This is a genomic window from Salinicola sp. MIT1003 (genome assembly GCF_001858555.1).
Lineage (GTDB): Bacteria > Pseudomonadota > Gammaproteobacteria > Pseudomonadales > Halomonadaceae > Salinicola > Salinicola salarius.
The window spans coordinates 1-57,671 of the sequence record NZ_MCAP01000015.1; the positions used below are offsets into that span (position 1 = coordinate 1).

Genomic DNA, 57,671 nt, shown 5'->3' on the forward strand with positions numbered 1-57,671 from the left:
AATCAAACGCTTGGCTTTCTTCTCCGCTGCCTCCGAAACCCTGTCTCGGCGTCAGCGGATGCGTACTTTACGGACCAAAGACTCGCTTGACAAGCCCCTGAATCAAAAAAAGTGAAATCCATAACAATCGCATGTCACGATAGGCTCAAAGCGCATGCCTGATCATGTCAGGCGGCAGTGTCTCGATCCTGACGCAGCAGGACAACGAGCTGTCTCGGCCCATGCACGCCATAGACCAGCGTCTGCTCGATATCGGCCGTCTTGCTCGGCCCCGAGATCAGCAGCGCATTGGTCGGCATCCGCTCTGCCCAGCGCTGGTCGCGCAGCACATCGAAGAAGGTGTCGTGAACATGGTCGGCATCCAATACCGCGATATGCAGTGGCGGCACCAGGCTCAACCGCCGCGGCTCGTCCGGTGTAGGCCACAGGAAGAGACTGCCGGTTTCGGCGATACCGCCCAGCGTCGATGTCAGCCCCGCATCGACATCCTCGAACTGTTCCCGACTCCAGCTTTCGATATCCCGATCGGCGTCGACCAGCGCAATATCATGCGCCGCCAGCGTTTCTCGAGCCTCGCTAGCCACGTCATGGAGACGCCCCAACGCCAGCGTTCCGACTCCTTTGTCGGCCAGGACCTGAACCAGAGCCCGAGCCCAGTCCGCGCGGGACGTCCTCACCACCTCGCCTCGTACGGCCGTGATCATCGCTTCGAAACGCGCCAGCCGCTCTTCCCGGTTCCAGCCTCGCGCCGTCATGACGGCAAAGTCGCTGGTCGGAACCGCAATATCGCCATCCAGGCGTTGGCGCAGGCGTTCGAGAATCGCTTCCCTTGCACTCATGAGTCGCTCTCCGTTCGGCACCGCTCTCGCATCATGCCATGCAGTGTCTTGCTCGCGGGTTTGGGCGCCACGCGATAGTCCGTCCATGGCGGCAGGTGGCCGGGAGATAGCCGGCGAAAGCGCCCGGCCACTCCCGTACCCAACCTCCAGAAAGCGGGATGCGTCGCTACCCACTGCCAGCTTTTCCAGGCCGCGACTTCTTTGGCATTACGCTTGACGCCGGCACCCGGCACGTTGCCTCGCCCCTCGCCAACGGACTCCTTGCGCAGCCGCACCAGCAGATCGGGAATCGGAATCTTGACCGGACAGACTTCGCCGCAGGCGCCACACAGACTGGACGCACTGGGTAGATCGCGCGTCGCATCCAGCCCCAGCAAGTGCGGCATCAGAATCTTGCCGATGGGCCCCGGATACGTCGTGCCGTAGGCGTGCCCGCCGACACGCGTGTAGACCGGACAATGATTCATGCAGGCACCGCAGCGGATGCAGCGCAGCGTATCGAGCAGTTCGTCGTCCTGATAGATACGTGACCGGCCATTGTCGACCAGCACCAGATGGACCTCTCGCGGGCCGTCGTGCTCTTCGGTCCTGCGCGGCCCGGAGATCATGTTGAAGTAGGTCGTCACCGGCTGCCCGGTGGCAGAGCGCGTCAGCAAGGCATAGAGAGGCGCGACATCCTGCAGATGCTCGACGACTTTCTCGATCCCCGTCACCGCGATATGCACCGGCGGCACCGTGGTGGTCAGCCGCCCATTGCCCTCGTTTTCCACCAGGCAAAGCGTGCCGGTCTCTGCCACCGCAAAATTGACACCGGAAAGCCCCACGTCCGCGGTCAGGAAGCGTTCTCTGAGCTGAGCCCTCGCTGCCGCCGTCAGCGTATCGGCATCCAGCGTTCGCGCGATGCCGGTCTTGTCATGCATGAGATCGGCGATCTCGCCGGTATTCTTGTGGATCGCCGGCATGATGATGTGCGACGGCGTCTCGTGGGCCATCTGTACCAGGTATTCACCGAGATCCGACTCCAGCGCCTCGATGCCCGCCGCTTCGAGATGCGCATTCAGATGCATCTCCTCGGAAACCATCGACTTGCCCTTGATCATCCGCCTGGCGCCCCGCGATTCGCAGAGCTTTCGAATGATGCGACAGGCCTCGTCGCCATTTTCTGCCCAGTGAACCTGGATACCGTTGGCCTGACAGTTGCGTTCGAGCTGCTCGAGCAGATCCGGCAGCTTGGCCAGCGCTCGGGCTCGCACGTTGGCGCCCAGCTGACGCAGCGTCTCGAGATCCCATTCGGCAAAGACATCCCGACGCTTGCGCATCAGCCCATCCATTGCGCTGCGAAAGTTGCCTCGGATCTGCGGATTGTTGAGCGCATCGTGCGCCTGCGCATGGAAATGCCGCGGGTCGAACGTCTGGACCTCCGGCGTCGCCGCCCCGCCCTGAAGCGTTTCTTTGGGGGATTTGGCCGTCGAAGGCGTATTCATGCCGTGCGCCTCCATAGATAGCTGGCGATATGCTCGCCACGCAGCGCGCGCCGTTCATGCTGGAGATGACCATCGATATTCATCAGACAGCCGCAATCGGACGTCACGAAGTGCTCCGCCTCCGCGGCTTCGAGCGCCGCACCTTTGTCGGCCACCATCGCCGCGGAAACTTCCGGGTGACGCACGGCAAAGGTGCCGCCGAACCCACAGCATTCCGCGGCGCGCGCCTGCTCGACCAGCGTCACATTACTCAGTTGCTGAAGTAGCTGCGGCCCCGTCTCCGCCAGCCCCATCTCCCGCCGAGCGCTGCACGACGTATGCATCGCCAGTCGCTGCGGTTCTCCCCGGTCGACCAGCCGCACGTGGCAGACATGGACCAGGAATTCGGTCAGTTCGAAGACTCGCGACGCTACCGCTTCTGCCTGCGCTTGGCGTTCGCTATCCGCAAAGAGCTGAGCGTAGTGCGTGCGCATCATTCCGCCGCAGGAGCCCGACGGCACGATGATCGGCCACGGTTCCGGGAACAGATCGAGTTGCGCGGCAGCGACGGCACGCGCTTCGTCATGATAGCCGGACGTGTAGGCGGGCTGACCGCAGCAGGTCTGATCGTCCGGGTAGATGACCTCGACTCCCTCCCGCTCGAGCAGGTGAACGACATCCATCCCCGCCTCGGGATAGAAGAGATCGATCAGACAGGTGCCGAACAGATAAACCTTCTCGGGCTTGGCGGGATAGAGCTTGACTGGCGTCATGTCATGGTCCTGGTTCGTCGGGATTCTGCCGTGGGCGCTGGACAACGCCTTCGCAAGCCCGCTTTGGTTTTACCAATTGACACTTTAATTTCATCCCATTATTACCGCTCAGAAATGAGGGTCAAACGAAAGCCCGCGAATTCCCGCTCCACGCCCTTATACTTTGGTTTATCTGCCGTTATAAAGCGCATTTCTCTGACCGGACATCTTTGAAAGATGCCAGAATATTGGTAAAACCAATTTCAAACTACCACCAGGAGTCCGACCAGTGGCCTACCCCTCCGTCAGACAACCTCGCTTGGCCGACGTCATTACCGAACGCCTCGAGGCAATGATCCTCGAGGGCAGCCTCAAGCCCGGCCATCGCCTGCCGGCCGAACGAGAGCTGGCCGAGCGCTTTGGCGTTTCCCGCCCCTCGTTGCGCGAGGCCATCCAGAAGCTGGCCGCTCGCGGCCTTCTGACCAGTCGGCAGGGTGGCGGTACCTATGTCAGCGAACGTCTCGCCGACAGTTATGGCGACCCCATGCTGGAGATGCTGTCACGCCACGAGGAGTTTCATCTGGACGTGCTGGAATTCCGCGACGCCATGGAAGGAATTACCGCCTACCACGCGGCGATGCGGGCGACACCAGCAGACAAGGAGATGCTGCAACGGCGATTCGAGGCACTGGATAGAAGCTACAAGGACCCTGACCAGCAGAGCGATCCGCTACGCGAAGCCAAGGCCGACGCCGCCTTTCATCTGGCCATTGCCGAGGCGGCGCACAATGTCCTGATGCTGCACACCATCCGCGGTCTCTTTCACCTGCTGGAGAAGAGCATCGTGGCCAACCTCGCGCATCTGTTCGAGCGCCCCAACGCCCGCGAACGACTGATGGCACAGCACCGCGCCCTGCTCGAGGCAATTCTGGAAGGCCGCGCCGAGGACGCCCGCACACTGGCGCACGAGCATCTCGACTACGTCAAGGCGGGACTGATGGACCTGCAGCGCGCCGAATCTCGAGCCCGGCGCGCCGAAAGGCGATCGCAGTTGCTGAACGACCGCCGCGATAGTTGATCACTCGCCGGTCAGATGCTGATCCTTCAGCTTGACGTAGTTGGCGGCAGAGTAGGCGAAGAACTCCCGCTCCGCAGGCTTGAGTTCACGTAGCGGCTTGGCGGGGTTACCGGCATAGACATAGCCGCTCTCCAGGACCTTGCCGGGTGGCACCATGGCGCCGGCAGCGATGATCACCTCGTCTTCGACCACGACCCCATCCAGCACGACGGCGCCCATCCCGACCAGCACGCGGTTACCGATTTTGCAGCCATGCAGCGTGGCCTGGTGGCCGATCGTGACCTCGTCCCCGATCACCAGGGGCTGACCGCCCGGGTTGTAGTCGCTGGCGTGGGTGCAGTGCAGTACGCAGCCGTCCTGCACGCTGGTTCGTGCGCCGATACGAATGCGGTGCACATCGCCGCGAATGACCGCCATCGGCCATACCGAGCAGTCATCGCCCAGCGCGACGTCACCCAGCACGACGCAGGTGTCATCGATGAACACCCGCTCGCCAAGGCTGGGCGTGACACCCTGAAACGTTCGAATTGCCATGGTTTTCACTCCTGTCGCTATCCAGAATACGTCGGACTATCGGAAGCATTGTCTACATCAGGCTCGTCACCAGCACGACAGCGGTCAGCGGAATCGACACGTAGCGCACCAGCCCCAACCACAGACGAAAAGCGCCGGGGCCGACGCCCAGCGCTGCCACGGCAGCCTCCCGGGACATTTTCCACGCCGCGAAGATGGCAATCAGCAGGCCGCCGACCGGCAGGAAGATATCCGGCGGTATGGTCGACACCAGTGCGAAGAAGTTCATCTCCCCGATCCAGTGCACATCCGCCAGCGTAGAGAATGACAACACCGACAACAGCCCCGTCAACCACACCAGCACCCCGATCAGGATAGCAGCCCGGCTACGCCGCCATCCGGCCCCGACGAGCATCGACACCATCGGCTCGGCCAGATTGATCGAGGAGGTCCAGGTCGCGACGAGCAGCAACAGAAAGAAGGCACCCAGCCAGACCTGCCCGCCGGGCAGTTCGCTGAAGGCGATCGGCAGCGTGACGAACATCAGCCCCGGCCCCTCGGCGGGATCGAGACCATGGGTGAAAACGATGGAAAAGATCGCGATGCCGGAAAGCAGCGCCACCGTAATATCGAGCACCGCCACGCCGAAGACCGCCCTCGGCAGGCTCTGCTCATCGGGCATGTAGGCGCCATACGCCATCAACGCGCAGGCCCCCACGGCCAGGGTGAAAAAGGCGTGCCCCATGGCGTTGAGCACCACGCCCCAGGTAATCGCGGACACATCGGGGGTGAACAGCCAGTGCATGGCGGCGCCGAAGCCGGAGGTCGTCACGGCGTAGCCTCCCAGCACGATCAGGATGCCGTAGAGCAGCGGCATCATTACGTTGTTGAGCTTCTCGATGCCGTTGACGATGCCGGCCGCCACCACCGACATCGTCAGCAGCATGAACAAGGTATGGTTGAAGGTCATGCGCAGCGGGTCGGCCAGAAACGCATCGAAGCTCGCACCGATCTCCTGAGGCGACCGATTCACGAAACTGCCGTTCACCGCGCTCACCAGATACTCGATCGACCAGCCGGAAACCACCGAGTAGAACGACAGGATGAAGAAGACGGTGATCGCGCCGAACAGCCCCAGCCATTTCCAGTGGCGACTGATATCGGCCTCCTCCGCCAGGAACGCCAGTGCCTGCATCGGGCTGCGGCGGCCGGCGCGCCCGATCATGATCTCCGCCATCATCATCGGCAGCCCCAGCAGCACCACGAAGATGACGTAAAGGAGCAGGAAGGCCGAGCCCCCGTTCTCGCCGGTCATGTAAGGGAAGCGCCAGATGTTGCCCAGGCCGACGGCAGCACCGGTGACCGCCAGAATAAAGGCGCGGCGGGACTGCCAGCGCTCCAGAGTTTCACTCATCATTCGAGACCTATGTCTGACGGTTGCGGCCGATGTCGGCAGGCCATGATGCCATGCGACGATAACGAAAACGCGAAGAGCCTATCAGGCACCCGGCGGAGCGCCAATCTCGAGCATGCCGACGCTTTCGCTCCGCGCATGCCGGGCCGGAATCTGGAACGAGCATGGGTGTCGGGATCCCGGGGCCGGTCTGGATCGGAACCGGGGCGGGCCTTCGGATTGAAAGCGGCGCCAGCTCCCCCCATATAGAATGACACTGATTCCATCGCCCGAGGTGACCATGTCGAATAACCCGCTGCTCGAGCATCATACCCTGCCGCCGTTCGAAGCGATTCGCCCCGAACACGTCGTCCCGGCCATCGAGAAAATCATTGCCGACAACCGTCAGGCCACCGAGGCGCTCGCCCAGCAGCAGGACGTGAGCTGGCAGACACTCGCCGCGCCGCTGGAAGCGCTCGACGACCGCCTCTCCCAGGCCTGGTCGCCGGTTTCGCATCTCAACTCGACGATGAACAACGATGCCCTGCGCGAAGCCTACCAGCAGTGCCTCGCCATGTTGTCCGAGTACAGCACCTGGGTCGGCCAGAACACCGCGCTGTTCAAGGCTTTCGAACGCCTGCGGGAGAGCGACGAGTACGCCACGCTCGATACCGCCCAGCGCAAGGCGATCGACAATACGCTGCGCAACTTCCGCCTGGCAGGCGTCGATCTGCCGGCCGAGAAGAAAAAGCGCTACGGCGAGATCCAGGCCCGCCTGTCGGAACTGGGCAACACCTTCTCCAACCAGTTGCTAGACGCAACGCAATCCTGGCATCTGGACCTGGACGATGCCGAGCGTCTGAGCGGCTTGCCGGAAAGCGCGCTCGAAACGCTCAAGGCGAATGCCGAAGCCAAGGGCAAGACCGGCTACCGGATTACCCTCGACGTGCCCAGCTTCCTGCCGGTCATGACCTTCGCCGAAGATCGCGAACTGCGTCGCGAAGTCTATACCGCCTACGTCACCCGCGCTTCCGACCAGGGGCCCAAGGCCGGCGAGAACGACAACGCCCCGGTCATCGAGGAAACGCTGGCGCTGCGCCAGGAACTGGCGAAGCTGCTTGGTTTCGATACCTACGCCGACTACTCTCTGGCCACCAAGATGGCCGAAACGCCCGAGCAGGTGCTGGGGTTCCTCGACGACCTCGCCGAGCGTGCGCATCCACAGGCCCAGCGCGAGTTCAATGAACTCGAAGCCTTCGCCAAAGAGACCCTCGGCCTCGATTCGCTGAACCCTTGGGATACCGGCTTTGCCAGCGAAAAGCTCCGGCAGTCGCGCTACGACATTTCCCAGGAGCAGCTGCGCCCCTACTTCCCCGCCCCGCGTGCCGTCGAAGGGCTGTTCCGCGTCACTGGAAAGCTCTACGGCATCCGCATGGCGGAAAACCCGGAAGCGCCGCGTTACCACCCCGACGTACAGTATTTCGACGTGCTCGACGGCGATCGCCCCATCGCCGGTTTCTACCTGGATCTCTACGCTCGGGAAGGCAAGCGTGGCGGCGCCTGGATGGATGTCTGCCGGACTCGCCTGCAGCGCGAGAATGGCGAGCTTCAGTTGCCGGTCGCCTACCTGACCTGCAACTTCACGCCTCCGGTCGCCGGCAAGCCGGCGCTGCTGACGCATGACGAAGTGCTGACGCTGTTCCACGAATTCGGCCACGGCCTGCATCATATGCTGACGCAACAGTCGGTCGCCGACGTTTCCGGCATCAGCGGGGTTGCCTGGGACGCCGTCGAGCTGCCGAGCCAGTTCATGGAAAACTTCTGCTGGGAGCGAGAGGGCCTCGACCTGATTGCCGGTCACGTCGATACCGGCGAAAAGCTGCCGGACGACCTGCTGAACAAGCTGCAGGCCGCGCGCAATTTCCAGTCGGCGATGCAGATGATGCGTCAGCTGGAGTTCTCGCTGTTCGATTTCCGCTTGCACCACGAGTGCCAGAAGCCGACTGCGGCGGACGTTCAAGCGTTGCTCGACGACGTACGCGCCAAGGCCTCGGTCGTACCCACCGTCGACTTCAACCGTTTCCAGAACGGCTTCGCGCACATCTTCGCCGGGGGGTACGCCGCCGGTTACTACAGCTACAAATGGGCCGAAGTGCTCTCCGCGGATGCCTACAGCGCCTTCGAGGAAGCCGGCATCTTCGATCCCGAAACCGGCCGCCGTTTCCGCGAGACGATTCTGGAACAGGGCGGTTCGCGGGAAGCCGCGGAACTGTTCGAAGCCTTCCGCGGCCGCGAGCCGAGCATCGATCCGCTGCTGCGCCATGCCGGTATCGAACCCCGGAACGCGGCATGATCGCCGGTTTCATCAATGAGCCGAGTGGACGCCTGCGGGCGTCCGCTCAACGATTGCGAGGTAACGCATGACCCAGACGCCGAAACGCTTCATCGCCGGTGCGATCTGTCCGCGCTGTTCGGCCATGGATCGCATCCGCTCGTGGGAACAGCACGGCATTCGCTATCGGGACTGCGTGAGCTGTGACTTCTTCGAACAGCTGCCCATCGAGGACGACACCATCCCGGAAGTCCCCACTCGGGTGAATCAGCCTCGGGAGCGCCAGCGACCGGCAAACGAAGAGATCACGCCGGTGCGCATTCTCGATCCCCGCAAGCCGTATTGATATCGAGAACGACGAGGTTGACGGTCGGCCTCGTCAGGCAGCGATGATCCGCTCGACCAGACGTGCCAGATCGTCGTCATGCCAATCCGGCACCTCATCGAGTGCCGGATCCATCGCCTTGCCCGGCCGCGCGACGAAGCCGGTTCGCATGCCGGCCGCATGGGCTCCGATCAAGTCCCAGCCATGGGCGGCGATCATTGCCATCTCGTGCGTATTCACGCCCCAGTGTGCCGCCGCGTGGCGATAGGGCTCCGGCGCAGGCTTGTAGCGCTCGACGCTCTCCACGCTGAGAATGGCGCCGAAGTAACCCTCCAGCCCGGCATGTTCCAGTTGCTGATGCGCCGCCTTCAGCGCGCTATTGGTCAGTGCCGTCAGCGTATGGCCCTGATCACGAAGCGTCGTCAGCGCCGCCGTGACGTCGCCATGGGCAGGCATCGAGAGGATACCGTCGACCAGCGCCTGCTCGTCGTCGGCAGTTATCGCGACGCCTTGCTTGGCACCGAGCTGGCGCAGCGCACTCCTGGCGAGGTTGGAGAAGGGTTCGAATCGCCCGATCAGGTTGGTCGTCATCCAACGCTCCTGAAGGGTCAGGAACCACTCCGGACGTGCGGCTTCGCTGTCGAACCAGCGCTGGAACAGCGGATCGAGCGCGCGCGTGTCGAGCAGCGTTTCATTGACGTCGAATACCAGATGCATAGCGACCTCCTTGTCGTGAATGGCGGGATGGCACGTCGAGCGGACGAGATGAGCGTCTACCGCTCAAGTACGTAGAGAGGATAATTGTCGGAGAAGAAGAGTCTAGAGAGACGATGAGTGTAGAAAGAAACCGGACCGAGCGCCTGCCGATCTTCTCGCCCCACTCCGGGAAGGCGAATTACGCTTCCCTCGCCATCGAATGCGGCGCGACGGTTCCGCGTCAGTGCCAGAGCGCCATGCCTTGCGCGATCAGCTGGCGCAGTGCCGCGAAGGAAGGCAGCCAGCTCAGCAGGTGTGCCGATACCAGCGCCAGCATCAGCGCGCTGCCCGGCGCCTGCCAACTGAACAGCTTGAGCGCCGTGCCGAAAGAGCGTTTGAGTCGCGCGCCGGTGAGATCGACGCTGTACAGCTCGTCCAGCGTCAGATGAATGACGAAGCCCAGCGTCATCGCCAGCCCGTGGATCCAGGCCAGCCGCTCCGGCTGACCCAGCAGCGAAAAGCTGATCGCTGCAGTCGACAGCCCGCTGACGCCCGCCGCCAGCAGTGAATGCCAGAGCCCGCGATGCACTGTGAAGCGGGCAAACAGGGCGCCGGCCAGATAGCGGACACCGACATAGACACCGCCGCAGGCAACGAACAGATAGGCCGGCGTGACCCTGTGCTGCAGCACCAGCACCGCCAGCACCACCGCGACGACGGCCAGGATATTGAAGATCAGGCGAATGGCCTGGGACTGGTCGGCATCGATATCCGGCAGGATGCCGCCGAACGCCACGAGCAAGGCTACGGCCAGCGCCTGCCAACCGGTCCACTGCCCCGCCTGCCAACCGGCCTGAGCGACGACGGCTCCTCCGACGCTTGCCACGCCCAAATGCGTTCGAAAATTGGCCATCGGCCCGGGCGCCCCATACCTGGATAAATGAACAGATTATGGCGCGACGGCTGTCCTGAAAACAATAGCTTACGCAGAATGAACGGATAACGCGCACCGTCCCGCAACGCAGAACGGCCCTGCCAGTGGCAGAGCCGTCGTCGGTGGGTTTCTGACAGGCACGGATCAACTGCTCTTGATAACTCCGCAGGCAACCCGACTACCGCCACCGCCGAGCTTGGGCTCGTCGGAATAGTTGTCGCCGCCTTCATGGATCATGAAAGCATGACCGCTCAAGTCGGACTCCTCCAGGCGGGGGGCCAACAGCAGCGTAGTGGCATTGCCATCCTCATCGATCATCAGCGCGGGGAGATCGCCAAGATGGCCCTCGTCGCTGTATGGCCCTCGGTGAGTGCCGGTCCCCTCGGGGTCGAAGTGCCCGCCAGCGGCGCCAGCGGGCGTCACTTCACCATCGCTTTTGCTGGTCTCGCAGTTGGCGTTCTGGTGGAGGTGGAACCCGTGAATCCCCGGATTCAGACCGGAAAGATCCGGCGTCAGCAGCAAGCCGTGTTCGGTGTCCTCGGCCATCACGGTGCCGACGCTATCGCCGACGCCGTCGCTGGAGACCGAATGCATCTCTACGCGGGTCTCGGCCTGGGCCGCAGTGCTCAGCGTCATTGCCAGACTTGCGCCGAGCGCCAATAGTGTCTTCTGTCGCATGTCGTCTTCCTGTCCGTGGGTGACAGACTTCAAATTAGACAACACACGACGATGACGCGAATCACCTGGTCAATAGTCGAGTTCGGGTCAATGCTTGAACGCGAGGTTGTCGAGTACCCGTAGCGTCGGCGCCGACTGATTCAGTGTGTAGAAATGCAGGCCCGGCGCACCGCCATCCAGCAGGCGCTGGCAGAGATTCGAGATCACCTCCGTGCCGAACGCCTGAATGCTCTCGCTATCATCGCCGTAGGCTTCGAGCTGCTTGCGGATCCAGCGTGGGATATCGGCGCCGCAGGCATCGGAGAAGCGGGCCAGCTTGGTGTAGTTGGTAATCGGCATGATCCCCGGCACGATCGGGATCTCGACGCCCATCGCCCTTACCCGATCCACGAAGTGGAAGTAGGCGTCGGCGGTGAAGAAGTACTGGGTGATCGCCAGGTCGGCACCTGCCTTCGCCTTGCGGGCGAAGTTTTCCAGGTCCCGTTCGAAGCTCGGTGCCTGCGGATGCGCTTCCGGATAGGCCGCTACCGCGATCTCGAAATGATCGCCGGTCTCGGCCCGGATGAATTCGACCAGTTCGTTGGCATAGCGCAGCTCGCCGGCACCGCCCATGCCCGACGGCAGATCGCCGCGCAGCGCCACCAGACTGTCCACGCCATCCTCGCGATAGGTCTGGAGCAGCTCGCGAAGCGCGCCTTTCTCGCTACCGATGCACGACAGATGCGGTGCCGTGCTGACACCGCTGCGACGCACCGTCTTGACGGTATCGAAGGTCCGGGCCTGAGTGGAACCGCCGGCACCGTAGGTCACGGAGAAGAAGCGCGGATTCCGCGCGGCCAGTGCATCGCGTACCCCGCCGAGCTTTTCCCTTCCTGCTTCGGTATTGGGAGGAAAGAATTCGAAACTGATGCCCAGCGGCGGCTGCGTGCTCATGATATGACTCTCTTCGATGCAAGCCAGCGTGACGACACGCCAGCCGAAGGTGTCGTTCTCGGACCGTGACCTGAAAACGACCACCGATGATGGATTGACGACGGATGTCGGCGATTTTGCCTGCCCGAGGCGATCACGGCCAATGAAACTTTCCCGCCGTCGTCATGAATCCCGATCATCGAGACGGCGGCCGATTCATGGATGCACGACCATGCCGTGGTTGCACTCCCCGCCGGTCAGGCAGTCTCGGGTTTCGACCTGCAGCGTGGCATGCTGGATGCCGAAGCGGCTCTGCAGCATGTCGTAGGCGCGCTCGATCACGTCATCGTGCAGCTCCGGCGTCTCGATCACCAGATGCACGCTGAGCAGCGGATCCTGCGGCGTCAGCCCCCAGACATGAATGTCGTGCAGGCTCTTGACCCCGTCGACGCCAAGCAGCGCCTGGCGGATCTGGCCGATATCGATTCCTTCCGGCGTGCCCTCGAGCAAGGTGTGCGACGAGCGCCGCAGAATCTTCCAGGCGGCGCGCAGGATCAGTCCCGCAGCCAACATCGACAGCAGCGGATCGATCGGCGTCCAGCCGGTCAGCAGGATGACGACGGAGGCGACGATCGCCGCCACGGAGCCCAGCAGGTCACCAATGACGTGCAGCACGGCGCCGCGCAGGTTGAGATTCTCCTGATCCCCGCCGTGCAGGATCTTGAAGACCACCAGGTTGATCAGCAGCCCCAGGATCGCCACCACCATCATCGGCCCCGCCAGCACCTCGACCGGCTGGGTAAATCGCCTAATCGCGGCGATGAAGATCCATACCGCGATCGCCAGCAGCGTCAGGCCGTTGACGAAGGCGGCAAGCACCTGAAAGCGCTGATAGCCGAAGGTGCGCAGCTTGTCCGGGGCCTTGTCGCCCATGTAGAACGCGAACAGCGCGAGACCGAGCGAGAAACTGTCGCTGAACATGTGCCCGGCATCGGCCAGCAGGGCCAGGGAGCCGGAGATCCAGCCGCCAACCACCTCGGCCAGCATGAACCCGGCGGTCAGGATCATCGCCAGCCTCACCCGCTTGGCGCTGTCCGCCGTTACGGTTGGCGCATGATCGTGCGAGTGGTCATGGGAATGATCATGGGAGTGACCATCACGAGAGTGGCCATGGGAATGGTCGTGATCCTGTGAATGGCCATGAGTCTCGCTGTGAGCATGGCCCTTGCCAGCGTGATCGTGTGAATCGTGACGAGAATGATCGTGCGAGGCCATGAGACCTGTCCTGACGGGAATGTCCTCGAATCTTAGCGCACGACCCCGACGCTATTGTATTACAACGCCTGCCTTGCCTTGACGATAGCTCTAGGCACCGCCATCGACAGCAACGCGGGATCGTCACCATCCGGTGACGAAAGTCCGAAGTTCGACCACGGTATCAGTCGTCACCGCGCCCCGGACGCTGTCGCCATAGATCCCAGGCGATCCCGACGGCAATGCCGGCACCGATTCCCCAACTCCACTCGGCCGTCGACATCCAGACGACCAGCCCCACCACGATACCTATCAGGGAACCTTGCATTGTCTCTCCATCGATAGCGATGCTTTGATGCGTCTCATTGTAAGGATTGCGCCTCGAAGAGAAAGCGCCTTGTCGACAGGCCCCTCAGGGAAGACTGGCCTCACGGCACGGAAGCGGGCAGGGATGGAGCGAATAGGAATAGCGTGAAGATAACGAACGGATCGCCGACGTCGACGTGTCGCACACGCCAGAACGGGACAGAAAAAGCACGAAGAAGGCAGAGAGAAAATGCGGCGATTGGAAAGAAGAGCCCACTCCCACGTTCCTTTGCGGTGAGAGCCATTTGGCTAAGTGGGCACCCTCAGGATGAACCGTCATCGCTGGCTCTCCAACGTATTTTTCGTAATCTCTCTATCAGTTTTGTTAATAGCAAAACTTAAGTGTTCTTAATCATGCGCTTATAGATGATCAGCGCTTCGATAAAAGCGCGTAATTTTTTGCAGCCGGCAAGCATCATCGCCCAGGCGCTTGACGCAGGGCGAGACACCAACGGCGGTCGCCGGCAACAACCGACGCATCCGGACAGGTAAAGGGTGGCGGAAGAGAGAGGGAGTCGAACCCACCAGGGACTGCTGGCAGCCCCTACAGGAGTTGAAGTCCTGGCGCCCCACCGGGGAACGATTCTCTTCCAGGCGTTCGGCCATCGAAGGCCAAACCCGTCATTCGAATAGCATATCCTCCCGGATCACTTTGTGACTATCCCCGATTCGCCGCGTGAAGCCGATTCGATCGAAAAACTCGAGAATCGCCACCGCCAGTTTCCGCCCGCAGCCGACCCGGTCGCGAAAATCCGCCGCCTTCGCCCCCGGCGACGCCTCGCTATCCAGCTCGCGAATCACGCCAGCCAGCTCGGCGACATGGGGCGTCAGGAAGAAATGATCTTGGCGCAGCTGATAGACGCTTCCGAGCAGCGCACAGCTTCTCAGCAGACGCCGAACCTCGCCTTCCTCCCAGCCGAACTGCTGGGCGATATCCCGCACACGCGGCGGATCGTAAGGGGAGGCCTCCAGCAGCGGGCGAACCTGCTGCCAGCGCCGGGCCTCTTCCGGCGACAGCGAAGCCTCGTGGGAGGCCAGGGCCAGGAACGGACCATGCTGCACGATCTCGCCACCCGTTTTCCAGCGTTCCAGTAGCGGCCGGAACAGATTGGCCGGCAGTTGGGGCGCCACCATCCGGCGCAGGCGATCGATATCGACGCCGCGCATCGCCGGCTCCAGCTCGTGCAACTGCGCCAGCCGGTCCAGCGCCTTGCGATAGAGCGTCTGCTGCGTCATCTCGGGGAACGCGTGACTGCTTCCCTGACCGGCAACGACCCACCAGCCGGCAAGCGTTGCACTACGCTCGAGTTCGCTCGTTTCCCGGTCGAGATTGTCCGAAAGCGCAGACAGATCGACACCGATCCCGTCGGTCATCGGACGTTGCCAGAAAGCACTGCTGTCCTGAAGGCCGCCGGCATCCGGCAGGTATTCGCGCAACTGGCGCAGCCAGGCGAGACGCTCCGGCTTTCGCGCGCCCCTTCGAGGCGGCGCGACATCGAGCACACTGGCACCTCCCAGCGTCTGGCTGGCGCCGTGATCGCGCACCACGATCCGGTCACCGTGCGCCGCCTGGAGTGGGGACTCGAGCACGAGTTGAGCAAGCATCGACGCCCCAGACGCCAGGGTTTCCCCTTCCAGCAGCGAGATCCGTCCGGTGACGTGGGCACTACCGTGATGCAGATGAACCGGGGCCCAGTGCTTGATCGGCGGCGACTCGGGCAGCGCGCGCAGCACCACGTCGAGCCGGTGGCGATCGGTGACCCGGGAAGCCTCGGCGACCACCCAGTCTCCCCGCGCGAGACGTCCGGTCTCGATATCGGCGCCGCTGAGGTTGATGGCACAGCGTTCTCCACGACCCGCGGATGCCGTGTCGCGATTCTGGCAACGCAGTCCTCGCACGCGTGCAGTCAGGCCCGACGGCAGCAGCCGTACTCTGTCGCCACTCGCTATCCGCCCGCTGCGCACCGTGCCGGTCACCACCACGCCGGCGCCACGCTTGACGAAGACGCGGTCGATGGCGAGCCGGAAACGGCCCGCACCGGCCAGCGTCACCGAAGGTTCGCTCAAGGCCGCATCGTCTCTCGACACATTGTCTCTCGACACATCGGCCGCTGCCGTCCACAGCGCCTGCCCGAGCGCCTCGACGCCCTCTCCCGACGTGTTGGAAAGCGGAAATACCGGCGCATCGGCGAAGACGGTGCCGGCCAGCCAGTGCCGCAGCTCCTGCGTCACCTGGGCCACGCGCGCCGGCTCGACACGATCGATCTTGGTCAGCGCCACCCAGGCCCGCGTCACTCCCAGCAGCTCCAGAATGCGGGCATGTTCGACGGTCTGCGGCATGATGCCGTCATCGGCGGCGACCACCAGCAGCATCGCCTGGATGCCGACGGCGCCGGAGAGCATGTTGGCGATGAAGCGCTCGTGACCGGGCACGTCGATGAAGCCCAGCGTGGTGCCGGCGAACGCCGGTGGCGATTCGGGATAGGCGTAGCCGGCCTCGATGGTCAGCCCTCGCGCGCGCTCTTCCTTCAGGCGGTCGGTAGCGATGCCGGTCAGACCGTGAATCAGCGCCGTCTTGCCATGGTCGACGTGTCCCGCCGTGCCGATGATCATGCCAGCTCACTCCATCGCTGCCGAATATCGCCGAGCTGCTCGACGAATTGCCGTTCGTCCGCTTCGGTCGCCAGGCAGCGCAGATCCAGCCACAGCGCGCCATCGTGTACACGCCCGATCACCGGACGTGGCAGGGCGCGCAGCGCGCGCTCGAGCCGAGATAGCTCGCGACCGCTCCGGCAACGCAGCACCAGGGCGCGGCTATCGAGACGGTCGACCGGCAACGATCCGCTGCCGAGCTGACTGCGACAATCCTCGCAGCTCACCCCGGCGAGTCCGCCGACCGCCGCCTGGAGCGTTGGCTGCAATCTCATCCCCTGATCGTCGATCGCATCAAGCTCCCGGGAGAGCATCGCCAGCGCCGGCAAGGCGCGTGCCGGAGAATCGCTGTCCCGGTAGCAGCGGAGCGTGGCTTCCAGGGCCGCCAGCGTGAGCTTGTCGCAGCGCAGCGCCCGCTTGAGCGGATGCTGCTTGAGCCTGGCAATCAGCTCGCGCTTGCCGACGACGATGCCCGCCTGCGGGCCGCCGAGCAGCTTGTCGCCGCTGAAGGTTACCAGGTCCGCCCCTGCCGCGATCGCCTCCGCCGGGCGGGACTCGTGAGGCAGGCCCAGCGCGCGAAAATCGGTCAGCGCGCCGCTGCCCAGGTCGACCATGAACGGAATGCCGTGATCGTTAGCGATGGTGGCGAGCTCGTGTTCCGGCACGCTGCTGGTAAAACCGGTGATCGCGTAGTTGGACGTATGCGCCTTGACGATCAGCCCGCTGTCGTCGCCGAGCGCCTGGCGAAAATCCCGTCCATGGGTGCGATTGGTGGCGCCGACCTCGACCAGCCGGCAGCCGGCGGCGGACATCACGTCCGGTATCCGAAACGCGCCGCCGATCTCGATCATTTCGCCACGCGAGATCACCGCCTCGCGGCCGGCCCCAAGGGCGGTGAGCGCCAGAAGCACGGCAGCGGCATTATTGTTGACGACCGTTGCCGCCTCGGCACCTGTCAATTCGATCAGCAGCGACTCCACCAGACGGTCGCGATCACCACGCCGTCCCTGTTCCAGATCGTATTCGAGCGCGACCGGATGGCGGGCAGCCTGGACCACCGCCTCGATGGCCGCCTCGGAAAGCGGCGAACGCCCCAGGTTGGTGTGTATGACGGTGCCGGTCAGGTTGAAGACCGGCCGCATGTTGGGCAGCACCAGGCGTTGAAGTCGATCCGAGATCGCGTCGACCAGTCCCGAGTCACCGGACCAACCATCGGCAGAGCCGGTGACGTCTTCGAAGGTCGCCGCGCCATCGCTCAGACGCTGGCGAAAGAGCGCCAGCGTTTCGCGGATGGCGCGTATCACCAGCCGATCACCGTGGCGCTGCCGCCACGGCTGGAGTTCGGGATGCTCGAGCAGTGTCGTCACTCCCGGCAACTGGCGTCGGAGATCCGTCGATGAGGCGATCGTGTCGGGCATGAATGGCTCGAGGTCGCTGATTGGAATCTCGATTTAATCGTCGAGCTGGCACCAATACAAGTCGCGTGCCGCGTGCCGCGAAAACGATCCTCGCCAACTCACGAAGTTCGCAATCCCTTCCTCGAAGCTCGAAGCTCGAAGCTCGAAGCTCGAAGCTTAGGCCGGCTCGCCCAGCACCAGCAGGGGGTTGAAAGCGCGCCTTGCCAGATCCCGGTCGGCAATCATCATGTCCAGTGCCAGGCTGGCCAGGTCATCGGCCAGTGGGTCGGCGTCCGCTTCCCACTCGCGATTGACCCGCTTCAGATAGCTGTGGCAGTGATCGCAGGTCTCGGCCTGAATCGGCAACACCCGCTCGCCCTGCTCGTCCTCGAGCCCGCTGTAGTCCAGTGTCTTGCTGTCACCGCACTGTGCGCACTTGGCGCGCTCGGCGTACCACTCGCTGGCACACAGGCCACACTGCATGTAGCGCACCCGGGAACGCGCCATGCCGATCTGGATCAGACTGCCGACAGCGGGAGCCCCGCAGCACGGGCACAGGCCGCTGGTCGCGCCCGCCGGCCTGGGCGGCGTGGCGGGCAGCATCCGCGCCTGACGCGTCCAGGCGACTTGCAGCGCAGCGCCCATCAGCGGTGCCATGGCGCGCTGCTCCAGCGGCAGCGGCCGGCCCTCGAGCATGGCGTGGGCCAGCTCGGCACGCTCCGTCTGCGGAAGCCGGCGCAACGCCTCGAACCAGCCTCGCTGCGGTTCCACCACCTGCGCGTCGAGCTCCTCCAGCAACGCCTCGAGATCGTCGTGCCACGACATGTCCCGCCACAGGCCGTCGATTGACAAGGGGGGAATGCCATGACGCATCGCCAGCTCCGCCCCGCTCGTCAACGCCGGACGCGACTGCTGAACGACCCGGTGCTGCGCCTCGACCACCATTGCCATGAACTGCAGGTAGGCCGCCATCGCCGGGACACGCTCGGCCAGCTGACGCAGGCGCCGGGCGCGCTCGGCAAACAGCTTGCGCGCCGGCAGCCCGACCATCGGTGGTGCCCCCGGTGACGGGGGCGCCTGGCCAAAGGTGTGCTCGCCGGCGACAGCCGGCTCGCTTTCGTTATCAGGGTTGCTGCTCACGGTGCTGCGCCTCCTCTTGTTCGCGGGCCCACAGGCCGTGGTGATGGCGCGCCCAGGCGCGGGTCACCCAGCCTCGGGTCATGGACCGAATCGAGCCCTTGACCCAGATGGCCGCGTAGACGTGAACCACGATGGTGACGATGGCCACGAATGCCGACACGGCGTGGAGCAGGCTGGCGAAGCGGATCAGCGGGATCGGGAAATAGCCGGCGAACCAGGGCCGCCACATGATCACGCCGCTGATCAGCAGTACCGCGATCGACACTACCAGCGCCCAATAGACCAGTTTCTGGCCCGGATTGTACTTACCGATGGGCGGCAGCTTCTCGTCGCGGTTGTCGAGCACGTCGCCGATCTGGCGCACCCACTGGACGTCGTTCTCGCCGAGCAGGTTGCGCCGCACGTGCCGGGCCGCCATGGCGTAGAACAGCAGCACCAGCACCACCCCGAGAAACGGATGCAGGATCCGCGCCCAGACCGGCCCGCCCAGCGTATGGCTGAGGAAGAAGAAGGCCGGATGGAAGAACGCCAGTCCGGAGAGCGCCAACAGCACGAAGACCATTGCCATGGTCCAGTGGTTGGCGCGATCCAGCGGCGAATAACGAATCAGACGATCGCGTGGCATCTTCATCGGTCTTCTCCCCGCGGACGGGTGGCATCGTAGCCGAGCGAGTGAGGCGGCGGCGCGTCGTCCTGCCCGTGCCCCGCGTGCTCTTCCGGCTCTTCCTTCGGCCCCTTGGTCATGTAATGGATCACGCCCGCGAACGCGGTGATACCGATGATCGCCGACATGATCGGCTTGGTCGCGCCCTTCCACGCCCCGACCAGCGGCGAGATGCGCGGATCCTTGGGCAACCCGCTGTAGCGATTGGGATCATTGGCGTGATGCAGCACGTACATGACGTGCGTGCCGCCGACCCCGGCCGGATCGTAGATACCCGCATCGCGGAAGCCGAGCTCCTTGAGATCGCCCACCCGCTTCTCCGCCCGCGCCAGCATGTCCTCCTTGGTGCCGAACTCGATGCAGTTGGTCGGGCAGGTCTTGACGCACGCCGGCTCCATCCCTGCGTTGACCCGATCCGAACAGAGGGTGCACTTGTAGGACTTCTGATCCTTGGGCGAGATTCGCGGAATATCGAACGGGCACCCGGTGATGCAGTACCCGCAGCCGATACAGTGGTTGGAGTCGAAGTCGACGATCCCGTTGGCGTACTGCACGATCGCCCCGGGGGCCGGGCAAGCCGTCAGGCAGCCCGGTTCGGCGCAATGCATGCAGCCATCCTTGCGGATCAGCCATTCGAGGTTGCCCTCCTGCGTCTCGTACTCGCTGAACCGCATCACGGTCCAGGATTCCGAGGTCAGGTCGGTTGGATTGTCGTAGGTGCCGTGGCACTCGCCGACATCGTCGCGCAGGTCGTTCCACTCCATGCATGCTACTTGGCACGCCTTGCAACCGATGCACTTGGAGACATCGATCAGCTTGGCGACCTCGTCGACATGCCCCCGGACCTGCGGGGGCGTCGTCGTGGTGGCGGAGCGGGCGATGATGTTCTGGGAATTGTCCATATACGCTCCTCAAGCCTTCTCGACGCGGACGGTGAACGACTTGTATTCCGGTGTCTGGGTGTTGGCATCGCCAACGAACGGCGTCAGGGCATTGACCAGATAGCCCTTCTTGGCCACCCCGGTGAATCCCCAGTGCAGCGGAATCCCCACATGGTGAACCTGCCTGTCGCCGATCATCATCGGACGCAGACGCTTGGTCACCACCGCCACGGCCTTGATGAAGCCCCGCTTGGAGGAGACCTTCACCCAGTCGCCCGCCGCAATGCCGATCTCGTCAGCCAGCGCCTCGCCGATCTCGACGAACTGCTGCGGCTGCACAATGGCATTGAGCTCGGCATGCTTGGTCCAGAAGTGGAAGTGCTCGGTGAGACGATAGGTCGTCGCCGCGTGCGGAAACTCCTCGGGCTTGCCCAGCGCCTCGCGATCCTCCTCGAAGATGCGCGCGGCCGGATTGTTGCGCGCCTTCTTCTTGCCCGGATGCAGCAGGTTCTCGGGCACCGGAGACTCGAACGGCTCGTAGTGCTCGGGGAACGGGCCGTCGACCATGCTCTGCCCGGCGAATAGATGCCCGACGCCCTCCGGCTGCATGATGAACGGCATCTGGCCCTGCGACGGCGGCGAATTGGTCGGAAAGTCCGGTACGTCCGCTCCCACCCAGGCACCTTGTTCGCTATCCCACCAGACGAACGCCTTGTCAGGGCCCCAGGGCCGCCCTTGGACGTCCGCGCTGGCTCGGTTGTAGAGGATTCGCCGGTTCATCGGCCAGGCCCAGGCCCAGCCCAGCGTATTGCCGGTGCCGTAAGGGTCCGAGTTGTCGCGCCGCGCCATCTGGTTGCCGGCTTCGGTCCAGCAGCCGGTGAATATCCAGCAGCCGGACGCGGTGCGGCCGTCGGCGGTCAGCTCGGCGAATCCGGCCAGCTGCTCACCGGCGCGCCGGGTCACGTTGCCCTGCTCGTCGGTAAGATCCTCCAGCGCACGGCCGTTGAACTCGCGAGCCAGTTCGTCCGCCTTCGGATCGGCCGGAATCCGGTAATCCCAGGTCAGGTTGAGGATCGGGTCCGGGAAGACGCCGCCCTCCTCCTGATAGAGCTGCTTCAGCTTGAGGAACAGCTCGCCCATGATGCGGGTATCCGGTCGCGCGTCTCCCGGCGGCGGTGCCGCAGACCAGTGCCACTGCAGCCAGCGGGCGCTGTTGACGATCGACCCCTCGTCCTCGGCGAAGCAACAGGTCGGCAGGCGGAACACCTCGGTGTCGATCTGGCTGGAATCGACATCGTTGTACTCGCCGTAATTCTTCCAGAATTCGCTGGTCTCGGTGTTGAGCGGGTCCATCACCACCAGATACTTCAGCGAAGAGAGCGCCTTGGTCACCTTGGCCCGGTTGGGGAACGACGCCAACGGGTTGAACCCCTGGCAGAAGTAGCCGTTGAGTTCGCCCTTGGACATGCGCTCGAACGTATCGAGAATGTCGTAGAGCGGCCGCTCGAGCTTGGGCAGCCAGTCGAAGCACCAGTTGTTGCCTTCATTGGCGGCATCGCCGTACCACGTCTTCATCAGGCTGACGTGGAATTTCTCGTAGTTCTTCCAATAGGAAACCTGACCTTCGACGGTGGGCTGCTTGGTGCGCTTGTCGATGTAGGCGCGGTAGTCCTGCTCCTTGGCGTTGGCCAGCGTCATGTAGCCCGGCAGCAACTGAGACAGTAGCCCCAGATCGGTCAGCCCCTGAATGTTGGAGTGCCCGCGCAACGCGTTGACGCCACCACCCGGCATGCCCATGTTGCCCAGCAACAGCTGCACCATCGCGGCCGTACGGATGATCTGGGAGCCGATCGAGTGCTGCGTCCATCCCAACGCGTAGAGGATGGTCATAGTCTTGTCGGGGACCGCCATCGCCGCGATCTTCTTCCAGATGCGCTGGATATTCTCGACCGCGATACCGGTGATGCTAGAGACCATGACCGGAGTGTAACGCGCGTAGTGTTCACGCAGCAGCTGGTAGACGCAGCGCGGGTCCTGCAACGTCTCGTCGCGACGAACGAAACCGTCGTCGCCCATCTCGTACATCCACGACTGCTTGTCGTAGCTGCGCGTCGACTCGTCGTAGCCCGAGAACAGGCCGTCCTCGAAACCGTAGTCCTCGCGCACGATCAATGCCGCGTCGGTGTAGTTCAACACGTACTCGTGCTGAATCTGGTCGGTCTCGATCAGATAGCTGATCAGACCACCGAGAAACGCGATATCGGTGCCGGTGCGGATGAACGCCTTGTCCTGCGCCACGGCGCCGGTACGGGTAAAGCGCGGGTCGATCGTGATCAACTCGGCCTTGTTGTGCTCGATGGCCTCGGTGACCCAGCGGAAGCCCACGGGGTGTGCTTCGGCAGAGTTGCCGCCCATCGAGAGAATCAGATTGGCATTGCGGATGTCGACCCAGTGATTGGTCATGGCACCGCGACCGAATGAAGGGGCAAGACCTGCCACCGTCGGTCCGTGTCAGACGCGCGCCTGGTTGTCGAACGCCACCATGCCGAGATTGCGCACCACCTTGTGGGTGATGTAGCCGGCTTCGTTGGAAGAACCGGAGGCCGCCAGGAAGCCGGTCGTCGTCCAGTGGTTGACCGTCTCGCCGTGCGCCGTGCGCTGGACGAAGTTGGCGTCGCGATCGTCCTTCATGTGCCGGGCGATGCGGGTCAGCGCTTCATCCCAGCCGATCCGCTTCCATTCGCTGGTGCCCGCTTCACGCACCTGCGGATATTCGAGACGTCCCTTGCTGTGAACGAAGTCGAGCAGGCCGGCGCCTTTCGGGCAGAGCGAACCTCGCGAGACCGGGTGGTCCGGATCGCCTTCGATATGGAAGACGTTCTGTTCGACGTTCTTGGCACCATCGCCCTTGCTGTAAATCAGAATACCGCAACCCACCGAGCAGTAGGTGCAGGTATTGCGCGTCTCTTTGGCATGGGTCAGCTTGAACTGGCGAATCGAGGCTTCGGCAGGTTCAGGGGCAAACCCCATCATCGCCAGGCTCGAGCTCGCCAATCCCGCCCCGCCCAGTTTGAAAAACTGGCGCCGAGTGACATTGATCGACATGTATCATCCTCATCGGTCATTAACCGGCACCTCTACCGACGGGTGCCTTGATTATCTTATATCAAACATCGGCGACGGATGCTGCCGTGAACTCTAGACAAATCGTCGCTCATGACCATACCCGAACGTGACGGCGACGATGCCACCCGATGTCGCGACCCCGACTCGTGGCCCCGAACGAAAAACGCCCGCTCTCCTCGCAAGGAGAGCGGGCGTCATCAAGGTCCGAGGCTCGGGACGCTATGCCGTGCGGGCCGGCGTGGTCTCCGATTTCGCCTTGGCCAGCAGGAACAGCACGACCGTAATGACCGCGCCGACGATGTCGCTGATCATCCCCGGGAAGATCAACGCCAATGCGCCGATCGCCGCCAGTATCCGCCAGAACGGATTGAGTGGTCGCCGCAGATAGCCCTCGACCGCGACGGCCAGCAGCAGCACGCCGACCACGCCGGTCACGATGACCCACAGCGTGTTCCATAGCGTCGCGTCGATCATCAGCATGCTGTGCGCGAACACGAACATGTACGGCACCACGAAGCCGGCGATCGCCAGTTTCATCGCCTGGAAGCCGGTCGCGTTGGGCGACCCGCCGCTGATGCCGGCACCGGCGTAGGCGGCCAGGGCCACCGGCGGCGTCAGGTTGGCGAACAGCCCGAAGTAGAACACGAACATGTGCGCCACGAAGATCGCCGTCTCGTTGCTGCCGGCCAGCTCGCGGAACATCGGCAGGTTGAGCAGAATCGGCGCGGCCATGGTGCTGGTGATGATATAGGTCGGAATGCTGGGCAACCCCATGCCGAGCACGATTGACGCGATCATGGTCAAGAACAGCGTGACCAGCAGCTGAATCATCGGAATCGGTATCTGCTGGCCCAGCGTCACCACCGCGTCCGCTGCCTCCAGCGCGATACCGGTCAACGTGGCGATCCCCACGATGATGCCCACCGCGCCACATGCCACCGCCACGGGAATCGCGTTACGCACCCCGTCGTGCATGGCATCGCGACAATCGGCGACATCCATCTTCTCCGCCACCATGCCCAGCCTGGCACGCATCGCGTTGACCGCTACCGGGATCGCAATGATCACGAACAGCATCCAGCGGCTGGCCGGGAAGTTGGGCATCGCATGGCCGCCAAGCAACGCGCGCAGCTGCGGTTCGAAGATCAACAGCGCCAGGACCAGGCTGAGCCCGATGGTGACGCGGCGCGTGCCGCAGATCAGAACCGTCGCCGCAATCGACCAGAACGCCGCGAAGAACGGCGCCCGCCCCTCGAACAGCAACCACAGCAGCACGGCCATCGGTATTAGCAGGTGGCCTCGCTTGAGCATGACCTCCTTGAGCGGGGTCAACTGGGAACGAGGAATGCCTTCCAGCCCGTTGCGCATGGCGCGCAGATGCACCTGGAACAGCACCCCGAGATAGAACAGCAGTGCCGGGATGATGCCGGCCAGAATGACCTGGGTATAAGGAACGGCCAGCACCTCGGCCATGATGAACGCCGCCGCCCCCATGATCGGAGGCAGGATCTGTCCGCCGACGCTGGCGGCCGCTTCCACCGCACCGGCAAAGTTCGGCTTGTAGCCGGTCTTCTTCATCAGCGGAATAGTGAAGGCGCCTGTCGTCACCACGTTGGCAATGGCCGAGCCATTGATCGAACCCAGGAAACCGCTGGCGATGACCGCGACCTTGGCCGGTCCACCGCGGGTATGCCCGGCGATCGCCAGCGCCAGATCATTGAACAGTTGTCCCAGTCCGGACTTGCCGAGAAAGGCGCCGAACAGGATGAACAGGATGATGTAACTCGCCGACACCCCGATCGCCGTCCCCAGCAGCCCCTCGGTGATATAGACCAGGTGCGAGACGATCTGCTTGCAGGTGGCGAGCACGATCGCCTCGTTCAACTGCGGGTAGAAAGAGAGCTTGGCGTAGAAGCCATAAATCAGGAACAGCGTCGCCAGGATGGTCAGACCCCAGCCGGTGACGCGTCGGGTCGCATCGAGTACCAGCAGAATCGCCACGAGGCCGACGACCATGTCGACATTGTTGATGCGCCCTGCCGAGGCGATGACCCGGTCCGACACCATCAGCATGTAGACGCCGATCCCGAAGGCGATCAACGCCACGATGGCATCACCCCACGGCACGCGATCCCGTGCGCCTTTGCGGGTCAGCGGATAGAGAATGAAGGCCAGGCCCAGCAGGGTATAGAGGTGGATGCTGCGCTGCGCGACATCGACCAGTGGCCCCGAAAACGAGGTGTAAAGGTGAAACAGCGCCAGCAGCACCGATACCGCCATGACGAACTGGACCACCGCGCGCGGCAGCCTGTCCCGTACCAGGCTCTCGCGATCGAATTTCTCCAGCGCCTCCTTGACCGACGGATCTTCCGGGCCGTCGGTGGAGATCGTGTTCTTCTGTTCGGACATATGTCTTCCTCGCCACGCAGGAATCTATGACAACCAGGGGCGCACCAGTGCCGGCAACACTTGCCACAAGGGCACCCTGAGTATGGAAAAGGTCAAAATCGGCGGTGGGTCGCCACGCGACAGGGGAATGACATGGCCGGCAAATATCAGGCGGTAGTGTTCTTCCACCGCCGCCTGTACCGCCAGCGGATCGACCACGCGATCGATCCCGGTCATCACCACCCAGCCATCCTCGAGATGGGTTTCGTTGCCGGCACGGGATGGCACACCGGCACCGAAGGTCTTGAATCGCGTTCCGGTGATTTCGATGACATCGCCCTCGGTAACTGCGAACCACTCTTCCCAGTCCTCCTTCTCGACCGAGTGCATCCAGCGCAGAGTGAAGGTCGTCCCCTCCCACCCCGGAAAAGCAAACCGCCACTGCGGCCCGTCACGAATGACCAGCCACGGTAGCGGATACGCAGCGGTGGCGATCACCAGGATCACCACCGCTGCGATACTCAGCCAGATTTTACGCATCATGACTTGCTAGATACGAAGCCTTCCACTTGCAAGGGAAGGATTAGTGCTGGGATTCGCTACTGCCGCTAGTACCGGTATCCCCAGTAGCTTCGACATTATCTTCCGGCGTTTCGGCGCTGGTCTGCTTTTCCTGGCTGGCCTCGGCACCGTCCGCGGCGGTGGTCGCCGCCTGTTCGTTGGCTGTCTGGGAAGCTGTGGCCTCGCTGATGTCGGCTTTGTCGCCGCCGCTTCTGGAAGCGAGCGTGTCGTAGTAGGCCTGCGCCCCCGGATGGACCGGAACGACCAGGTTCTTATCCATGGTGGAGGGATCGAACTGCTTGAGCGCGCCGACAGAGACATTGCCGGATTCCAGATAGTCGTGGAAGCGCTTGGCCAGATCCTCGGCGACATCGTCACGCATGGAGGACGGCACGATCATGATATTGCGGATCGCCACGGTATTCACGGCGTCGCCCAGGTCATAGCGCTCCGGTGCGCCGGCCGGAATCTCGTAATTCTCGTAGTACGGATACTTTTCCAGCAGCGTGGAAGCAACGTCGCCACTGACCGGCACGAAGGTCACGTCGGTGCTCTGCATCAGCCCGGTGATGCTGGAATTGGGCACGCCGGAAGTGAAGAACGCGGCATCGAGATTGCCGTTGCCCATCTCGGTCACGCTGTCGGCATAACCGGTATGGCTGACCTGGGCCAGGTCGTCGTAGCTCAGACCGGCGGATTCCAGCACCTTGGCCGCGCTCTGCTCGACCCCGGAGCCGACCTTGCCGACGCCGACGCGCTTGCCTTTCAGATCGGCGATGCTCTGGATATCGCTATCGGCCGTCGCGACGACCTGCACCACGTTGGGATACATACCGGCGATGGTTTCGATATCAGCGGGCTGACCCTCGAACTGGTTCTGACCCTTGACCGCATCATAGGCCACGTCGCTCATCACGATGGCGACCTGGTTCAGACCATCGGTGATGTTGTTGATGTTCTGCACGGAAGCGCCGGTGGAAACGACCTGTACACCATCGACCAGATCGCTCTCTTCGAACACGCTCTTGAGCGCGCCGCCGATCGGATAATAGCTGCCGCCGGTACCGCCGGTGCCGAAGATCAGATTGACCGGCTCGCCACCGCCGGCCGAAGCCTGCTGGCTATCATCCCCGCCCGACTGGGAAGACTGGTCGTTGTCGTTGGTCGACTCGGAACCATCAGAATCCGGCGTTCCGCCACCGTACTGAGAGGTCGATGATTCCTGAGACGACGGCTGTTTCTGATCACCCTCCTTCGCCTGGTCATCACCGTCATCGCCGCAACCGACCAGCAGTGCGCTGGAGAGTCCCAGCGCGGCGACCAGCATTCCTGTGCGTAACTTCATGTTTCACCCCGTCATTTGAATGTCATCGGCCTGTCCGGCCGAAGAAAATACACAACATGCTGGCCCCAAGAGTAAGGAACGCCCGGCGGCGATACCATGCCCGAACCGTCATGTACGACCAAAGTCTAAGACTTGTCAGCCTCTTGCGATAAGACTCGCTGAACCACACCCCCAATGGTCAGACCTTGTACCAGTATCGAGAACAGCACGATGAGATAGGTCACCATCACGATGGTATTGCGGTAGTCGCTCTCGGGCAGACCCAGCGCCAGCGCTACCGAAATTCCGCCCCGCAGCCCGCCCCAGGTGAGCACACGCGTGGTCCCGGGACGATAGTGGATCCAGTGCTTCAGCATCATCATGGGCAGGCCGATGGTGATCAGCCGAGTCACCAGAATCACGCCGATGATCGGCGCGGCAACGATCAGATACGACCACTCGAAGGGGATCAGCAGCAGCTCGAGACCGATCAGCACGAACAGCACCGCGTTGAGAATCTCGTCGATCAGCTCCCAGAAGCCATCGACATAGCGGCGCGTGGTATCCGACATGGCGTGCTCGCGGCCGCGGTTGCCGATGAACAGCCCGGCGATGACCATCGAGATCGGCCCCGAGACGTGCAGATGCGTCGCCAGCGTATAGCCGCCCAGCACCAGCGCCAGGCTGACCAGCACCTCGATCTGATACTGGTCGATGCTCTTCATCATCCGGTAGGCGATGTAACCCATCACCAGCCCGAGCAGAATGCCGCCGCCGGCCTCTTCCAGAAACAGCATCGCGGAATGCGTGACCGTCAGCGCTTCGGTCGCGGTCGCCGCCCCCAGCATCATGGTGAAGACCACCACCGCGACGCCGTCGTTGAACAGGGATTCACCGACGATCTTGATCTCCATGTCCTCGGGTGCGCCGGCGCTGCGCATGATGCCGAGCACGGCAATCGGGTCCGTCGGCGAGATCAACGCCCCGAAGACCAGGCAGTAGAGATAGGGCACCGCCATATGGAAGGTAGCGAAGAGCCACCAGGCCGCACTGCCGATCGCCACGGTCGAAATCACCACGCCGATGGTGGCAAGAAAGCTGATCGAATAGCGATAGCGCTTCAGTTTATGGAAATCGACGTGCAGCGCGCCGGCAAACAGCAGGAACGACAGCATGCCGTCCATCAGCAGCGCATTGAAGTTTATCTGCCCCAGCCAGGCTTCGGCCCAATCGGTAATCGCATCGAACCCGACGTGACTCAACGCAATCAACAGCAACGAAGCCATCAGCGAGATGAACATCACGCCGATCGTCGCCGGCAGCTTGATGAATCGGTAGTTGAACCACGCGAACAGCGCAGTGATGGTGATGAAGACTGCTGCGATTTCCAGCATGGAGTCCTTCCCTGTCGCCGCCAGCCAAGGCGAATGATCGATAGGCGTCCTAGCCCATACCGTAACGATAGTGGCTCATGACGATGGCAGCTATGATGCGGGTTTATCCCGCCGGCAATTCGTTGGAAAAGCGAGCAACCAAAAAAGCGGACCCGTGATGGCGGGTCCGCTTTGCATTACTGACCAGGCGGGGCTTTCGACCGGCCTAGCGCATCGATCGAGTCGATGCCTCCACGATCACAGGCCGGCAGCGGCCTTCAGCGTCTCGGCCTTGTCCGTCTTTTCCCACGGGAACGCGGTGAAGGTTTCGGTCTGGGTTTCGCCGTTGACGTCGGTCCAGGTGTAGCTGTGTTCGAACGGCTCGCGTCCGAAGTGGCCGTAGGAGGCCGTCAGCTGATACATCGGATGGAGCAGGTCGAGCATGCGGGTAATGGCATGGGGGCGAAGATCGAAGTGCTCGCGCACCAGCTCGATGATCTTGGCCTCGCTGACCTTGGCGGTGCCGAAGGTATTGATCGAGACCGAAGTCGGCTCGGCGACGCCAATGGCGTAGGAAACCTGGATCTCGCACTTGTCGGCGAGGCCGGCCGCGACGATGTTCTTGGCCACGTAACGCCCGGCATAGGCGGCACTGCGGTCGACCTTGGACGGATCCTTGCCGGAGAACGCCCCGCCACCGTGGCGCGCCATGCCGCCGTAGGTATCGACGATGATCTTGCGTCCGGTCAGGCCGCAATCGCCCACCGGGCCACCGATCACGAACTTGCCGGTCGGGTTGATGTGGAACTGGGTCTTGTCGTGAATCCACTCCGCCGGCAGCACGTCGCGGATGATCAGATCCTCCACCGCCTTGCGCAGGTCATCCTGGGAGATGTCCGGATCGTGCTGGGTCGACAGCACCACGGCATCGACGCCGTTGGGCTTGCCGTTTTCATCATAAGTGAAGGTGATCTGGCTCTTGGCGTCGGGACGCAGCCAGGAGAGCGTGCCGTTCTTGCGCAGCTCCGCCTGACGCTCGACGAGACGATGCGAGTAGTGGATCGGCGCCGGCATGAACGATTCGGTCTCGTTGGTGGCATAACCGAACATCAGGCCCTGATCGCCCGCGCCCTGATCTTCAGGCTTGCTGCGATCGACGCCCTGGGCGATATCGACACTCTGCTTGCCGATCAGATTGATCACGCCGCAGGTCTCGCCATCGAAGCCGACTTCCGAGGAGGTATAGCCGATATCCATGATCACCTTGCGCACCAGATCTTCCAGATCGACCCAGGCGGTGGTGGAGATCTCGCCGGCGACGATGGCGACACCAGTCTTCACCAGCGTCTCGCAGGCCACGCGAGCCTGCTTGTCCCGGGCGATGATGGCGTCGAGGACAGCATCGGAAATCTGATCGGCAATCTTGTCCGGATGACCTTCGGACACGGATTCGGAGGTAAACAGAGAGTATTCGCTCATGGCGTACGGAGATCCCTTCGTTCACTGGTTGCGGCTCGCGGTCACGATCCGCCTGACAAAATACGCAGCGCCGCCGGTCGGAAGGACGGATGAAAACGACGCACGACACTACTGTCCCCAAGGCGCCGGGGCAGGACATAAAAGTCTACACACAGAATAGCTAGCTGCCTATTCTTTGCCACCTAAGCCGCCGATTGATCGGCGCTATCGGACGCTTTTCGTATGGACGCGCTGTATACCGTGCACGATATCGATCAGCCGCTCGATACCCGCCGTGGCGTTCTCCCGCTGCCAGGCATTGCGCCCGAAGATCACGCCCCGCGCGCCGTTGTCCAACGCATTGCGGGTGAAGCTTGCCAGGGCCTCGTCGTCGTTCATTGCCGCCCCGCCCAGCACCAGCACCGGAACCGGGCAGCTGTCGGCCAGCGCGCGCATGTCCTCGGCCTCGCCGGTGAACTGCGCCTTGATCAGATCCGCCCCCAGCTCGACGGCGATTCTCGCGACTCGCGCAATCCGCTCGCCATCGAGACGTCCGCCTTCAAGCCCTTTCTCACGATGCCCCCACACCACCGCTTCGATGATCAGCGGCAGCCCGATCGCCTCGCACTGGCGGGCGGCCTCCGCCACCGCTTCGAGATTGTCGGCTTCTCGCCTGGGGTCGTCGTAACCGGAGATCAGACACATCACCACAGCGTCCGCACCCATCGCCTGCGCCTGGGCCGGTGTCGCGATCATGCGGTGATGTTCCTCGCCCGCCAGGGTGAAGTCGCCCACCATCGGATAGTCGATCCGCAGCACGACCCTGGGCGCCCGGTTATCGGCGAACAGGTCGCCGCAGGACTTGAGCACGCCCGGCGACAGCAGCACCGCCTCCGGCCCGGCCGCGACGATCGCCTCGCAGGCTCGGCGCGCGTCGATCGCATGTTCCACCGGCCCCGCCAGCAAAGTGCGGTCGAACGCCACCATGCAACTCAGGCCGGTATCGCGACGAAACAACCGCCCGACACGTAACCCACTGGAAGAAAAGACGGTCGTCATGACGTGCTCTCCTGAGTCGAGATTGTCGAGTTTTCCTGGCCGGATGTGAGCGTAACGCCATGCTGGCGTGTCGCGATCTCGTACACCGCGTCGATCTCCTCGCGGCGGAGTGTCTCGGCCCAGCCGAGCGCTGCACCGCACAGGGTCGCAACCTCGTCGATCACCGCGCTGTCGAGCTGGCCGGAGAGCGCGATGGGCAGACGCCGGAACAGCACGTCGGCCAGATGTTCGACGCGTTCGAAGCGACAGACGAAATCGATCTCCCCCACCCGATAATCGGCAAGCGAGGCGAGCGGACGCTGCCGATTCACGCCCTCGGCGCTCATTCTCGCGCAGTGCCGCCCCACCGCTTCGCCCCGCGTGCCGTAACGATCCAGCAGCGTGATCGCCCGCTGCCGGTCGCCCTCGCAGAGCGCCGTCACGCGGGAAAGCCACGCCTCCCGCGACGCGGCATCGCGGGGATAATCCCGCCCCCCGCCGATCGCCAACTGCCGGGTATCGATCTCGCGGCGCCGACCGAGCCTGGCGAGCACATCATCCGCCACCTCCTCGGCAAAGCCACGGAAGGTGGTCCACTTGCCGCCCACCAGCGACAGCACCGGCCAGTCGTGGATACGATCCTCGACGATGGCGTGATCGCGGCTGATCTGGCCCGGGTCGGCGGCATCGCTGCGCGGCAGCGGGCGCACCCCGCTGTAGCGATAGCGCACCTGTTCCGGCCCGATCGCGACGCCGGGAAACAGGTAGCGCACCGCCTCGAGCATGTAATCGCGCTCGTCGTCGTCGCAGACGGCCTGGTCCGGCTCGGTGCAGCGGATGTCCGTCGCCCCGACCAGCACATGGTTCATGAACGGATAGATCAGACAGATCCGTCCGTCCGGCGTGCCGAAGTAGATCATGCGCCCGTCGAGCTGGCGCCGGATGGCCGGCACATCGATGATCAAATGTCCGCCCTTGGTGCCGCCGATATGCCGCGTTTCCCGCCCCAACTGGCGGTTGATCTCGTCGATCCAGGCACCACCGGCGTTGATGATGAGTTGCGGCTTCACCGTGAACGCGCCGCCCTTTTCATCCTCGAACATGACCGCTTCGCCATCGGCACCGACGAGATTGACGTGATTGAGCGCCATCGCCCCGCGATGGGTTCGGCAACCGTCGTCGATCAGTTCGAACCCGAGCCGCTCGGCCTGGCTGATCGCCGCGTCGTAATAGGTGTGCAGCGCCCGCACGTCGCGCCGAATATCCGGCAGCGACCGATGCACCTTGCGACCCAGCATCACCGAATGGCGCGGCATGCTGCGAAAGTGACGGCCGAAGAAGTCGTAGAGCGTCAGCCCCACCTCGCTGATCAGGATGCCGCGGTCGTCGATCTTCGCCGGACGCCGAAAGAAGCGCTGGATCGACGGCCAGATGCCGCCCCACCAGCTGTGCGTGGGCATCGCCGTACGCAGCGGATGCACCACGTGCGGCGCGTTGCGCAACAGCAGGTTGCGCTCTCGGGTCGATTGCGCCACCAGCCGGAACTCGCCGGTCTCCAGATACTTGAGGCCACCATGGATCAACCGCGAGGGCGCGGCGCTGGCCCCGGCGCAGAAATCCTGCTTGTCGACGATCAAGGTATCGACCCCCTGCAGTGCCAGATCGCGAAACAGCCCGGCGCCATTGATCCCGGCACCGATGATCAGCACCGAGATCGAAGGGTCGCCCCGCAGGCGTTCCAGTGTCTGCTGGCGCGTCAGCGGGGCTGGATTCAGAGATTCCGTCATCGGGTGGCTCTCCCCATCGGTCTGGATTCGGATTCGGCGTCGGACGCTCCCGCCGACGAGGCCTCGGCATCGAGCACCGCCCACAGCGGACGCAGGCACTCGATCAATCGCTCATAACGCTCGAAGCCTTGCTGACACTCGGCCTGGCGATGGGCATCCGGTATGTAGCGGTGATCGACCTCGCACAGCCGTGTGGCGGTGTCGATCGACGAGAACGCACCGGCCGCGACGCCCGCGCAGATCGCCGCGCCCCAGGCCGCCGCCTCCTGGATGCGCGAGGTTTCCAGCGGCAAGCCGAGCGAATCGGCGAACAGTTGGGCCAGCCGCGGCGAGTGGCTGCCGCCGCCGGTGATACGGATGCGATCGATGGCGAAGGTCGACGCCAGCGCATCGACATGGACACGATGATTGAACACCACGCCTTCCAGAATCGCGCGCAGCACGTGACCGCGACCATGCCAGCCCTGCAGGCCGAACAGCCCCGCACTGGCAGGTTCGTCGTAGGGCGAACCGTAAAGAAAAGGGTGATAGACCAGGCGAGACGGGCTCCGGAATGCCTCGTCCAGCGCCGACTCCATGTCGGCGAGAAAGGCCCCGGCGCCGCCATCGCCGGCCCGGCCCCACTGGCGATGAAACCATTCGAGATTGCTCGACGACGCCGGTGAAATCGCCATGTTGAGCCACTGGCCCGGGCGCAAGCCGTTGCGGGTCGCCCAGCGCGGATCGGGCTTCGGCGCGTCGGAAAAGACTTCGTTGATGCTGAAGGTGCCGGCCGCGATGGTCAGCGTGTCCGACTCGATATTGCCCAACCCCACCGCGCTGGCCGTGACATCGTGAAGCCCCGTCGCCACGGGAGTCCCCGCCTTCAATCCGGTCTCGCGGGCCGCCGCCTCGCAGACATGCCCGGCAATCTCGTCGGGCATGCGCACCTCCGGCAGCGCCTCGAAGACGCTATCGATCCCCAGCATCGACAGCGCGTCACGGCTGTAGCGCTGGGTATCGACATCGGTATAGCCGGTGCTGGCTTCGGTGAAGTCGGTCGCTATCGTGCCGGTCAGCTTGTAACGCAGCCAGTCCTTGCAGGTCAGCACATGGCCGAGCGCAGCGAACCGTTCCGGCTGGTGACTCTGCATCCACGCCAGCAGGCTGACCGGCGAGAAGGCGAACGGTGTCTGACCGATCCGTGCCAGCGCTTCGTCCCGAACGCCCTCCCGACACCAGCGCTCCACGATACCCGCCGCGCGGCTATCCAGTGAGGTGATCGCCTGGCCAAGCGGACCTCCCTTGCGGTCGAGCGGATAGAGCCCGTCGCCATGACCGGTAACGCCGACCGCCAGGATTTCGTCTCCGCCCAGCTCGGCCGCTGCCAAGGCACCCCGTATCGCCGCTGCCGCGCTCGCCCAGGCGGCGTTCATGTCACGCTCGACCCAGTGCGCCTGAGGATGTTCGAGACGGCACGCTTCCCGTCCGACACCCATGACGTTGCCCTCGGTATCGAAGATCGCCGCCTTGGTGGAACTGGAGCCGCCATCGAGCCCCAGCAGATAACCGCGTGACATGGCTGCCTCCCTGCTATCGCCTTCGCCGAATCATTCGGTAGTGGCTTGCACGATCGCCACTCGCGGTCATTTCTAACATTATTCTGTGACGAAAAGTCGTTAGACGTTAGTGTTAACTCTCTTTCTGATATTAAATAAAATAAATTTAATCAAAAACTTAAACATTACCCGCCGAACAGGAAACTTATCCGAGACCAAAGTCATACGGCAATATGTCACTTTTTGGTGTTATTTCTTCACTATTCCTTCGTTATTCGCTTCAGTCCACCAACCCAGCGCCGGAGTCTCCAATGTCCGATTCTCGAGCGTCACTCCCCGAAAGCATGCAGGCCGTGGTCTGTCGCGGCCCGGGCGACTACCGCCTGGAGCGCGTACCGACACCCCGGCCCGGCCCGAGAGAACTGATTCTCAAGATCCAGGCCTGCGGGATCTGTTCGAGCGATCTGAAGTGCCGCGATGGCGCCGCCATGTACTGGGGCGACGGTGAACGCTTCCCGCCCTGGGTCAAGCCACCGATGATCGTCGGTCACGAATTCGCCGGCGAAGTGGTCGCGCTCGGTGAAGGCGCCGCCGAATACTTCAACGTCGAACTCGGCATGCGCGTAGTGCCGGAGCAGATCCTGCCCTGCCGTCAGTGCTTCTACTGCCAGCGCGGCCACTACTGGATGTGCGAGGTGCACAACATCTTCGGCTTCCAGGGCAGTGTCGCCGACGGCGGCATGGCGGAATATCTGCGCGTGCCGGCCAACGCGGTGCTGCATCCGGTCGATCCGCGCCTGAGCGTCGAGGATGCCGCCTTCCTCGAGCCGCTGGCCTGCGGCATCCATGCCGTCAATCGTGCCGACATCCAGTTCGACGATACCGTGGTGATCGCTGGCGGCGGCCCGATCGGTCTGGCGATGGTCCAGCTCGCCAGACTCAAGACGCCCAGACAGCTGATTCTGGTCGATACCCATGACGATCGCCTGGCGCTGGCCCGCGGCTACGGCGCCGATCACGGCTTCAACCCGCACCGCGACGACATCGCCAAGGAGATCCGCGCGCTCACCGGTGGTTACGGCTGCGAGGTCTATATCGACGCCACGGGCTCGTCGAGCGGCGTGATCCAGGGGCTGGAAGCCCTGCGCAAACTGGGGCGCTTCGTCGAATTCAGCGTGTTCAAGGAGCCCACCACCGTCGACTGGTCGACCATCGGCGACCGCAAGGAGCTGGATATTCGCGGCTCGCACCTTTCACCGCACACCTATCCGGTCGCGATCGACCTGCTGGCCCGTGGCCTGGTGACGACTCATGGCATCGTGACGCACCACGTTCCGCTGGCCGAGTTCGAGCGCGGCTTCGAGATCGCCGCCCGGCGCGATTCGATCAAGGTCGTGCTCACCGCCAGCGAGAGCTGACGGGGAGCGCCATCGAATCGCCGCGTCGCGGTAGACTACGCCCCTCATTTCTCACGTCACGGGAGAGCCATGACCTCGTTCGGAACCCAGGCGCCGCAACCTGCGATCAAGGGCGCCTCGGCGCGCCGACAGGCGATGCTGGACTACCTCATTCAGGCCGGCTCGGCCCAGGTCGACGAGCTGGCCGAACGGTTCGGCGTCAGCCGCATGACGGTACACCGCGATCTCGACACGCTTGCCGAACAGGGAATGGTCAACAAGCAGCACGGCGGCGTCACCACCCGCTCGTCGAGCGTGTTCGAGAGCAACTTCGCGCTGCGCTCTCATATCGCCAAGCGGGAGAAGCAGGCGCTGGCCCACGCGGCGCTGGAGGAGATCGCCCCCGGCGAAGCGGTGATGCTGGATGACTCCACCACCGCCAGCGAACTGGCATCGTTGCTGCCCGCCCGCGAGCCGCTGACCGTGATCACCAACGGGCTGGAGAGCATCGGTCGACTCAAGACTGCGGCCGGTATCAAGCTGATCACCCTGGGCGGCGACTACCAGCCGCGCTTCAATGCCACCTTCGGCCTGCTGTGCGAGCAGACGCTCGCCAATCTGCGCGCCAACGTTGCGGTGCTTTCCGCATCGGCCATCCTTGGCACGACGGCCTACGTCCAGGACCCGGCCGTGACCCAGATCAAGCGCGCCCTGATGGCCGCGGCCGAGCGGCGCATTCTGCTGATTCACAGTGCCAAGTTCGGCAGTAGCGCGCTCCACCGCCTCGCCGACCTGAGCGAGTTCGACCTGATCCTGATCGACTCGGGGCTTGCCGACGAGCATCGCCAGGCGTTGGACGACGCCGGCATTTGCTACCGTCTGCTCAAGCTCTGATCCCACGCCCAACAAAAAACCGCCGCGAGCCAGAGCCCGCGGCGGTGAATCGACAAACGGTTTCGCGTCTTACTGCTGGAGCACGAACGGCGACGTGTACTTGTCGACGTTGTCTGGGGTGATCAGCAGGCAATCGAACAGGTGCTTCTCGCCCTGCACACCGGTTTCCCCTGTGGTAATGAACTTGTCCGCCATCTGCACGGCCGCCTTGGAGAAGATCGCTACCGGCTGCAGCACGGTGTACGCCAGTTCGCCGGACTTGACTGCCTCGACCGCATCGGGCGAGCCATCGAAGCCACCGACCACCACGTCGTCCAGCCTGCCGGCTTCCTTGAGGGCAGCGATCGCACCCAGCGCCATCTCGTCGTTGCCACTGATCACCCCCTGGATATCCGGGTTGGCCTGCAGCAGGCTCTGCATCTTGTTGAAGCCCTGGGTGCGATCCCAGTTGGCAACATCTTCACCGACCTTGTTGAGATCCGGATACTGACTCAGCACGGTTTCATAGCCGTTGGAGCGGGTCGCAGCGTTGTTGTCGGAAGGCGCGCCCTTCAGCTCGACATAGTTGGCCGAGTCGCCGACCGTCTGTACCCACTGTTGGGCACCCAGTGCCGCGCCCTGAGCATTGTTGGACACCAGCTGCGCCTTGGCCAGCCCCTGTTCGTTGATTTCGGCGTTGACCAGAAAGACCGGAATGCCGGCTTCGACGGCCTTGCGTACCGCCCCGACGGAGCCATCAGCGTTGGCGGGATCGAGAATGATCGCCTTGGCCTGATTGGTGATCGCGGTGTCGATCTGGCGGCTTTCGGCGTTGGTATCCCCTTTATGGGCGCTGACGTTGGCTTCATACCCCAGCTCCTCGGCGGTCTCGCGGGCAATCTTGCCCTCGGTGAACCAGTAGGGGTTGGAGGTGTCGTTGACGATGATCGAGATCAGCCCCTTGTCCTGCGCCATGGCGCTTCCGGCGAGCAACGGCGCACTGACGGCGAGGGCTGCGATCAGCAGGCGTTTTCCTGTCTTGAACATGATGGATCACCCTTCTTTTGCGGTTGTGTTTCTAACCCGTGTCGATCGACACGTACGGGTTAATGCTGCGTTGCCGGCTTGCCGGCGCTACTTTCCGCCCCGGGCGTCGCGCGGGATGCGTCGTCGCTCGAGGATGGAGACGTGGGCGAAGCGGGCGCCTTGGGTTCAGGCGTTTCGGGCTCGGACGACTGGGTCGCGCGTTTCTTGCGCCCGCTGTACTGAATGCTGTTGAGCAGAACCGCCAGCACGATCACCGCGCCGGTGAAGACGGTCTGCCAGTAGGAGGAGACGCCAATGATGACGAGGCCGTCGGACAAAAACCCGATCACGAACGCCCCGAGCAGGGTGCCGCGCACGTTGCCGCGGCCGCCGGTCAACGCGGCACCGCCGATGACCACGCCAGCGATGGCGGTCAGTTCGTAGGTGGTACCGGCGGTGGGGCCGGCGGAGGTCAACTGGGAAGAGAGCACCAGCCCGGCGATCGCCGCGCAGATGCCGGAGAGCACGTAGACCGAGACCTGCACTCGCTTGACCGGTACGCCGGAGAGCTCGGCCGCCCGCGCGTTGCCCCCGGTCGAGTAGACCCAGCGACCGAACGGGGTGCGCGCCAGCGCCAGAATGGTGACGACCGCGACCGCCGCCAGAATCAGCACGCCCACCGGCACGCCGAACAGGCGATTGAAGCCGAGCCAGTCGAAGCCGGTGTTGCCCAGCTCCGGGCTGCCGCCGAGATTGTTGTAGGTCAGGCCGTCGGTCATCAGCAGCGCCACGCCGCGAGCGACATAGAGCAGCCCCAGGGTGGCGACGAAGGCCGGCACCTTGAAGTAGGCGATCAGCACGCCGTTGATGGCACCGACGAACGCGCCCAGCGCGCAGGTGAGAATGACCACGACCCACACCGGCGGATAGAGCGTCACGCCGAACATGTCGAAGGTCACGCCCTGCATCAGGAAGCCGGCCACGACTCCCGCCAGGCCCAGGGTCGAGCCCACGGACAGGTCGATGCCGCCGGTCAGAATCACCAATAGCATGCCGATCGACAGCAGCCCGAAGATCGCCACGTGGGACGACATCGTCAGGAAGTTGTTGGTCGAGAAATAGACCGGCGATAGCGCCGAAAAGATGATGATGATCGCGATCAGGGCGAAGAAGGCGCGCCCTTCCAGCAGCAATCGACCCAGGTCGAAGCCACCGCGTTGGCGCTCTGCCGCTTGGCTGTGTTTGGACATGTCAAAACTCCATTCGAGGAAAGGCGCTAACGTGCTCTTGTCAGGCGACCACGGCTTCGCCGGAGGCAGCCATGATCTGTTCCTTGGAAGCGTCGGCGCCGAACTCGGCCGCGATCCGCCCGCGGCTCATCACCACGATGCGGTGAGCGATACTCAGGCATTCGCCGACTTCGGAGGTGGAGAAGATCACCGCGAGGCCTTGCTTCGACGCGCCTTCCGCCAGCAGCTTGAATACCTCGGCCTTGGCGCCGATATCGATGCCGCGGCTAGGCTCGTCCAGCACCACCACGCGTGGATGGGTCGCCAGCATCTTGCCGATCACCACCTTCTGCTGGTTGCCGCCGGAGAGCGAACCGATCTCGGCCCTGGCCCCGTCGGTCTTGATATGGACGTTGGCGATCGACTCGTCGACCACGCCGCGTTCGCGATTGCCCGAGGTCAGCAGCCAGCGGGTGAACGCCTTGATGCTGGCCAGCGACAGGTTCTCGCCCACCGACATGGTCTGGACCAGGCCATCGCGCTGCCGGTCTTCCGGCACCAGCACCAGGCCCTTGGCGATGCGCTCGGCGATGCTCAGGTGCGAGACGTCCTCGCCTTCCAGCACCACCCGCCCACCGCTCAGCGGCACGCGACCGGCCACGCACTCGAGCAGTTCGGTGCGCCCGGCCCCCATCAGGCCGTAGATACAGACGATCTCGCCGGCGCGAACCTCCAGCGACAGATGATCGACCACCGAGCGCTCCGGCACTGCGGTATCGGCGACGCTGACATCCTCCAGCGACAGCGCCACCTCGCCCATGGCGTGGCCGGTGGGAGGCGAGCCGAGATCGAAGTTCTCGCCGACCATGTTGCGCACGATCCATTCGAGGTCGATATCCGCGCGCCTGGCGTAGGCGGTCATTACGCCGTCCCGCAGCACCACCGCGTGATCGGTGATGAGCAGCGCCTCTTCCAGATGGTGGGAGATATAGACGATCGACACACCGCGACTCTTGAGATCGCGAATGACCCGAAACAGGACCTCGACTTCGGTCGCCGACAGCGCCGAGGTCGGTTCGTCCATGATCAGGATGCGCGAGTTCACCGACAGCGCGCGGGCGATCTCGACGATCTGCTGCTGCCCCAGGCGGAGATCCTCCACCGGCGTCAGCGGGTCGATCGGTTCGTCGAGCTCCTCCATCAGGGCGCGGGTCTGACGCGCCTCTTCGGCATAGTCGATGCCCATCGGCCCTTTCAGCTCGCGGCCCATGAAGATGTTGTCGCGAACGCTGAGATTGGGCGCCAGGCTGAGTTCCTGGTGGATGATCGAGATGCCCAGCCGCTGGGCATCGGTGGTCGAGGCGAAGCGTACCGGCTCGCCCTCCAGCAGGATCTCGCCAGACGTGGGCTGGATCACGCCGGAAAGGATCTTCATCAGCGTCGACTTGCCGGCGCCGTTCTCGCCGAACAGCGTGGTCACCTGGCCGCGGTAGACGTCGAAATTGACGGTCTTGAGCGCATGGACGCTGCCGAAGGACTTGGCGACATCGCGCGCCGAGAGCACGACGTCCTCGCCCGGCTCGCTAGCGGCCGACGGTCGGATCGAAGCGGAAGCCATCACTGCACCTCCATGCTGACCGGCGTGATCAGCCAGTTCTTCGGATTGATCAGTTTGAACACCCCGGTCACGCTGACGGTCTTGCCGCTCAGGCTGGCCGTGTCGATGTCCGCCAGCACCGCCGCCTTCATCGCCTCGTTGATCGACGCGCCCGCGTTCTGGTATTCGATCTGGTTGGTGAACTCGCCGAACGAGATCTCCCCGGTGGCATCGCGCAGATCGGTGCCGTTGATCGCCGGGCCGGTCTGCACGCGGATCGTGATCTCGTCGGGTACGCCCTCGGCCTCGACCGTATAGATGCCCGAACGGGCCTCGCCGAACGTCCCGGTGAAGGTCACCGGCACCACTGGCCCGAAACTCTCGCCGACGCCATATTTCTGCCCTGCCGCGGACGAGTCCTCGAGAACGGCGGACGCCAGCTCGCCGGCCTCGACGGCACGCGCCTCGACGCTGTCCCGAATGGCCGGAAAGTGCTCTCCGCCATAGGTTTCGGCGGAAAACCCGCCGGCCAGCTCGGCCTCGGTGCCAATCTCGACGACCTTGGTATCCCAGGCCATCGCCGCCAGCACCACGACCACACAGGCGCCGATGACCAGACGTCCTTTCAGCTTCTTCGGCGCCGCGGGCCGACTGGCAACTGTTGCACTCATCACTGCGAGCCCTCTTCTGCGAAATCTCTGCCACGAAACTTCTGCTGCCGCTCGTCTGCGCCGGGCGACGAAACCGCTCGTCGCCTGGCACGAATCACACTCAGGGAATCAATACGATCTTGAGTGACTTCGAACCGTTCTTCATGAGCTCGAAACCTTCCTCGTATTTCTCCAGCGGCAACTTGTGGGTGACGACGCCTTCGGTGGGGAAGTCGCCTTTACGGATGCCCTCGATGACCAGCGGATAGCAGTAAGGGCCGAGGTGCGAGCCGAGCACATCGAGCTCCTTGCGGTCGGAGATGATGCTCCAGTCGACGCTGACCAGATCCTTGAACACGCTGAACTCGACGAAGCGGCCCAGCTTGCGGATCATCGACAGCCCCTGCTCCACCGACTTGGGGTGCCCGGTCGCCTCGATGTAGACGTCGCAGCCGTAGCCTTCGGTCATCTCCTTGATGATCGAAACCACATCGTCGCGTTTGGGATTGAGGGTCAGGTCGGCACCGAACTTCTTCGCCAGTTCCAGGCGGTCGTCGAACAGATCGAGCACGATCAGTTTCTCGGCGCCCGCCTTCTTGGCCGCGCCGACCATGCCGAGCCCCAGCGTGCCGGCACCGGACAGCACCACCACATCGCCCAGCTCGATCTTCGCGCGCTGCACTGCATGCAGCGAACACGCGTAAGGCTCGATCAGGATCGCCTTCTCCAGCGGCAGCTCCTCGGGGACGTGGTAGTTGATCGCCTCCTTGGTGAACTTCATGTACTCGGCCATGCCGCCGTTGACGTTGTTCTGGAAGCCGTAGAGATCATGCTTTTCGCACATCCAGTACTGGCCGCGGCCGCAGAAACGGCAGTTCCAGCACGGCACGATCTGCTCGGAGATCACGCGGTCGCCGACCGCATACCCCTCGACCTCGTCACCGACCTTCACCACCCGGCCGATGAACTCGTGACCGGGGATCATCGGCGCCTTGATATAGGCCGGCTGCGTCTCGTCGCCCCAGAAGCTGGGCGCGCCATCGTAGGACTTGATATCGCCGGCGCAGATACCGCACCCCTCGACCTTGACCAGGATCTCCTTGGCATCGATCTCGGGAACCGGCACTTCCTCGTAGCGATAGTCTCCGGGCGCATAGGCGACCACCGCCTTCATCGTCTTGGGGATATCGCCAGTGGAAGCCGTTTGCGTGGACGTGGCGGTGGACTCGCTCATGGAAGATCTCCCGTGGATAAACACATGTTCAAACTTCGGTCATATGTTTTTAGCGCAATCCACAAAGGGACATCAATGCAAGTGCGATAAATCAGGCCTAAGACTTTAGGCAAATAAAATATAATGTATTGATTTATATTGATTTTTAAAACCTTGATTCAAAGAGCTACGACCAAAGTTTTTACGTATCTTTCGTGGCGAAACGGCCACGTTGAAAGTATTAAAATGGGGTTAAAATGAGCAAATTGCGAACATATGAACAACCAAGCATCGTTCACGAGCGTCTTCTCGATCAAAAAATAACGGCGCGGCTTTTGGCCGCGCCGTCGATACAGCGAAAGAGTTTTACGATTTCACTGAAAATCACCCAAATTATCGCGGGTAATCAGATCGACTCCGGTATCCATATAATCCGGCGCAGCGATATCCAATACCTGTTGCCATAATGCCTGAACGGTCCAGTAGCCCTGCGCCTCCGGACGATTGGCCACAGTAGAATCGGCCACACCTTCCTCAACGAGCTGCAACATTTCCGGTAGTCTTTCGAGACCGACAAGTTGTACCTCCCCCACTTTGCCCCCCTCTTTCAATGCTTGACCGATACCAATAGGACCGGACGCTTCGGAGACAACCCAGCCATCGAGATCGGGATGTGCCTGCATGATTGTCGCCGCCTGGTTCTGGGCCTGTACGATACTGTCATTGTTGATACCCGTAGCGACGACCTCAATATCGGGATATTCGGAGAATACGGCTTGGTGGCAACGCACACGGATAGCATGATTGGGCGCGGTTGGCGTTCCCATCATGATCGCGACCTGCCCCTCTTCTCCTAACAGTTCAACCAGTCGTCGCGACGCGATCTGAGCCTGCTCGCAAAAATCGTTGCCAACGCTGCTGACCTCGAGCCCCTCCGGTGCCGGCGAGTCGAAGATCACTACTTTGATTCCCTGATCAAGTGCTTCCTGCAGAATGGCACGATTGGCGTTGGCATCCAGGGGGTCGACAGCGATGCCATCCGGCCGAGTGGCGATGGCCTGTTCGAGTATCTGATTCTGGATAGCCACCTGCGACTCCTGGGGCGCGCTATAGACGATTTCCACCTCGGCGCCGCTCTGCGCCTCGATCATCCGCGCCGCCTGTTCTGCGCCAGCGTTCACGCTATCAAACCAAGGCGCTACGGCTTTAGGGACGATCACGAAGCGGTAATGATCCTTGCCGTCAAAATTCTGGTCTAGCGTCTGTGCTTCTACCTGCACCGTTGCAAGCGCCACGGCGCCAGCGACCGCTCCCAGCAACACTTTTTGGTAGCGCTTCGTGCTCAACCACTCATTTCTTCTTTGCATTTTCAATTGCCTCGCCTGTCATCGCTCCGATGAATCGATTCTTTCCACCTGTAGCCCCTTTCAATCCCGCTTGAAATAGCGCCGCGAGATGGAATCGAGCGCGATGGCTACTACCACGATCGCGCCACTGACCATCGACTGCCAGTAAGGCGAGATGCCGAGCAATACGATGATGTTCTCGATGATGCCGATGATCGCGGCACCGAAGATGGCACCCAGAGGCGTACCGATCCCGCCGGTGGTAGGCACCCCGCCAATGACCGAGGCAGCGATCGGCCCCAGCACCCAGGAGTCGCCGATGGAGGGTTGCGCCGACCCCAATCGGGCGACCATCAGCATCCCCGCAAGGGCAGCGAGAAAGCCAGCGAAGGCGAACACGCCCACGCGCACGCGGTCGGTGCGGATACCGAGCATCTTGGCCGCCGAAAGGTTGCTGCCCACCGCATACATGTAACGCCCGAATGGCGTCTTCAGCGTAATGAAGCAAGCCACGGCGAGAAATACCAGCATGACCCAGAAAGGGATCGGCAGGCCGAGCCATTTTCCGCTGCCAAGAAATCCGATATCGGCTGGTATGCCGGTAATCGCGACGCCCTTGGTGATGACCAGATTGAGACCGCCGTAGACTCCGGCCATCCCGATCGTCAGCACCAGAGACGGCAGGCGAAGCAGCGTCACCAGCAAGCCGTTGATCAGCCCGAACACGGCCCCAATGACCAGACACAGCGCAAATGCCAGCCAGGGATCCAGCCCCATCTTCACCATCAGAATGCCGCCGATGACTCCGCAGAAGCCGCCGATGGCACCGAGCGACAGATCCAGCTCGCCGAGGATCATCAACATCGACTGGGCGATGGTAATGATGCCGATGAACGCCAGCGCACGAGCGATGATCACCAGGTTGTAGCTATTGAGGAAGTTCTCCGACAGTAACGAGGCGGCGACCACGATGATCGCCAACACGCTGACGACGCCGCTGAGCGGATTGCTGACCATGAACCCCATTGCCTTACGCAGCATGCCCGTCTCCTTCATGACCATGGATGGCGCCGACGAGGGCGTTACCGCTGGCCTGGTCGATATGAAATTCACCACTGACTCGTCCTTCATACATGGTGATGATGCGATTGGCGCAGCGTTGGAGTTCATCCATTTCCGACGACACCAGGATGATCCCCACGCCGCGCTCGGCCAGTTCTTTCATCAGCCGATAGATCTCCATCTTGGTGCGGATATCGATCCCCTTGGTGGGCTCGTCGAAGATCAATACCCGAGGATCGCAGGCCATGGCACGGCCGATGATGGCTTTCTGCTGGTTTCCTCCCGAAAGGAACGCGATGTTCTTGTTCATGGTGGGCGTCTTGATGTCGTAATCCTTCACGATCGATGCCACCCGCTCGCGCTCGCGTCGCGCATCGATCATGCCGCCACGCGCAGTACCGCCAAACAGCGCCATGCCGATATTGCGACGCACACTCTGCCCCGGAAAGATCCCGTGATACTTGCGCTCCTCGGAAAGATAAAAGAGCCCATTTCGGATGGAGTAATGCGTATCTCCCAGCCGCCACTCCTGCCCCTGAACCTGCACCATTCCGGCACGCGCCGGGAGGTAACCGAACAGCGTCTGCATCACCTCGGAACGGCCGGCGCCGACCAACCCGGCGAACCCCAGGATTTCGCCTCGGCGCAGCGAGAAGGAGACATCCTCGAATCCTTTGCCACTCAATCCTTCGGCCTGAAGGATGACCTCTCCGCTGCCTCCTTCCGGCTGCAGGCGGGCATCGGTCTTGACCTCCTGACCGGACATCAGCTCGACTAGCTGGCGATGGTCCAGTTTGGATGCTGGCTGCGTGTCGATCTTGCGCCCGTTGCGCAGCACGCTGATGGTGTCGCTGATGGAGAACATCTCGTCGAACTTGTGCGAGATGAACACCACCCCGCATCCCGACGCCACCACGTCGCGCACGACGCGAAAGACCCGCTCGACTTCGGTTTCCGTTAACGACGAGGTCGGCTCATCGAGAATCAGGATCTTCATCGACTCGTTGGTGCAGGCGCGCGCGATCTGCAACAGCTGCTGATCGGAGATCGAGATATGTCGAACCTTGTCTCCCGGCTGCGCGGCAATCTTGAAACGCTCGATCCAAGGCCTGGCGGCCTGCTCGAGCGCTCGCCGCCGAAACAACAAGCCGCCATGATGGGAGCGCGAAAAGGGCATGAACAGATTCTCGGCAACGGTCAGGTTGCCGAACAGATTGATCTCCTGGGGCACGTACGCAATGGTCTTGTAGAGAGAGGCGTGGTGCGCGGCATCCTGATCATCGATCATGACCCGCCCCTGAGTCGGTCTCTCGGTACCGGTCAGCATCTTGACCAGAGTCGACTTGCCAGCGCCATTTTCACCCGCCAGCGTGTGGACCTTGCCCATCTCGATTTCGAGCACGATGTCGTCCAGCGCCTTGACCCCAGGGTACATCTTGCTGACGTGGTCGACGTTAAGATACGCCATTGCCGCCCTCCTGCTGATACATCTACCTGGTACCGATACATCCATCTGATACCGATACATCTACCGGACACCGGTACATTCAGCCGGCCGCTTCCGTACGCGGCACCTCTGCCGCAGCCAGAAGCGGCCGGCGATATCACTCCGTGAATGAATCGACGTTATCGGGCGTGATCATGACGTTGCCGGTATCGATGTGATTAGGCGTGATCGCCCCCGTGGCCAACTGCCACATGTTGATCACCGACCAGTAGCCCTGCATGGTGGGCCGTGAAGCGGACGACGAATCCGCCACCCCTTCCTTGATCAGCACGAGCATCTGGCTGAGATCGTCGAGGCCGACCAACTGGACCTTGCCGACCTTGTCGGCCTCCTTGATCGCTTGACCAATCCCTACCGGCCCCGCCGCGTCGGAGGCGACCCAGCCGTCCAGGTCGGGATTGGCCTGCATGATGGCGGAGGCCTGCTGCTGCGCCGTATTGATGTCATCGTTGTCGACACCGGTCGCAACGACCTCTATACCGTCGTGCGAATCGAAGACCGCCTGTGCGCAACGGGCGCGCTCGGCGTGGTTGGGGGCCGTGGGCACGCCCATCATGATCGCTACCTGACCTTTACCATCCAGCAACTCGACCAGACGATTGGCCGCCATTTCCGCCTGCTCGCAGAAGTCGCTACCGATCGTCGTCAGGTTCATTCCTTCAGGGTTGATCGAATCGAACAGCGTGATCGGGATTCCCTGCTCTTGCGCTTCCTGCAGCACCGTGCGGTTACCGCTAGGATCGAGCAGGTCGACGATGATGCCGTCAGGGCGAGTCGAGATGGCGCGTTCGATGATTTCGTTCTGCTGGGCGACGTTGGCGCTCTGCGGCGCCGAGTACTGAATGTCGACCTCGGAGCCGGTCTGTGCCTCAATGGCCGCCGCGGCCTGCTGGGCGCCCTGGTTGACCTTGTCGAACCAGGGATGCACCACCTTGGGCACCAGGACGAATCGATAGCTGTCGGCTTTTTCCGTGCCCGGACCCTCGGCCTGGGCCGCGGATACCATCATGGCTGATGCCAGCACGCTGAATGCCAGCACGACGCCAGCTCTGACGATCTTCATGGGGACGCCTCCTGAGTGATGATCCCTTTGCCCACACAGCACATGAATCAACAAAGATCATATGCACAATGCTTTTCAGGGGTCATTTACGGTCTTTGGTGCCGACCAAGCAATCTAGACTTTGGGAGGGTAAAGAAAAAAGCCATTGTTTTTACTCATAAAATTAAAAAAATCCGCAATATGAATTCATTTATGCTGCAAAAATACGCAACGATCAAAAGTTCTAAAACATAATCATATGAACATAGCCCTACAACGAACATCTCTTATCCCAACCTCATGTGTTGAGGACATCGAATGTCGGTACACCGCCACGAGCGAGGCGACACCAGGGAAACCACACAAAAAAATGCACGACATGCCCGGCTTGCGGCATGTCGTGCAATCTCTTCCCAGGACCAGACTTCCGAGATTCGGGCGATTAGCGATGATCGCGCTCGTAAGCCTCGATCCGGTCCACCTTTGGCTGTGATCGCCCACCCGGGTCGAACTCGCTGCTCAGGAACGTCTCGGCAATCGTCTTGGCCAGTTCGATGCCGATCACGCGCGCGCCCATGGTGACGATCTGCGCATCGTTACTCTTGCGCGCCCGCTCTGCCGAGTAGGTGTCGTGCGCCTGGGCCGCCCGAATGCCCGGCACCTTGTTGGCCGAGATCGCCACGCCGATACCCGTGCCACACATCAGGATGCCGCGGTCGAAACGCCCGTCGGCGATGGCTTGCGCCACTTCGAAGGCGATATCCGGATAGAGAACCGGCTGTGCATCGTGGGTTCCGAAGTCCTCGACTTCGTGCCCCAGCGACCTGACATGCTCAATCATCGCCTGCTTCATCTCGTAGGCCGCTTCATCACATCCCAGCGCTACCCGCCATTTCTGAGCCATTGCTCGCCTCCTGTTCAGTCGACGACGCCATCATAGACCCACTCCGCTCATATGAACAAATTTTATTCATATGATCATAACGACAGCGCAAAAAGCGGACGAAAAAGCCCTGAATGCCGTGGTGGCGAGGGGTGTCATCGCTCCTTGAGCGTATCAAAACCCGCCGCAATGGCGTCCTCATCGCCACCAAAGTCGCATATCGCCGCCTTCTGGCGTCGCTATGATGGTCGACATACCGCACACAAACCAAATGTGCATCAAAGGATCAAATACTCAACAGCTGAAAAGTCGAAGCACAGCGGGACTTTCCAGCGCGGCATTTACCCAACCTGTGGGAGCGTCGGTCATGACACGCCTTTACAACGACCCAGTGAATTTCGTCGACGAAGCGACCGAAGGCTTCGTCGCGGCGCACGCGCAACGCGTCTGTCAGGTTCCTGGCGGCGTCATTCGCAGTACGCGCAGCAAGCCGGGCACCGTGGCAGTCGTGATCGGTGGCGGATCGGGACACTACCCCGCTTTCGCCGGGCTGGTCGGCCAGGGCCTGGCCCACGGCGCGGTGATGGGCAACCTGTTCGCCTCGCCGTCGGCGCAGCAGGTCTACAACGTCTGCAAGGCAGCCAACAACGGCGCCGGGGTGCTGCTCAGTTTCGGCAACTACGCCGGTGACGTCCTTCACTTCGGCCAGGCACGGGAACGCCTGATTCGCGAAGGCATTCCCTGCGAGATCGTCGCCGTCATCGACGATGTTTCCAGCGCAGACCAGGAAGAGATTCACAAACGCCGCGGGATCGCCGGTGACCTGACCGTGTTCAAGGTCGCGGCGGCAGCGGCCGAGGCCGGTTATTCCCTCGAGGAGGTGGTTCGCGTCTCGCGCGCGGCCAATTTCCGCACGCGCTCGATGGGCGTGGCGTTCGATGGCTGTACGCTGCCGGGGGCGAAGGATGCACTGTTCCATGTGCCAGCGGGCAAGATGGCGGTCGGGCTGGGCATCCACGGCGAGCCGGGCATCAGCGAACAGGATGTACCCACTGCCGATGCGCTGGCGGAACTGCTCGTTTCTCACCTGATGGAAGAGATTCCCGATGGCATCGACAGCGTCAAGGGGGCTCGAGCTTCGGTACTGCTCAACGGCCTGGGGTCGATCAAGTACGAAGAGCTGTTCGTGGTCTATCGTCGGGTCAATCAACTGCTGACGGAAGCCGGCCTGGAGATCGTCGAGCCGGAAGTGGGGGAACTGGTGACCAGTCTCGACATGGCCGGCGCCTCGCTGACCCTGTTCTGGCTCGACGAGGAACTGGAGCGGCTGTGGAAAGCGCCGGCGGATGCCCCGGCCTATCGCAAGGGCAGTCTCGAAGCCGCGCCACCGATCGATGCTTCCGAGCTGGACATCCCCGATGCCGACGCCATCCCGCCCGCGAGCGAGGTATCGATCGCCGCCGCTCGCTGCCTCTACCAGGCCTTGAGCGCGACGCGCAAGCTCATCGACCAGAAGGGCGAGGAGCTGGGTCGACTCGACGCCATCGCCGGAGACGGTGATCACGGCATCGGCATGCAGCGCGGCGCCGTCGCGGCCGAACTGGCCGCAGAAGACGCCGTCAGCCGCAACGCTGGCGCCGGCACTCTGCTACGCTTGGCGGCAGAAGCCTGGGCGGATCGCGCGGGCGGCACCTCCGGCGCCATCTGGGGCGTCATGCTCAACGCTCTGAGCGTGACGCTCGGCGACGAGGACGAGCCGACCCCGGAACGCTATGCGCAGGGGATCACCAAGGCCAGAGAAGACGTCATGACCTTCGGCAAGGCCAGGCTCGGCGACAAGACGCTGGTCGATGCGCTGGTACCGTTCAGCGAGACGCTCGAACGGGCCGTCGCTGCCGGCGACGATTTCCCGCAGGCCTGGCGCAAGGCGGTCAATGCCTCGGCCTCCGCGGCCCAGGCCACGGCCGACATGAAACCGAAGATGGGCCGCGCACGGCCGCTGGCCGAGAAGAGTCTCGGTACGCCCGATCCGGGGGCGATCTCGCTGTCCCTGATCGTCGGCGCCATTCAGCCCGTCGTCGATCGGCACTGAACCAGACGCCAGCGCACCGGGCGGCGACGAACCGATCAGCGACGAATCAAGGAGCGACTCGATAACCACATGGCAAAGCCTCCGATCACGCTGGGCATCAGCTTCAAGATGTATTTCGGCTACGCCCAGACGGTGACCTGGTGCCGCCAGGTCGCCGATAACCTTTCTCGCCACCCGGCCGTTCAGGACGGCCGGGTGGCGCTGTTCGTGCTGCCCAGCTTCCCCGCCCTGCCCCCGGTCCTCGAATGTTTTGCCGGTACGCCCGTCGGTGTCGGCGGCCAAAACCTGTATCAGTCGCCGCACGGTGCTTATACTGGCGAGGTGAGTGGGGCCATGCTGGCCGAAATGGGATGCCGCTACGTCGAGATCGGCCACGCCGAACGGCGACGCCTGTTCGGGGAAGATGCCGATATCGTCGCCGCCAAGACCCAGGTGGCTCTGGCGCATGACTTGATACCGGTGCTGTGCATCGGCGAGTCTGACCGTGGCGATCCGTTGGATGCCGTTGCCGACTGCCGTGACCAGATCGATTCGGCGCTGTCGTTGGCGACGCCCGCGCAGCGGTCTCAGCCACTGGTGATCGCCTACGAGCCTCACTGGGCCATCGGTGCAGCACAACCGGCATCGCTTGCGCACATTGCGGCAGTCTGCCAGGGGTTGCGCGAGCATCTGGACGCGCATCCTTCAGCCAGCGTGATCTATGGCGGCAGTGCCGGCCCCGACCTGTTGACTCGGCTGGCAGGACAGGTCGACGGGCTGTTTCTGGGGCGGTTCGCACATGATCCAGCCGCATTCGAGGCGATCGTGAACGAAGCCTCGCTGCTTAAGTCGAATTGAGCGCCAGATCGCGTCTCGCTCCATCATCCATTTACGACCATCATTCATTGACAACCCAGGGGATCCGAAAGCCAATGCCATCTCGTCGTCAGCTAGCCAACGCTATCCGCGCGCTTTCCATGGACGCCGTGCAGAAGGCCAACTCCGGCCATCCCGGCATGCCGATGGGCATGGCCGATATCGCGGAAGTCCTGTGGAACGACCATCTCAAGCACAACCCGGCCAACCCGGACTGGGAAGATCGCGACCGTTTCATTCTCTCCAACGGTCACGGCTCGATGCTGCACTATTCGCTGCTTCATCTGACCGGTTACGACCTGCCGATGAAGGAGCTCGAAAACTTCCGCCAGCTGGGCTCGAAGACACCCGGCCACCCGGAGCACGGCTACACGCGCGGCATCGAGACCACCACCGGCCCGCTCGGCCAGGGTCTGGCCAACGGTGTCGGCATGGCCATTGCCGAACGCACGCTGGCCGCGCAGTTCAACCGTGACGGTCACGAGATCGTCGATCACCGCGTGTGGGTCTTCGCCGGCGACGGCTGTCTGATGGAAGGCATCAGCCACGAAGCGTGCTCGCTGGCCGGTACGCTCGGCCTGGGCAACCTGGTCGTGTTCTACGACGACAACGGTATCTCCATCGACGGCGAAGTCGAAGGCTGGTTCACCGACGATACCGGCAAGCGCTTCGAGGCCTACCACTGGCACGTGATCCGCGATGTCGACGGCCACGACGCCGAGCAGATCAACAAGGCGATCGAGGAAGCCAAGCGCGTCACCGACAAGCCCACGCTGATTATCTGCAAGACCGTGATCGGCTTCGGCTCGCCCAACAAGGCCGGCAAGGAAGAGAGCCACGGCGCCGCCCTGGGTGAAGACGAAGTCGCGGCCGCGCGCAAGGAGCTGGGCTGGGAATATCCCGCGTTCCAGATCCCTGACGAGTACTACCAGGCGTGGGACGCCCGCGACAAGGGCCGCAAGCTCGAAGCGGAATACGACGAGAAGCTGGCCGCCTATGAAAAGGCGCATCCGGAACTCGCCAAGGAGCTCAAGCGCCGCTACAACGGCGAACTGCCGGCCGGCTTCGACGGTGATGCCCTGATCAAGGCGGCTCAGGAGAAGGCCGAGACCACCGCTTCCCGCAAGGCCTCGCTGGGTGTGCTCAACGAGCTGGGGCCGAACCTGCCCGAACTGTTCGGCGGCAGTGCCGACCTGGCACCGTCCAACCTGACCCTGTGGAAAGGCGCCAAGGCGATCACCAAGGAAGACTTCAACGGCGGCTACCTGCACTACGGCGTGCGCGAATTCGGCATGGGCGCGATCGCCAACGGCATCGCCACGCATGGCGGCTTCATTCCCTATGACGCCACCTTCCTGGTCTTCATGGAGTACATGCACAACGCCGTGCGCATGTCCTCGCTGTCGCACACTCGCATCATCCACGTCTTCACCCACGACTCCATCGGTCTGGGCGAAGATGGCCCGACACACCAGCCGGTCGAACAGCTGGCTGACCTGCGCAACCTGCCGGGCCTGGCGACCTGGCGCCCGTGCGATGCCACCGAAACCACGGCCGCCTGGGTCGAGGGCCTGAAGCGCGAAACGGGGCCGACGGCGCTGATCTTCTCGCGTCAGGATCTGCCGGCGCAGACGCGTGACGAGGCGCAGCTGAAGAACATCCGCCGCGGCGGCTACGTGCTGAAAGATGCCGAAGGCGGCCAGCCGGAACTCATCCTGATCGCCACCGGCTCCGAAGTCGGCCTGGCGATGGACGCCGCCAAGGCGCTCGAAGGCAAGGGCAAGAAGGTTCGCGTGGTTTCCATGCCGTGCACCAGCGCCTTCGACGAGCAGGACGAGAGCTATCGCGAGTCCGTGCTGCCCAAGTCGGTCCGCTCGCGACTGGCGGTGGAAGCGGCGATTCCGTCGACCTGGTACAAGTACGTCGGCCTCGACGGCGACGTCATCGGCATGACGACCTACGGCGAATCAGGCAAGGCCGGCGATCTGTTCAAGCACTTCGGCTTCACCGTCGACAATGTCGTCGCCCGCGCCGAGACGCTGCTGGGTTGATCGACAGCGCCTCGATTGCACGTTGAAGATCGTATGTTGAAGATCGCACGTTGAAGCAAGCAATGAAACGCCCGGCCTTGGCCGGGCGTTTTTCGTTGGCGAATCCGTTACACGACGGGTCGCGCGGCGTGGCGATCAGGCTGGCTCGTCGTCGACCCGCGTCGCTTCATCCAGGCGCAGAATGGTGTGTGCATTGGTGACGCTGGTCGCCAGCGTATCGATCACGCCGGTGCGCAGGGCCCCGAGAATGCCGGCCGCCTTGGTGTTCTCGGCGGCGATGGCGATGACATCCGGAATTCGCGCCAGATCGGTGATCGTCAGGCCGATCACGCGCCCCTGCATCGGCGTCAGCGACGGGCGGCCGTAGATATCGATGAAGTCGTAACCCATCATGTCACCGACGGTACCGGATAGCCGCGCCTCGGCGGTCTCCTGAGGCGTGAACCAGCCCATCCGCACCATGTTGCTGTTCTCGCTGAGATCACCAATGCCGATCAGGGCGAGATCGGCGCGCCGGGCGCGGTCCAGCGTCTGGCGAATGGTCGGATTTTCGTACATCGCATCGCGCAGTTCGAGATTCTGCACCAGGGCCGGCGCGTAGAGCGTTTCGCTGTCGCCGCCGAACTTGATCGCCAGCCGTCGGCAGATATGGTCCGGGTTCATGTACTCCCCGGCCCGCACCGATCCCCCGATGGCGCAGACGAAGGAACACTGGCGCTGGCCCTGCTCGAAGACGTTGTCCGCCACCGCGCCGACGTTGCGGCCCATGCCGACGGCGACGATCGCCCCGTCGCTCAGCTGCCGGGAAAGATGGTCGGCCACCAGACTGGCCACGTTGGCCCGCTGGACGTCGGCATCGGCGTGATCGAGGGCGATCAGTGCGCGCTTGATCCCGAAACGGCGTTTGAGCGCCTGCTCGATTTCCGCGCTGACCGCAGGGTGCTGGCGAACCCGAACGTCGACGATCCCTTCGGCCTGCGCGCGCTTGAGCAACCGCCCCGCCTTGACGCGAGAGATCCCCAGCCGATTGGCGATGACTTCCTGCGTTTCCCCCTCGGTGTAATAGAGGGTGGCAATTTCCGTCATCAAGGCAATATCGGCGTTTTCGTTGCGCTCGTTCATGCACGCTTCCATGTTTTGAGAAGATCGAATTCTGAGAGGTCGAATCCGGCTCGGCTTGGCCGCCTCACGATACCACAAGCGCCCTCGACTCCGACTTTCTCGCGGGCCAGGAACGGCGTAGACTATCGGCGGATTGCGGTTCGCCGCAATCGGTTCTCAGGGCGGGGTGAAAGTCCCCACCGGCGGTAATGATGCGGCGTGAAAAAGACACGCCAGCCTCTCAGCCCGCGAGCGCTTGATGGCTAGCGCCATCAAGGTCAGCAGATTCGGTGAGATTCCGAAGCCGACGGTCACAGTCCGGATGAAAGAGAACGGTTCCACTTGCTACGACGACTCGGTCAGCCTTGCGTGGCTATCGGTGATTTTCACCAATTCACGCCCATGCCAACCGCCTCCCGTGATTTCCAAGCGGATCCGCAGCCCTGATTCTGGTTAACGTGACCTCGGTCATCTGAATAGGAAACGACCATGAATCAGCCCTATCCGCCGCAGCTCTCCTCCCAGACGCTGTCGCAACGCATCGCCTTCATTCGCGCCGACTGGCACGGCGATATCGTCGGCAACTGCCACAGTGCCTTCCTGGATGCCGTCGCCGAGCGCGGTTTCTCCGTGGAACAGGTCGATACCTTCACCGTTCCCGGTGTGTTCGAGATCCCGCTGCAGGCCAAACTGCTGGCCAAGAGCGGCCGTTACGCCGCCATCGTCGCCTCCGGGTTCGTCGTCGACGGCGGCATCTATCGTCACGACTTCGTCTCCACCGCGGTGATCGACGCACTGATGTCGCTGCAGATCGAGCAGGAAGTGCCGGTGCTTTCCGCCGTGCTGACGCCGCATCACTTCCATGAGCACGAGGCGCATGCCGCCTTCTTCCAGCAGCACTTCCTGACCAAGGGGCGCGAAGCGGCCGAGGCGTGTCTGACGACGATGGAAAACCTCAATCAGGTGCGCAAGCTCAGCGCCGACTGATCGTTCGTCATCCCGATGAAAAGCGCCCACGCCATCCTCGATGGCGTGGGCGCTTTGCGTTGCAGGTCTGGCTCAGCTTTCGACGGTCGGCTGCCGGCGGTTGCGTAGACGCAGATAGATCGCGAAGGCCAGCGAGATGGCGATCAGCACCCACAGGAACATGGCGATCGGGCTCTTGGTGAAGAAGATCGACAGGTTGCCGTAGGACTCGATGCTCTTGACGAAGTAGACCTCCGCCGACTTGCCCAGGATGAAGCCGATGATCAGCGGCACCGTCTCCAGGCCGATCTTGTGAGCGACCCAGCCGAAGATCCCGAAGATCAGCAGTGTCCAGACATCGAACATGATGCCGTAATTGATCGCGTAGGCGCCGACCACGCACATCATGATGATCAGCGGATAGAGGATGTACTTCGGCACCTCGATCACCTTGGCGATGTGGCGGATCGCGAAGTACATGATGCCGAACATCAGCACGTTGGCCGCCAGCAGGGCGATGATCATCAGATACCAGGTATTGATATTGTTGCCGATGAACAGCGGACCGACCTGAATGCCCTGCAGCGTGAAGGCGCCGATCAGGATCGCGGTAGTGGAATCCCCCGGGATGCCCAGCGAGAGCAGCGGCACCAGCGCGCCCCCGGTCAAGGCGTTGTTGGAAGATTCCGAAGAGACGATCCCCTGCGGCGCGCCCTTGCCCATCTGGGAAGAGTCCCGCGAGAAGTTCTTCTCCTGGCTGTAGGCCAGCACCGAAGCGGCGCTGCCGCCGACGCCCGGCAGGATCCCGACGAAGGTGCCGATGCTCGACGAGCGCACCAGGTTGAGCAGTTGCCCCTTGAACACGTTGAACTTGAACTTCGCGCCGCCCTTGAGCGAAATCGGCCCCTGGCCGGTCTCGTCCTTGAAGCCTTTCTCGGCATCCAGCAGAACGGTGGTCAGGCCGAAGATACCGATCAGCACCGGCAGCAGCGAGAAGCCGTCGATCAGGTAGTACTCCATGAAATCGAACATCAGTCGGGTTTCGCCGTTGCCGCCCTCGGTGATCGAATAGGTACCGATCAGGCTGAGCCAGACACCGAGCACGCCGCTGAAGATACCCATCAGCATGTTGGAGCAGAGCGAGGCGATCACCGTCAGCGCCAGCAGAATGATCAGGAACTTCTCGACGTAGGAGAACTTGATCGCGAAGTCCGCCAGCACCGGCGCGAAGAAGAACAGCACCGCGGCGCTGAACAGACCGCCGAAGACCGAAGCGACGATACCGATCTTGAGCGCGCGCTCGCCTTCACCGCGCTTGGCCATCGGGTAGCCGTCGAAGGTGGTCGTGATCGACGAGGGCGTACCGGGAATGTTGATCAGCACGGCGGGAACCATCCCGCCCGAAATGCCGCCGACGTAGAGCCCCAGCAGCAGCGCGATGCCATTCTCGAGCCCGAAGGCGTAGGTCAGCGGCAGACAGACGGCCACCGCCATGGTGGCGGTCATGCCGGGAATCGCGCCGAAGATGATACCGATCAGGGTTCCCGCGGCGATCAGCCCGAAGAACATCGGCGTGAGGTGAGACAGGATATCCATGAGACGAGTCTCCGATGGTCAGGCTAAAAAGATCAGGGCAAGGTGATGCGGAACAACTGTGCCAACACGTACCAGGCCAGCGCCGGCGCGATCAGCGCATTCAGTACGAGAATCACGAACAGGCGCCGCGTCAAATGATCGACGTACAGAAGCGACAGCAGGAACACAAATGCCACCGACATGATCAGGAAGCTGTAGCCGGTGTTGGGAAACACGTCGCTCAGCACGCTCATCAAGTAGAAGTAGGCCGTCGTCAACGCCAGCGTGCCGAAGAAGCGCTTGTGGTCGAACTCGCCCTCGCGCCCTGCCAGCACACGGCCGGC

The 57,671-nt window shown here is 62.9% G+C and carries 47 protein-coding genes, 1 tRNA gene and 1 riboswitch (1 of these 49 running past the window's edge); of the genes, 9 read left to right on the plus strand and 39 right to left on the minus strand.

Annotated elements, in window-relative coordinates; genetic code table 11:
* Positions 1-167: 167 nt before the first annotated feature.
* Genes BC443_RS08440 through BC443_RS08450 form a run of 3 tightly spaced genes read right to left on the minus strand, consistent with a single transcriptional unit; the run spans position 168 to position 3,075 of the window.
* Positions 168-839, minus strand: coding sequence for a lactate utilization protein (locus tag BC443_RS08440; RefSeq protein ID WP_071231404.1), 672 nt, complete (start codon positions 837-839; stop codon positions 168-170).
* Complete coding sequence (locus tag BC443_RS08445) at positions 836-2,323, minus strand: LutB/LldF family L-lactate oxidation iron-sulfur protein (RefSeq protein ID WP_083387290.1); 1,488 nt, start codon at positions 2,321-2,323, stop codon at positions 836-838. The genes BC443_RS08440 and BC443_RS08445 overlap by 4 nt, the downstream gene beginning before the upstream one ends.
* Complete coding sequence (locus tag BC443_RS08450) at positions 2,320-3,075, minus strand: (Fe-S)-binding protein (protein WP_071231405.1); 756 nt, start codon at positions 3,073-3,075, stop codon at positions 2,320-2,322. The genes BC443_RS08445 and BC443_RS08450 overlap by 4 nt, the downstream gene beginning before the upstream one ends.
* Positions 3,076-3,343: 268 nt before the next feature.
* Between BC443_RS08450 and BC443_RS08455 the strand changes: the two genes are divergently transcribed.
* The gene (locus BC443_RS08455) at positions 3,344-4,132 is read left to right on the plus strand and encodes a GntR family transcriptional regulator (protein ID WP_071231406.1); all 789 of its coding nucleotides are present in this window, start codon (positions 3,344-3,346) and stop codon (positions 4,130-4,132) included.
* On the opposite strand, the gene BC443_RS08460 is transcribed toward BC443_RS08455, so the two are convergent.
* Both BC443_RS08460 and BC443_RS08465 read right to left on the minus strand, forming a co-directional pair.
* Entirely contained in the window at positions 4,133-4,666 is a 534-nt protein-coding gene (locus BC443_RS08460; protein WP_071231407.1) for a gamma carbonic anhydrase family protein, read from the minus strand.
* A 52-nt stretch (positions 4,667-4,718) separates the two neighbouring features.
* Entirely contained in the window at positions 4,719-6,059 is a 1,341-nt protein-coding gene (locus BC443_RS08465) for a sodium-dependent transporter (protein WP_071231408.1), read from the minus strand.
* A 280-nt stretch (positions 6,060-6,339) separates the two neighbouring features.
* Here BC443_RS08465 and prlC point away from each other — a divergent pair, with 280 nt between their 5' ends.
* Positions 6,340-8,391, plus strand: a complete 2,052-nt coding sequence (gene prlC / locus BC443_RS08470; RefSeq protein WP_071231453.1) for an oligopeptidase A — start codon at positions 6,340-6,342, stop codon at positions 8,389-8,391.
* A 67-nt stretch (positions 8,392-8,458) separates the two neighbouring features.
* Positions 8,459-8,716 carry a YheV family putative zinc ribbon protein gene (locus BC443_RS08475; RefSeq protein ID WP_071231409.1) on the plus strand — a complete coding sequence of 86 codons (258 nt, stop codon included), beginning with the start codon at positions 8,459-8,461 and terminating at the stop codon, positions 8,714-8,716.
* A gap of 33 nt (positions 8,717-8,749) precedes the next feature.
* On the opposite strand, the gene BC443_RS08480 is transcribed toward BC443_RS08475, so the two are convergent.
* The 21 genes from BC443_RS08480 to BC443_RS08575 all read right to left on the minus strand — a co-directional run bounded on the left by BC443_RS08480 (position 8,750) and on the right by BC443_RS08575 (position 34,883).
* Complete coding sequence (locus BC443_RS08480; protein WP_071231410.1) at positions 8,750-9,412, minus strand: haloacid dehalogenase type II; 663 nt, start codon at positions 9,410-9,412, stop codon at positions 8,750-8,752.
* Positions 9,413-9,632: 220 nt separating this feature from the next.
* A complete protein-coding gene (locus BC443_RS08485; protein WP_071231411.1) occupies positions 9,633-10,304 on the minus strand; it encodes a metal-dependent hydrolase in 672 nt (223 codons plus the stop codon).
* 165 nt (positions 10,305-10,469) lie between these two features.
* Entirely contained in the window at positions 10,470-11,003 is a 534-nt protein-coding gene (gene sodC / locus BC443_RS08490; RefSeq protein ID WP_071231412.1) for a superoxide dismutase family protein, read from the minus strand.
* Positions 11,004-11,090: 87 nt separating this feature from the next.
* Positions 11,091-11,939, minus strand: a complete 849-nt coding sequence (gene metF / locus BC443_RS08495; protein WP_071231454.1) for a methylenetetrahydrofolate reductase [NAD(P)H] — start codon at positions 11,937-11,939, stop codon at positions 11,091-11,093.
* A 192-nt stretch (positions 11,940-12,131) separates the two neighbouring features.
* A complete protein-coding gene (locus BC443_RS08500) occupies positions 12,132-13,190 on the minus strand; it encodes a cation diffusion facilitator family transporter (RefSeq protein WP_083387291.1) in 1,059 nt (352 codons plus the stop codon).
* 163 nt (positions 13,191-13,353) lie between these two features.
* Entirely contained in the window at positions 13,354-13,497 is a 144-nt protein-coding gene (locus BC443_RS18805; protein ID WP_157957115.1) for a hypothetical protein, read from the minus strand.
* A gap of 534 nt (positions 13,498-14,031) precedes the next feature.
* Positions 14,032-14,127 (minus strand) — tRNA-Sec (locus BC443_RS18810).
* Positions 14,128-14,156: 29 nt separating this feature from the next.
* Positions 14,157-16,148, minus strand: coding sequence for a selenocysteine-specific translation elongation factor (gene selB, locus BC443_RS08505; protein ID WP_071231413.1), 1,992 nt, complete (start codon positions 16,146-16,148; stop codon positions 14,157-14,159).
* On the minus strand, positions 16,145-17,605 hold the full coding sequence (gene selA / locus BC443_RS08510; protein ID WP_071231414.1) for an L-seryl-tRNA(Sec) selenium transferase: 1,461 nt from the start codon (positions 17,603-17,605) through the stop codon (positions 16,145-16,147). Before selA ends, selB begins: the two co-directional genes overlap by 4 nt.
* A 156-nt stretch (positions 17,606-17,761) precedes the next feature.
* Positions 17,762-18,724, minus strand: coding sequence for a formate dehydrogenase accessory protein FdhE (gene fdhE, locus BC443_RS08515; protein WP_247643243.1), 963 nt, complete (start codon positions 18,722-18,724; stop codon positions 17,762-17,764).
* Positions 18,708-19,355, minus strand: a complete 648-nt coding sequence (locus tag BC443_RS08520) for a formate dehydrogenase subunit gamma (RefSeq protein WP_071231415.1) — start codon at positions 19,353-19,355, stop codon at positions 18,708-18,710. Before BC443_RS08520 ends, fdhE begins: the two co-directional genes overlap by 17 nt.
* Positions 19,352-20,290 (minus strand): formate dehydrogenase subunit beta, encoded by a 939-nt coding sequence (gene fdxH / locus BC443_RS08525; RefSeq protein WP_071231416.1) that lies wholly within the window; start codon positions 20,288-20,290, stop codon positions 19,352-19,354. Before fdxH ends, BC443_RS08520 begins: the two co-directional genes overlap by 4 nt.
* Before the next feature lie 9 nt (positions 20,291-20,299).
* On the minus strand, positions 20,300-23,374 hold the full coding sequence (gene fdnG, locus BC443_RS08530; protein ID WP_282097195.1) for a formate dehydrogenase-N subunit alpha: 3,075 nt from the start codon (positions 23,372-23,374) through the stop codon (positions 20,300-20,302).
* A gap of 240 nt (positions 23,375-23,614) precedes the next feature.
* Complete coding sequence (locus BC443_RS08540; RefSeq protein WP_071231418.1) at positions 23,615-25,804, minus strand: TRAP transporter permease; 2,190 nt, start codon at positions 25,802-25,804, stop codon at positions 23,615-23,617.
* 24 nt (positions 25,805-25,828) lie between these two features.
* Positions 25,829-26,323: a DUF1850 domain-containing protein gene (locus BC443_RS08545; RefSeq protein ID WP_087720408.1), complete on the minus strand. Its 495-nt coding sequence runs from the start codon at positions 26,321-26,323 to the stop codon at positions 25,829-25,831.
* 43 nt (positions 26,324-26,366) lie between these two features.
* Complete coding sequence (locus BC443_RS08550; RefSeq protein WP_083387293.1) at positions 26,367-27,689, minus strand: TAXI family TRAP transporter solute-binding subunit; 1,323 nt, start codon at positions 27,687-27,689, stop codon at positions 26,367-26,369.
* A gap of 125 nt (positions 27,690-27,814) precedes the next feature.
* Positions 27,815-29,062, minus strand: coding sequence for a sodium:proton antiporter (locus BC443_RS08555; protein WP_071231420.1), 1,248 nt, complete (start codon positions 29,060-29,062; stop codon positions 27,815-27,817).
* A 237-nt stretch (positions 29,063-29,299) separates the two neighbouring features.
* Complete coding sequence (gene metK, locus BC443_RS08560; protein ID WP_071231421.1) at positions 29,300-30,520, minus strand: methionine adenosyltransferase; 1,221 nt, start codon at positions 30,518-30,520, stop codon at positions 29,300-29,302.
* 204 nt (positions 30,521-30,724) lie between these two features.
* Positions 30,725-31,558, minus strand: coding sequence for a hypothetical protein (locus tag BC443_RS08565; protein ID WP_071231422.1), 834 nt, complete (start codon positions 31,556-31,558; stop codon positions 30,725-30,727).
* Positions 31,555-33,324, minus strand: coding sequence for a glycerol-3-phosphate dehydrogenase/oxidase (locus BC443_RS08570; RefSeq protein WP_071231423.1), 1,770 nt, complete (start codon positions 33,322-33,324; stop codon positions 31,555-31,557). Before BC443_RS08570 ends, BC443_RS08565 begins: the two co-directional genes overlap by 4 nt.
* On the minus strand, positions 33,321-34,883 hold the full coding sequence (locus BC443_RS08575) for an FGGY-family carbohydrate kinase (protein WP_071231424.1): 1,563 nt from the start codon (positions 34,881-34,883) through the stop codon (positions 33,321-33,323). The genes BC443_RS08570 and BC443_RS08575 overlap by 4 nt, the downstream gene beginning before the upstream one ends.
* Positions 34,884-35,173: 290 nt before the next feature.
* On the opposite strand from BC443_RS08575, the gene BC443_RS08580 reads away from it, so the two are divergent.
* Together BC443_RS08580 and BC443_RS08585 are read left to right on the plus strand one after the other, a co-directional pair.
* The gene (locus tag BC443_RS08580) at positions 35,174-36,280 is read left to right on the plus strand and encodes an alcohol dehydrogenase catalytic domain-containing protein (RefSeq protein WP_071231425.1); all 1,107 of its coding nucleotides are present in this window, start codon (positions 35,174-35,176) and stop codon (positions 36,278-36,280) included.
* 69 nt (positions 36,281-36,349) lie between these two features.
* Positions 36,350-37,153, plus strand: a complete 804-nt coding sequence (locus tag BC443_RS08585; RefSeq protein ID WP_071231426.1) for a DeoR/GlpR family DNA-binding transcription regulator — start codon at positions 36,350-36,352, stop codon at positions 37,151-37,153.
* A 69-nt stretch (positions 37,154-37,222) separates the two neighbouring features.
* Here the strand turns inward: BC443_RS08585 and BC443_RS08590 are convergent, their stop codons facing one another.
* The 10 genes from BC443_RS08590 to rpiB all read right to left on the minus strand — a co-directional run bounded on the left by BC443_RS08590 (position 37,223) and on the right by rpiB (position 48,708).
* Positions 37,223-38,179, minus strand: a complete 957-nt coding sequence (locus BC443_RS08590; protein ID WP_071231427.1) for a D-ribose ABC transporter substrate-binding protein — start codon at positions 38,177-38,179, stop codon at positions 37,223-37,225.
* Positions 38,180-38,238: 59 nt separating this feature from the next.
* Complete coding sequence (locus BC443_RS08595; RefSeq protein ID WP_071231428.1) at positions 38,239-39,408, minus strand: ABC transporter permease; 1,170 nt, start codon at positions 39,406-39,408, stop codon at positions 38,239-38,241.
* 40 nt (positions 39,409-39,448) lie between these two features.
* On the minus strand, positions 39,449-41,005 hold the full coding sequence (locus BC443_RS08600; RefSeq protein WP_071231429.1) for a sugar ABC transporter ATP-binding protein: 1,557 nt from the start codon (positions 41,003-41,005) through the stop codon (positions 39,449-39,451).
* Positions 41,005-41,655, minus strand: coding sequence for a DUF2291 domain-containing protein (locus tag BC443_RS08605; RefSeq protein WP_071231430.1), 651 nt, complete (start codon positions 41,653-41,655; stop codon positions 41,005-41,007). Before BC443_RS08605 ends, BC443_RS08600 begins: the two co-directional genes overlap by 1 nt.
* Positions 41,656-41,755: 100 nt before the next feature.
* Positions 41,756-42,868, minus strand: coding sequence for an alcohol dehydrogenase catalytic domain-containing protein (locus tag BC443_RS08610; RefSeq protein WP_071231431.1), 1,113 nt, complete (start codon positions 42,866-42,868; stop codon positions 41,756-41,758).
* A gap of 353 nt (positions 42,869-43,221) precedes the next feature.
* Positions 43,222-44,214, minus strand: a complete 993-nt coding sequence (locus BC443_RS08615) for a substrate-binding domain-containing protein (RefSeq protein ID WP_071231432.1) — start codon at positions 44,212-44,214, stop codon at positions 43,222-43,224.
* Positions 44,215-44,274: 60 nt separating this feature from the next.
* Positions 44,275-45,234, minus strand: coding sequence for an ABC transporter permease (locus BC443_RS08620; RefSeq protein ID WP_083387294.1), 960 nt, complete (start codon positions 45,232-45,234; stop codon positions 44,275-44,277).
* A complete protein-coding gene (locus BC443_RS08625; protein WP_071231434.1) occupies positions 45,224-46,723 on the minus strand; it encodes a sugar ABC transporter ATP-binding protein in 1,500 nt (499 codons plus the stop codon). Before BC443_RS08625 ends, BC443_RS08620 begins: the two co-directional genes overlap by 11 nt.
* A gap of 136 nt (positions 46,724-46,859) precedes the next feature.
* Positions 46,860-47,825 (minus strand): substrate-binding domain-containing protein, encoded by a 966-nt coding sequence (locus BC443_RS08630; RefSeq protein WP_071231435.1) that lies wholly within the window; start codon positions 47,823-47,825, stop codon positions 46,860-46,862.
* A gap of 421 nt (positions 47,826-48,246) precedes the next feature.
* Entirely contained in the window at positions 48,247-48,708 is a 462-nt protein-coding gene (gene rpiB / locus BC443_RS08635; protein ID WP_071231436.1) for a ribose 5-phosphate isomerase B, read from the minus strand.
* A 346-nt stretch (positions 48,709-49,054) separates the two neighbouring features.
* Between rpiB and BC443_RS08640 the strand changes: the two genes are divergently transcribed.
* The 3 genes from BC443_RS08640 (at position 49,055) to tkt (ending at position 53,685) form a co-directional block, all read left to right on the plus strand.
* Entirely contained in the window at positions 49,055-50,779 is a 1,725-nt protein-coding gene (locus BC443_RS08640; RefSeq protein ID WP_071231437.1) for a dihydroxyacetone kinase family protein, read from the plus strand.
* 69 nt (positions 50,780-50,848) lie between these two features.
* Positions 50,849-51,616: a triose-phosphate isomerase family protein gene (locus BC443_RS08645; RefSeq protein WP_071231438.1), complete on the plus strand. Its 768-nt coding sequence runs from the start codon at positions 50,849-50,851 to the stop codon at positions 51,614-51,616.
* 74 nt (positions 51,617-51,690) lie between these two features.
* Positions 51,691-53,685 (plus strand): transketolase, encoded by a 1,995-nt coding sequence (tkt, locus tag BC443_RS08650; RefSeq protein ID WP_071231439.1) that lies wholly within the window; start codon positions 51,691-51,693, stop codon positions 53,683-53,685.
* A 135-nt stretch (positions 53,686-53,820) separates the two neighbouring features.
* Here the strand turns inward: tkt and BC443_RS08655 are convergent, their stop codons facing one another.
* Entirely contained in the window at positions 53,821-54,807 is a 987-nt protein-coding gene (locus tag BC443_RS08655) for a sugar-binding transcriptional regulator (protein WP_071231440.1), read from the minus strand.
* A 148-nt stretch (positions 54,808-54,955) separates the two neighbouring features.
* A riboswitch (FMN riboswitch) is annotated at positions 54,956-55,124 on the plus strand.
* 151 nt (positions 55,125-55,275) lie between these two features.
* On the opposite strand from BC443_RS08655, the gene BC443_RS08660 reads away from it, so the two are divergent.
* A complete protein-coding gene (locus BC443_RS08660) occupies positions 55,276-55,773 on the plus strand; it encodes a 6,7-dimethyl-8-ribityllumazine synthase (RefSeq protein WP_071231441.1) in 498 nt (165 codons plus the stop codon).
* Between the two features lie 72 nt (positions 55,774-55,845).
* Here BC443_RS08660 and BC443_RS08665 read toward each other — a convergent pair whose 3' ends face one another.
* Together BC443_RS08665 and BC443_RS08670 are read right to left on the minus strand one after the other, a co-directional pair.
* Positions 55,846-57,348 (minus strand): tripartite tricarboxylate transporter permease, encoded by a 1,503-nt coding sequence (locus tag BC443_RS08665; RefSeq protein WP_071231442.1) that lies wholly within the window; start codon positions 57,346-57,348, stop codon positions 55,846-55,848.
* Between the two features lie 32 nt (positions 57,349-57,380).
* A protein-coding gene (locus tag BC443_RS08670; protein WP_071231443.1) for a tripartite tricarboxylate transporter TctB family protein crosses the window boundary here: on the minus strand, positions 57,381-57,671 show its 3' portion. 153 nt of this gene lie beyond the right edge of the window; only the last 291 of its 444 coding nucleotides appear in the window; its start codon lies beyond the right edge, outside the window; the stop codon is at positions 57,381-57,383.

What these genes read in the sequence shown, in the direction of transcription:
- BC443_RS08440 (WP_071231404.1), bottom strand. Translation starts at nt 839, where the DNA reads ATGAGTGCAAGGGAAGCGATTCTCGAACGCCTGCGCCAACGCCTGGAT.
- BC443_RS08445 (WP_083387290.1), bottom strand. Translation starts at nt 2,323, where the DNA reads ATGAATACGCCTTCGACGGCCAAATCCCCCAAAGAAACGCTTCAGGGC.
- BC443_RS08450 (WP_071231405.1), bottom strand. Translation starts at nt 3,075, where the DNA reads ATGACGCCAGTCAAGCTCTATCCCGCCAAGCCCGAGAAGGTTTATCTG.
- BC443_RS08460 (WP_071231407.1), bottom strand. Translation starts at nt 4,666, where the DNA reads ATGGCAATTCGAACGTTTCAGGGTGTCACGCCCAGCCTTGGCGAGCGG.
- BC443_RS08465 (WP_071231408.1), bottom strand. Translation starts at nt 6,059, where the DNA reads ATGAGTGAAACTCTGGAGCGCTGGCAGTCCCGCCGCGCCTTTATTCTG.
- prlC (WP_071231453.1), top strand. Translation starts at nt 6,340, where the DNA reads ATGTCGAATAACCCGCTGCTCGAGCATCATACCCTGCCGCCGTTCGAA.
- BC443_RS08475 (WP_071231409.1), top strand. Translation starts at nt 8,459, where the DNA reads ATGACCCAGACGCCGAAACGCTTCATCGCCGGTGCGATCTGTCCGCGC.
- BC443_RS08480 (WP_071231410.1), bottom strand. Translation starts at nt 9,412, where the DNA reads ATGCATCTGGTATTCGACGTCAATGAAACGCTGCTCGACACGCGCGCG.
- BC443_RS08485 (WP_071231411.1), bottom strand. Translation starts at nt 10,304, where the DNA reads ATGGCCAATTTTCGAACGCATTTGGGCGTGGCAAGCGTCGGAGGAGCC.
- sodC (WP_071231412.1), bottom strand. Translation starts at nt 11,003, where the DNA reads ATGCGACAGAAGACACTATTGGCGCTCGGCGCAAGTCTGGCAATGACG.
- BC443_RS08500 (WP_083387291.1), bottom strand. Translation starts at nt 13,190, where the DNA reads ATGGCCTCGCACGATCATTCTCGTCACGATTCACACGATCACGCTGGC.
- BC443_RS18805 (WP_157957115.1), bottom strand. Translation starts at nt 13,497, where the DNA reads ATGCAAGGTTCCCTGATAGGTATCGTGGTGGGGCTGGTCGTCTGGATG.
- selB (WP_071231413.1), bottom strand. Translation starts at nt 16,148, where the DNA reads ATGATCATCGGCACGGCGGGACACGTCGACCATGGCAAGACGGCGCTG.
- selA (WP_071231414.1), bottom strand. Translation starts at nt 17,605, where the DNA reads ATGCCCGACACGATCGCCTCATCGACGGATCTCCGACGCCAGTTGCCG.
- BC443_RS08520 (WP_071231415.1), bottom strand. Translation starts at nt 19,355, where the DNA reads ATGAAGATGCCACGCGATCGTCTGATTCGTTATTCGCCGCTGGATCGC.
- fdxH (WP_071231416.1), bottom strand. Translation starts at nt 20,290, where the DNA reads ATGGACAATTCCCAGAACATCATCGCCCGCTCCGCCACCACGACGACG.
- BC443_RS08540 (WP_071231418.1), bottom strand. Translation starts at nt 25,804, where the DNA reads ATGTCCGAACAGAAGAACACGATCTCCACCGACGGCCCGGAAGATCCG.
- BC443_RS08545 (WP_087720408.1), bottom strand. Translation starts at nt 26,323, where the DNA reads ATGCGTAAAATCTGGCTGAGTATCGCAGCGGTGGTGATCCTGGTGATC.
- BC443_RS08550 (WP_083387293.1), bottom strand. Translation starts at nt 27,689, where the DNA reads ATGAAGTTACGCACAGGAATGCTGGTCGCCGCGCTGGGACTCTCCAGC.
- BC443_RS08555 (WP_071231420.1), bottom strand. Translation starts at nt 29,062, where the DNA reads ATGCTGGAAATCGCAGCAGTCTTCATCACCATCACTGCGCTGTTCGCG.
- metK (WP_071231421.1), bottom strand. Translation starts at nt 30,520, where the DNA reads ATGAGCGAATACTCTCTGTTTACCTCCGAATCCGTGTCCGAAGGTCAT.
- BC443_RS08565 (WP_071231422.1), bottom strand. Translation starts at nt 31,558, where the DNA reads ATGACGACCGTCTTTTCTTCCAGTGGGTTACGTGTCGGGCGGTTGTTT.
- BC443_RS08570 (WP_071231423.1), bottom strand. Translation starts at nt 33,324, where the DNA reads ATGACGGAATCTCTGAATCCAGCCCCGCTGACGCGCCAGCAGACACTG.
- BC443_RS08575 (WP_071231424.1), bottom strand. Translation starts at nt 34,883, where the DNA reads ATGTCACGCGGTTATCTGCTGGGGCTCGATGGCGGCTCCAGTTCCACC.
- BC443_RS08580 (WP_071231425.1), top strand. Translation starts at nt 35,174, where the DNA reads ATGTCCGATTCTCGAGCGTCACTCCCCGAAAGCATGCAGGCCGTGGTC.
- BC443_RS08585 (WP_071231426.1), top strand. Translation starts at nt 36,350, where the DNA reads ATGACCTCGTTCGGAACCCAGGCGCCGCAACCTGCGATCAAGGGCGCC.
- BC443_RS08590 (WP_071231427.1), bottom strand. Translation starts at nt 38,179, where the DNA reads ATGTTCAAGACAGGAAAACGCCTGCTGATCGCAGCCCTCGCCGTCAGT.
- BC443_RS08595 (WP_071231428.1), bottom strand. Translation starts at nt 39,408, where the DNA reads ATGTCCAAACACAGCCAAGCGGCAGAGCGCCAACGCGGTGGCTTCGAC.
- BC443_RS08600 (WP_071231429.1), bottom strand. Translation starts at nt 41,005, where the DNA reads ATGGCTTCCGCTTCGATCCGACCGTCGGCCGCTAGCGAGCCGGGCGAG.
- BC443_RS08605 (WP_071231430.1), bottom strand. Translation starts at nt 41,655, where the DNA reads ATGAGTGCAACAGTTGCCAGTCGGCCCGCGGCGCCGAAGAAGCTGAAA.
- BC443_RS08610 (WP_071231431.1), bottom strand. Translation starts at nt 42,868, where the DNA reads ATGAGCGAGTCCACCGCCACGTCCACGCAAACGGCTTCCACTGGCGAT.
- BC443_RS08615 (WP_071231432.1), bottom strand. Translation starts at nt 44,214, where the DNA reads ATGCAAAGAAGAAATGAGTGGTTGAGCACGAAGCGCTACCAAAAAGTG.
- BC443_RS08620 (WP_083387294.1), bottom strand. Translation starts at nt 45,234, where the DNA reads ATGCTGCGTAAGGCAATGGGGTTCATGGTCAGCAATCCGCTCAGCGGC.
- BC443_RS08625 (WP_071231434.1), bottom strand. Translation starts at nt 46,723, where the DNA reads ATGGCGTATCTTAACGTCGACCACGTCAGCAAGATGTACCCTGGGGTC.
- BC443_RS08630 (WP_071231435.1), bottom strand. Translation starts at nt 47,825, where the DNA reads ATGAAGATCGTCAGAGCTGGCGTCGTGCTGGCATTCAGCGTGCTGGCA.
- rpiB (WP_071231436.1), bottom strand. Translation starts at nt 48,708, where the DNA reads ATGGCTCAGAAATGGCGGGTAGCGCTGGGATGTGATGAAGCGGCCTAC.
- BC443_RS08640 (WP_071231437.1), top strand. Translation starts at nt 49,055, where the DNA reads ATGACACGCCTTTACAACGACCCAGTGAATTTCGTCGACGAAGCGACC.
- BC443_RS08645 (WP_071231438.1), top strand. Translation starts at nt 50,849, where the DNA reads ATGGCAAAGCCTCCGATCACGCTGGGCATCAGCTTCAAGATGTATTTC.
- tkt (WP_071231439.1), top strand. Translation starts at nt 51,691, where the DNA reads ATGCCATCTCGTCGTCAGCTAGCCAACGCTATCCGCGCGCTTTCCATG.
- BC443_RS08655 (WP_071231440.1), bottom strand. Translation starts at nt 54,807, where the DNA reads ATGAACGAGCGCAACGAAAACGCCGATATTGCCTTGATGACGGAAATT.
- BC443_RS08660 (WP_071231441.1), top strand. Translation starts at nt 55,276, where the DNA reads ATGAATCAGCCCTATCCGCCGCAGCTCTCCTCCCAGACGCTGTCGCAA.
- BC443_RS08665 (WP_071231442.1), bottom strand. Translation starts at nt 57,348, where the DNA reads ATGGATATCCTGTCTCACCTCACGCCGATGTTCTTCGGGCTGATCGCC.